Source organism: Paenibacillus melissococcoides, from assembly GCA_944800085.1.
In the GTDB taxonomy this organism is placed as follows: Bacteria; Bacillota; Bacilli; order Paenibacillales; family Paenibacillaceae; genus Paenibacillus_B; species Paenibacillus_B melissococcoides.
In genome coordinates, this window is the sequence record CALYLO010000005.1 from 228,882 (window position 1) to 285,154 (window position 56,273).

62 protein-coding genes and 4 pseudogenes (2 of these 66 cut by a window edge) are annotated in these 56,273 nt (G+C 51.9%); 7 read left to right on the forward strand and 59 right to left on the reverse strand.

Annotation, left to right across the window (positions count from 1 at the left end; all coding sequences use genetic code 11):
- The 3 genes in view from OCY70_RS18860 to OCY70_RS18870 are tightly spaced (at most 5 nt apart) and all read right to left on the reverse strand, a layout consistent with a single transcriptional unit that may run on beyond the window.
- A protein-coding gene (locus OCY70_RS18860; RefSeq protein ID WP_213430404.1) for a GerAB/ArcD/ProY family transporter crosses the window boundary here: on the reverse strand, positions 1–988 show its 5' portion. It extends 116 nt beyond the left edge of the window; 988 of the gene's 1,104 nt are visible here — the first part of the coding sequence; it begins with the start codon at positions 986–988; the stop codon falls past the left edge of the window.
- A complete protein-coding gene (locus tag OCY70_RS18865) occupies positions 969–2,186 on the reverse strand; it encodes a Ger(x)C family spore germination protein (protein WP_213430403.1) in 1,218 nt (405 codons plus the stop codon). Before OCY70_RS18865 ends, OCY70_RS18860 begins: the two co-directional genes overlap by 20 nt.
- 5 nt (positions 2,187–2,191) lie before the next feature.
- Positions 2,192–2,797: a spore germination protein gene (locus OCY70_RS18870; protein WP_390905282.1), complete on the reverse strand. Its 606-nt coding sequence runs from the start codon at positions 2,795–2,797 to the stop codon at positions 2,192–2,194.
- A gap of 166 nt (positions 2,798–2,963) precedes the next feature.
- Between OCY70_RS18870 and OCY70_RS18875 the strand changes: the two genes are divergently transcribed.
- Positions 2,964–4,154 carry an IS4 family transposase gene (locus OCY70_RS18875; RefSeq protein ID WP_261945094.1) on the forward strand — a complete coding sequence of 397 codons (1,191 nt, stop codon included), beginning with the start codon at positions 2,964–2,966 and terminating at the stop codon, positions 4,152–4,154.
- Between the two features lie 138 nt (positions 4,155–4,292).
- Here the strand turns inward: OCY70_RS18875 and OCY70_RS18880 are convergent, their stop codons facing one another.
- The gene (locus OCY70_RS18880; protein ID WP_249725276.1) at positions 4,293–5,207 is read right to left on the reverse strand and encodes a spore germination protein; all 915 of its coding nucleotides are present in this window, start codon (positions 5,205–5,207) and stop codon (positions 4,293–4,295) included.
- A gap of 321 nt (positions 5,208–5,528) precedes the next feature.
- Between OCY70_RS18880 and OCY70_RS18885 the strand changes: the two genes are divergently transcribed.
- Complete coding sequence (locus OCY70_RS18885) at positions 5,529–6,260, forward strand: MBL fold metallo-hydrolase (RefSeq protein WP_213429039.1); 732 nt, start codon at positions 5,529–5,531, stop codon at positions 6,258–6,260.
- A 78-nt stretch (positions 6,261–6,338) separates the two neighbouring features.
- Here the strand turns inward: OCY70_RS18885 and OCY70_RS18890 are convergent, their stop codons facing one another.
- The 3 genes from OCY70_RS18890 to OCY70_RS18900 form a co-directional block, all read right to left on the reverse strand.
- Entirely contained in the window at positions 6,339–6,770 is a 432-nt protein-coding gene (locus OCY70_RS18890; RefSeq protein WP_213429036.1) for an SgcJ/EcaC family oxidoreductase, read from the reverse strand.
- 109 nt (positions 6,771–6,879) lie between these two features.
- Positions 6,880–7,245 (reverse strand): hypothetical protein, encoded by a 366-nt coding sequence (locus tag OCY70_RS36220; RefSeq protein WP_390905283.1) that lies wholly within the window; start codon positions 7,243–7,245, stop codon positions 6,880–6,882.
- A 42-nt stretch (positions 7,246–7,287) separates the two neighbouring features.
- Positions 7,288–8,034 (reverse strand): MerR family transcriptional regulator, encoded by a 747-nt coding sequence (locus OCY70_RS18900; RefSeq protein WP_213429034.1) that lies wholly within the window; start codon positions 8,032–8,034, stop codon positions 7,288–7,290.
- Positions 8,035–8,205: 171 nt separating this feature from the next.
- Here OCY70_RS18900 and OCY70_RS18905 point away from each other — a divergent pair, with 171 nt between their 5' ends.
- Positions 8,206–9,417, forward strand: a complete 1,212-nt coding sequence (locus tag OCY70_RS18905) for an MFS transporter (RefSeq protein WP_261945096.1) — start codon at positions 8,206–8,208, stop codon at positions 9,415–9,417.
- 1,048 nt (positions 9,418–10,465) lie between these two features.
- On the opposite strand, the gene OCY70_RS18910 is transcribed toward OCY70_RS18905, so the two are convergent.
- The 28 genes and pseudogenes from OCY70_RS18910 to OCY70_RS19045 form a co-directional block, all read right to left on the reverse strand.
- Positions 10,466–10,951, reverse strand: a complete 486-nt coding sequence (locus OCY70_RS18910) for a sensor histidine kinase (protein WP_249725273.1) — start codon at positions 10,949–10,951, stop codon at positions 10,466–10,468.
- A 61-nt stretch (positions 10,952–11,012) separates the two neighbouring features.
- Positions 11,013–11,930: a HAMP domain-containing protein gene (locus OCY70_RS18915; RefSeq protein WP_249725270.1), complete on the reverse strand. Its 918-nt coding sequence runs from the start codon at positions 11,928–11,930 to the stop codon at positions 11,013–11,015.
- Positions 11,927–12,616 carry a response regulator transcription factor gene (locus tag OCY70_RS18920; RefSeq protein ID WP_213429032.1) on the reverse strand — a complete coding sequence of 230 codons (690 nt, stop codon included), beginning with the start codon at positions 12,614–12,616 and terminating at the stop codon, positions 11,927–11,929. Before OCY70_RS18920 ends, OCY70_RS18915 begins: the two co-directional genes overlap by 4 nt.
- A gap of 42 nt (positions 12,617–12,658) precedes the next feature.
- Positions 12,659–13,831, reverse strand: a complete 1,173-nt coding sequence (locus tag OCY70_RS18925) for an ABC transporter permease (protein WP_261945097.1) — start codon at positions 13,829–13,831, stop codon at positions 12,659–12,661.
- Positions 13,828–14,523, reverse strand: coding sequence for an ABC transporter ATP-binding protein (locus tag OCY70_RS18930; RefSeq protein ID WP_283776766.1), 696 nt, complete (start codon positions 14,521–14,523; stop codon positions 13,828–13,830). Before OCY70_RS18930 ends, OCY70_RS18925 begins: the two co-directional genes overlap by 4 nt.
- A complete protein-coding gene (locus OCY70_RS18935; protein WP_213429030.1) occupies positions 14,523–15,857 on the reverse strand; it encodes an efflux RND transporter periplasmic adaptor subunit in 1,335 nt (444 codons plus the stop codon). Before OCY70_RS18935 ends, OCY70_RS18930 begins: the two co-directional genes overlap by 1 nt.
- Before the next feature lie 183 nt (positions 15,858–16,040).
- Positions 16,041–17,096, reverse strand: a complete 1,056-nt coding sequence (locus OCY70_RS18940) for a phosphatidylinositol-specific phospholipase C (protein ID WP_213429029.1) — start codon at positions 17,094–17,096, stop codon at positions 16,041–16,043.
- 330 nt (positions 17,097–17,426) lie between these two features.
- The gene (locus OCY70_RS18945) at positions 17,427–17,555 is read right to left on the reverse strand and encodes a hypothetical protein (protein ID WP_261945098.1); all 129 of its coding nucleotides are present in this window, start codon (positions 17,553–17,555) and stop codon (positions 17,427–17,429) included.
- Between the two features lie 59 nt (positions 17,556–17,614).
- Positions 17,615–18,148 (reverse strand): RNA polymerase sigma factor, encoded by a 534-nt coding sequence (locus tag OCY70_RS18950; protein WP_213429028.1) that lies wholly within the window; start codon positions 18,146–18,148, stop codon positions 17,615–17,617.
- 553 nt (positions 18,149–18,701) lie between these two features.
- Positions 18,702–19,379, reverse strand: a complete 678-nt coding sequence (locus OCY70_RS18955; RefSeq protein WP_315973925.1) for an ABC transporter substrate-binding protein — start codon at positions 19,377–19,379, stop codon at positions 18,702–18,704.
- Positions 19,380–19,550: 171 nt separating this feature from the next.
- Entirely contained in the window at positions 19,551–20,141 is a 591-nt protein-coding gene (locus OCY70_RS18960) for a GNAT family N-acetyltransferase (RefSeq protein WP_213429027.1), read from the reverse strand.
- Positions 20,142–20,213: 72 nt separating this feature from the next.
- Positions 20,214–20,468: a hypothetical protein gene (locus OCY70_RS18965; RefSeq protein ID WP_213429026.1), complete on the reverse strand. Its 255-nt coding sequence runs from the start codon at positions 20,466–20,468 to the stop codon at positions 20,214–20,216.
- Positions 20,469–20,637: 169 nt separating this feature from the next.
- Complete coding sequence (locus OCY70_RS18970) at positions 20,638–20,979, reverse strand: hypothetical protein (RefSeq protein ID WP_213429025.1); 342 nt, start codon at positions 20,977–20,979, stop codon at positions 20,638–20,640.
- A gap of 59 nt (positions 20,980–21,038) precedes the next feature.
- On the reverse strand, positions 21,039–21,401 hold the full coding sequence (locus tag OCY70_RS18975) for a VOC family protein (RefSeq protein ID WP_213429037.1): 363 nt from the start codon (positions 21,399–21,401) through the stop codon (positions 21,039–21,041).
- A 411-nt stretch (positions 21,402–21,812) separates the two neighbouring features.
- On the reverse strand, positions 21,813–22,325 hold the full coding sequence (locus OCY70_RS18980; protein WP_213429024.1) for a GNAT family N-acetyltransferase: 513 nt from the start codon (positions 22,323–22,325) through the stop codon (positions 21,813–21,815).
- A complete protein-coding gene (locus OCY70_RS18985; RefSeq protein WP_213429023.1) occupies positions 22,322–22,726 on the reverse strand; it encodes a hypothetical protein in 405 nt (134 codons plus the stop codon). Before OCY70_RS18985 ends, OCY70_RS18980 begins: the two co-directional genes overlap by 4 nt.
- A gap of 285 nt (positions 22,727–23,011) precedes the next feature.
- Positions 23,012–23,563, reverse strand: a complete 552-nt coding sequence (locus OCY70_RS18990; RefSeq protein ID WP_213429022.1) for a hypothetical protein — start codon at positions 23,561–23,563, stop codon at positions 23,012–23,014.
- Positions 23,564–23,750: 187 nt separating this feature from the next.
- A pseudogene (locus OCY70_RS18995) lies at positions 23,751–24,004 on the reverse strand (DUF6138 family protein); the annotation flags it as partial.
- A gap of 308 nt (positions 24,005–24,312) precedes the next feature.
- Positions 24,313–26,016: a proline--tRNA ligase gene (locus OCY70_RS19000; RefSeq protein ID WP_213429020.1), complete on the reverse strand. Its 1,704-nt coding sequence runs from the start codon at positions 26,014–26,016 to the stop codon at positions 24,313–24,315.
- 494 nt (positions 26,017–26,510) lie between these two features.
- Positions 26,511–27,938, reverse strand: a complete 1,428-nt coding sequence (locus OCY70_RS19005; protein WP_261945099.1) for an MFS transporter — start codon at positions 27,936–27,938, stop codon at positions 26,511–26,513.
- Complete coding sequence (locus OCY70_RS19010) at positions 27,935–29,044, reverse strand: saccharopine dehydrogenase family protein (protein WP_213429018.1); 1,110 nt, start codon at positions 29,042–29,044, stop codon at positions 27,935–27,937. The genes OCY70_RS19005 and OCY70_RS19010 overlap by 4 nt, the downstream gene beginning before the upstream one ends.
- Before the next feature lie 812 nt (positions 29,045–29,856).
- Positions 29,857–31,542, reverse strand: a complete 1,686-nt coding sequence (locus tag OCY70_RS19015; protein ID WP_213429017.1) for a CotH kinase family protein — start codon at positions 31,540–31,542, stop codon at positions 29,857–29,859.
- Between the two features lie 19 nt (positions 31,543–31,561).
- Positions 31,562–32,254 (reverse strand): DUF4956 domain-containing protein, encoded by a 693-nt coding sequence (locus tag OCY70_RS19020; RefSeq protein WP_213429016.1) that lies wholly within the window; start codon positions 32,252–32,254, stop codon positions 31,562–31,564.
- Positions 32,254–32,973, reverse strand: a complete 720-nt coding sequence (locus OCY70_RS19025) for a polyphosphate polymerase domain-containing protein (RefSeq protein WP_261945100.1) — start codon at positions 32,971–32,973, stop codon at positions 32,254–32,256. Before OCY70_RS19025 ends, OCY70_RS19020 begins: the two co-directional genes overlap by 1 nt.
- Positions 32,974–33,086: 113 nt before the next feature.
- Entirely contained in the window at positions 33,087–34,559 is a 1,473-nt protein-coding gene (locus OCY70_RS19030; RefSeq protein ID WP_213429014.1) for a sensor histidine kinase, read from the reverse strand.
- Entirely contained in the window at positions 34,556–35,239 is a 684-nt protein-coding gene (locus OCY70_RS19035) for a response regulator transcription factor (protein ID WP_213429013.1), read from the reverse strand. The genes OCY70_RS19030 and OCY70_RS19035 overlap by 4 nt, the downstream gene beginning before the upstream one ends.
- Positions 35,240–35,572: 333 nt before the next feature.
- On the reverse strand, positions 35,573–36,226 hold the full coding sequence (locus tag OCY70_RS19040; RefSeq protein ID WP_213429012.1) for a helix-turn-helix transcriptional regulator: 654 nt from the start codon (positions 36,224–36,226) through the stop codon (positions 35,573–35,575).
- 25 nt (positions 36,227–36,251) lie between these two features.
- Positions 36,252–36,866, reverse strand: a complete 615-nt coding sequence (locus tag OCY70_RS19045; RefSeq protein ID WP_213429011.1) for a superoxide dismutase — start codon at positions 36,864–36,866, stop codon at positions 36,252–36,254.
- A gap of 141 nt (positions 36,867–37,007) precedes the next feature.
- Between OCY70_RS19045 and OCY70_RS19050 the strand changes: the two genes are divergently transcribed.
- Positions 37,008–37,166 carry a hypothetical protein gene (locus OCY70_RS19050; protein ID WP_213429010.1) on the forward strand — a complete coding sequence of 53 codons (159 nt, stop codon included), beginning with the start codon at positions 37,008–37,010 and terminating at the stop codon, positions 37,164–37,166.
- A gap of 20 nt (positions 37,167–37,186) precedes the next feature.
- Here OCY70_RS19050 and OCY70_RS19055 read toward each other — a convergent pair whose 3' ends face one another.
- From OCY70_RS19055 to OCY70_RS19065, 3 genes are all read right to left on the reverse strand, one after another.
- Complete coding sequence (locus OCY70_RS19055; protein ID WP_213429009.1) at positions 37,187–37,756, reverse strand: YdcF family protein; 570 nt, start codon at positions 37,754–37,756, stop codon at positions 37,187–37,189.
- Positions 37,757–37,782: 26 nt separating this feature from the next.
- Complete coding sequence (locus OCY70_RS19060; RefSeq protein WP_213429008.1) at positions 37,783–37,989, reverse strand: hypothetical protein; 207 nt, start codon at positions 37,987–37,989, stop codon at positions 37,783–37,785.
- 185 nt (positions 37,990–38,174) lie between these two features.
- The gene (locus tag OCY70_RS19065; RefSeq protein ID WP_213429007.1) at positions 38,175–38,312 is read right to left on the reverse strand and encodes a hypothetical protein; all 138 of its coding nucleotides are present in this window, start codon (positions 38,310–38,312) and stop codon (positions 38,175–38,177) included.
- Between the two features lie 422 nt (positions 38,313–38,734).
- Between OCY70_RS19065 and OCY70_RS19070 the strand changes: the two genes are divergently transcribed.
- Positions 38,735–39,316, forward strand: coding sequence for a manganese efflux pump (locus OCY70_RS19070; RefSeq protein WP_213429006.1), 582 nt, complete (start codon positions 38,735–38,737; stop codon positions 39,314–39,316).
- Between the two features lie 125 nt (positions 39,317–39,441).
- Here OCY70_RS19070 and OCY70_RS19075 read toward each other — a convergent pair whose 3' ends face one another.
- The 3 genes and pseudogenes from OCY70_RS19075 to OCY70_RS19085 all read right to left on the reverse strand — a co-directional run bounded on the left by OCY70_RS19075 (position 39,442) and on the right by OCY70_RS19085 (position 41,694).
- Positions 39,442–40,470: a Gfo/Idh/MocA family protein gene (locus OCY70_RS19075; RefSeq protein WP_213429005.1), complete on the reverse strand. Its 1,029-nt coding sequence runs from the start codon at positions 40,468–40,470 to the stop codon at positions 39,442–39,444.
- 113 nt (positions 40,471–40,583) lie between these two features.
- Positions 40,584–40,913, reverse strand: a pseudogene (locus tag OCY70_RS19080) (dienelactone hydrolase family protein); the annotation flags it as partial.
- A 295-nt stretch (positions 40,914–41,208) separates the two neighbouring features.
- Positions 41,209–41,694 carry a GNAT family N-acetyltransferase gene (locus OCY70_RS19085; protein WP_213429004.1) on the reverse strand — a complete coding sequence of 162 codons (486 nt, stop codon included), beginning with the start codon at positions 41,692–41,694 and terminating at the stop codon, positions 41,209–41,211.
- Positions 41,695–41,838: 144 nt separating this feature from the next.
- On the opposite strand from OCY70_RS19085, the pseudogene OCY70_RS19090 reads away from it, so the two are divergent.
- A pseudogene (locus OCY70_RS19090) lies at positions 41,839–42,839 on the forward strand (IS110 family transposase); the annotation flags it as partial.
- A 288-nt stretch (positions 42,840–43,127) separates the two neighbouring features.
- Here OCY70_RS19090 and OCY70_RS19095 read toward each other — a convergent pair.
- Positions 43,128–43,280, reverse strand: a complete 153-nt coding sequence (locus OCY70_RS19095; protein WP_213428965.1) for a hypothetical protein — start codon at positions 43,278–43,280, stop codon at positions 43,128–43,130.
- 131 nt (positions 43,281–43,411) lie between these two features.
- A complete protein-coding gene (locus OCY70_RS36225; RefSeq protein WP_213428966.1) occupies positions 43,412–43,615 on the reverse strand; it encodes a CPBP family glutamic-type intramembrane protease in 204 nt (67 codons plus the stop codon).
- Between OCY70_RS36225 and OCY70_RS19100 the strand changes: the two genes are divergently transcribed.
- The gene (locus OCY70_RS19100; protein ID WP_213429003.1) at positions 43,571–43,711 is read left to right on the forward strand and encodes a hypothetical protein; all 141 of its coding nucleotides are present in this window, start codon (positions 43,571–43,573) and stop codon (positions 43,709–43,711) included. The two genes, OCY70_RS36225 and OCY70_RS19100, sit on opposite strands and share 45 nt — an antisense overlap.
- A 41-nt stretch (positions 43,712–43,752) precedes the next feature.
- On the opposite strand, the gene OCY70_RS19105 is transcribed toward OCY70_RS19100, so the two are convergent.
- The 16 genes and pseudogenes from OCY70_RS19105 to OCY70_RS19175 form a co-directional block, all read right to left on the reverse strand.
- On the reverse strand, positions 43,753–43,992 hold the full coding sequence (locus OCY70_RS19105; RefSeq protein ID WP_213428967.1) for a hypothetical protein: 240 nt from the start codon (positions 43,990–43,992) through the stop codon (positions 43,753–43,755).
- Positions 43,993–44,091: 99 nt separating this feature from the next.
- Positions 44,092–44,277 carry a hypothetical protein gene (locus tag OCY70_RS19110; RefSeq protein WP_261945101.1) on the reverse strand — a complete coding sequence of 62 codons (186 nt, stop codon included), beginning with the start codon at positions 44,275–44,277 and terminating at the stop codon, positions 44,092–44,094.
- Between the two features lie 145 nt (positions 44,278–44,422).
- On the reverse strand, positions 44,423–45,082 hold the full coding sequence (locus OCY70_RS19115; protein WP_213428969.1) for a VOC family protein: 660 nt from the start codon (positions 45,080–45,082) through the stop codon (positions 44,423–44,425).
- Positions 45,083–45,561: 479 nt separating this feature from the next.
- Complete coding sequence (locus OCY70_RS19120) at positions 45,562–46,065, reverse strand: MarR family transcriptional regulator (protein ID WP_213428970.1); 504 nt, start codon at positions 46,063–46,065, stop codon at positions 45,562–45,564.
- 232 nt (positions 46,066–46,297) lie between these two features.
- Complete coding sequence (locus OCY70_RS19125) at positions 46,298–46,861, reverse strand: NUDIX hydrolase (protein WP_213428971.1); 564 nt, start codon at positions 46,859–46,861, stop codon at positions 46,298–46,300.
- A gap of 136 nt (positions 46,862–46,997) precedes the next feature.
- A complete protein-coding gene (locus tag OCY70_RS19130; protein WP_249725251.1) occupies positions 46,998–47,447 on the reverse strand; it encodes an ABC transporter substrate-binding protein in 450 nt (149 codons plus the stop codon).
- An 80-nt stretch (positions 47,448–47,527) separates the two neighbouring features.
- Positions 47,528–47,665: an IS3 family transposase gene (locus OCY70_RS36230; protein ID WP_373871474.1), complete on the reverse strand. Its 138-nt coding sequence runs from the start codon at positions 47,663–47,665 to the stop codon at positions 47,528–47,530.
- Complete coding sequence (locus tag OCY70_RS19135) at positions 47,610–48,449, reverse strand: DDE-type integrase/transposase/recombinase (RefSeq protein WP_306433949.1); 840 nt, start codon at positions 48,447–48,449, stop codon at positions 47,610–47,612. Before OCY70_RS19135 ends, OCY70_RS36230 begins: the two co-directional genes overlap by 56 nt.
- 11 nt (positions 48,450–48,460) lie before the next feature.
- Positions 48,461–48,781, reverse strand: coding sequence for a transposase (locus OCY70_RS19140; RefSeq protein ID WP_213428973.1), 321 nt, complete (start codon positions 48,779–48,781; stop codon positions 48,461–48,463).
- 233 nt (positions 48,782–49,014) lie between these two features.
- Positions 49,015–50,589: a catalase gene (locus tag OCY70_RS19145; protein ID WP_213428997.1), complete on the reverse strand. Its 1,575-nt coding sequence runs from the start codon at positions 50,587–50,589 to the stop codon at positions 49,015–49,017.
- A 396-nt stretch (positions 50,590–50,985) separates the two neighbouring features.
- On the reverse strand, positions 50,986–51,468 hold the full coding sequence (locus tag OCY70_RS19150; protein WP_213428974.1) for a hypothetical protein: 483 nt from the start codon (positions 51,466–51,468) through the stop codon (positions 50,986–50,988).
- A gap of 236 nt (positions 51,469–51,704) precedes the next feature.
- Positions 51,705–52,622, reverse strand: coding sequence for a hypothetical protein (locus OCY70_RS19155; RefSeq protein WP_261945102.1), 918 nt, complete (start codon positions 52,620–52,622; stop codon positions 51,705–51,707).
- 297 nt (positions 52,623–52,919) lie between these two features.
- Entirely contained in the window at positions 52,920–54,080 is a 1,161-nt protein-coding gene (locus OCY70_RS19160) for a glycosyltransferase family 2 protein (RefSeq protein ID WP_213428976.1), read from the reverse strand.
- Positions 54,081–54,369: 289 nt separating this feature from the next.
- Positions 54,370–54,678, reverse strand: a pseudogene (locus tag OCY70_RS35795) (N-acetylglucosamine-6-phosphate deacetylase); the annotation flags it as partial.
- Positions 54,679–54,846: 168 nt separating this feature from the next.
- Entirely contained in the window at positions 54,847–55,842 is a 996-nt protein-coding gene (locus OCY70_RS19170) for a helix-turn-helix transcriptional regulator (protein WP_249725253.1), read from the reverse strand.
- A 137-nt stretch (positions 55,843–55,979) separates the two neighbouring features.
- Positions 55,980–56,273: the final stretch of an amidohydrolase gene (locus OCY70_RS19175; protein WP_213428977.1), read on the reverse strand. 996 nt of this gene lie beyond the right edge of the window; the window shows 294 of its 1,290 coding nt (coding positions 997–1,290); its start codon lies beyond the right edge, outside the window — the gene reads right to left on this strand; its stop codon occupies positions 55,980–55,982.

Below are 56,273 nucleotides of genomic sequence, written 5' to 3' on the forward strand. Positions count from 1 at the left end.
CCCATTCGATATTTTCGACGACATTTTCTCCGGATGTAAACGCGAGCCCTGAGATCAGCAATAAGAGCGGCAGGGCAATCCAGGTTCTGTCTTGCAGCCGGAATAACTGGCAGATTCCCGCTACGGCGCAATAATAGACAATGCACAGCTTAATAAAAATCCATATCAGCCATACGATGACGATGGTCGTCTCTATCCGTTCAATGAATTCCGCGATGCGCACCTCCTGCACAATGACATACAGCGGATATAAAAAATGAGATGCCCGCGTAACGCCGAGCACGCCGATCGTTACAAAAATAATCCCGCTTAACAAGACGGTAGCCAGGACAAGGCCAAGCAGAAGACCCGACCTCATCCTGGTATTGACATAAGGAACAATCATCATGAGACAGACGACCTCCAGATAAGGAAAACCCATAAACGCTCTTGTCTCCTTCATCGTCTGCCAAATGTTCATGGTGAACATCGGCTCGAATCGTTCCCATTTCCATTCCGCCAGCGAGAACAAGCAGATCGCGATAAAGAGAAGCACAAGAAGAGGAGTGCACAGCTCGTTCACGCGCGCGATGCTCTGTATCCCTTTGATCGAGGCGTAGCACACGACAGCCAAAAACATCAGATGGAACATCGATATCGGGGACCTGGGCATGAGCGCCGTCTTCATGAAATCGCCCAAATTGCGCGTGACCCAGCTAGCCGTCTCGATAAAGAAGAAAATATAGAGGACGGCAAAGAGCCCTCCGATCTTATTCCCGGCGACCTTGGTGCAGATTTGCACGATGCTTAAGCCGGGATTGCCTCTCGCCAGCATCAGCCACAGCCAAGCGATCAGGATAGCGGCGCCTCCCGTCCACAACGGGATGAGCCACGCATCCTGCCGAGCCGCAACGATGAGCCTGCCGGGGCTCAGAAAAAAAGCGGTGCCGATCGTAAAATTGAACACCAGTAAAAAGAACTGCCACCCGCTAATGCGTACGTTCTCCATCGTTATCCCTCTTCTTGTAAGGATTGATCGTATTTCCAATCGTATTGATGGTGCTCTTGACAGACAGCTCCAGCTTCGCATTCTTCCACAGTTCCTTATCCCGCTTGGCCGCAGCCCACTCTTTTCCTTTACTGCTCCGGATTTGCGCTTCAATCCCGAGCAGGTCCCAGCCTTTTTTCTTGGTCTCATCAAAAAAATCAGAGGCCTGTTTCTCCACCGCCTGCTTGAACTTCAGCTTGATTTCGTCCATATTTTGCAGCGTTAACGGCTCATTCTGGGTATTGTTCAAAATCTGCATCTCCGCGTTGATCTCCATATGGAGGACGGGTCGGCCGGATACGAGCGACAGCTGCCTGCGCACCTTCGGTTCAGGGGCCTGGACGTCGACGCGCCGTTCATTGACGAGCAGCGATTGATACAGAATGCCCACCTGACCGCTCAGCAAGTAGTACCATGTCATCTCCGTATCCTTCAGCTTCCCGATCATCCGATCCTGCTTAAATACGGCGCCGCCCCTTAATTGAAAATTCCCCTCGTTGGCATCGATGCTGTCGAATCTCTCCGCCGTCGGTGCGGACGGCAAGGCGGACAAGCGAATGACTGGCAGGACCGTAAGCTTGAAGGTTTCCATATTTTCTGCGAAATCCTTGACTCTCGCCTGCTTGCTTGACTGGCCCGAGTATCTGGACTTGAGTTCAAGAATGGAGCGCCCGGCCCGGCCCGGCAGCCGTTCGATTGGAATATACGTGTTCATGATATCCGACAGCGGCGCATCGGTGACGAACAAATAGATGGTAGACCGGCGATCCGGCTGCTTTTCAAAAAAATTGATCAACTCGTTCATTCCCGCTTCCGCTAACCGCTCCGTAACAATCATTCCTTGATAATGGTCATAGAACGGCCGCCTCGGGATGATGTCGTACAGGTTGTCGGTAATATCTCCCGGGTTAAATGCCTCGATGCGGTAGGTGTATACGGGAGATTTCATGCCGCCCGCTTTTTGCGTCGCGACCCCTTCAGGGTTGATAACCTGATAATAAATCGTATACTTTCCGTTATCCGGATCCTTGTCCATCCCGACCAGATTGACGATTGCCAACTCGTCGACCTCGATCATATCCCAGCAGCCGGCCAGACAGAGGCAGCAGATGCCGATGATAATTTGCTTGCCTGCCTGCAAAATGGTATTGAGCCTCATGCGCCTCACCTTTTTTTCCGTTTCGTCTTATTCATGCGGGGGAAGGTCGTCATCCATGGCCGCGGGACGCGCAAGAGCACATCCTTCCAGTCGGAGACGAACGTCGGCGCCACCGGAGCCAGATAAGGCACACCGAACGACCGAAGGGAAGCGAGATGGATCAGGGTGAACAGCACGCCGCATAATATCCCGAATCCCCCGGAGACGGCAGCCAAGATCATATAAAAGTATTGCAGGAACCTCTGCGTAATGCCGAAGTTGTAAAATGGCGCGACAAAATGGGCAATCGCCGTGATCGCGACCACAATCACCATCGCTGCGGACACAAGGCCTGCAGTTACGGCCGCTTCGCCGAGCACGAGCGCTCCAACGATCGAGATCGCTTGGCCGGCTACCCTCGGCATCCGCAATCCCGCCTCCCGCAGCACTTCAAAAATGGTCATCATCATAAACGCCTCCACAAATGACGGAAACGGCACGCCTTCCCGCTGCGCGGAAATGCTGATGAGAAGCGAAGGGGGAAGCAGCCCCTGATGATAGGAGGTTACAGCGATATAGAGAGCCGGAACAAATACGGCCAGCAAAAACGCGAGAAACCGGATCCAGAGCAAAAACGTGCACTAGCGTTGCATCAATCTTTTTACGAAAATTTCTACCCCATAAGTCTCTATATTTGTAACTTATTGAACTATATTCGTGGACAAAAATAAAGAAATCTCCTATTGTTGAGTTACCCAAAGCGTTATCCATAAAAACGCCTCAACAAAGGAGATTTCTATGGATAACGTACCGAATCAAAACGTCATTTGTCAATGCCTAAAATGGTTACATGTTCATTCTACTCGACACGAGTCATTGGATTACCGGACCCAAAAGTTGTTTGTCGGCGCTTCGACACTCTTATTTGTAGAGGCACAGCTTCAGCAACGAGACTCATACAAAGTCATGTCAGAGCATGTAGCCGCTAATCCTGAATTTCAAGAACTGCTTGGACTCAAGAGCATAAGCGCTTCCCAACTATCGCGGAAGCTGAAACGGCTGCCTATGGAGTATCTTCAGACGCTCTTTTTCTCGCTCATTGATCGAATCAAGCAACTTACAAAAGGGAAACGCGGCATTACGCCTGGTATTGGGAAACTCAAGCTAATCGATTCATCGGGAATTACACTACCTCCCATTCTCGCGAAATGGTCCTATTGTTCCAAAAGTAGCCATGGCGTGAAGATGCACACCTCCTTGGTCGTTGCGGACTCCAAAACGATGTATCCAGACAAGATCGTCGCTTCAACCAAAGATGTAGCCGATCATGAAGTCGTGTTGGAATTTACAGTGGATAAAGATGCGACCTACGTGATGGACCGAGGATACCAGGTGTACGACCATTTTCAGAAATGGGTAGAGGATAAGATTAAATTTGTTTGCCGCGTCAAGCAAAAGAGCCGGTTAACGATCATCAGAAAAAGAGACCTCCCCAAAAGGCAGAATGGGTTTATCCTTGATGCTGATGTGACGATGCCTGAGCTGCCAGCGGTTCTGCGTTTGATTGAGTTTAAGGATGACCAAGGGCGTACCTATCGAATTGTAACGAATCGATTTGACTTATCCGCACATCAAATTGCCGAGATTTATCGAAATCGCTGGCATATTGAGTTGTTTTTTAAATGGGTCAAGCAGCATATTCGATTGGTAAAACCCCACGGTTATACGGCCGAAGCGATTTGGAACCAAATGTATATTGCTTTAATCGCGTATGCTCTCTGTTTGCTGATTAAATTAACACTGGACTGTAAAAAGTCGACATGGGACCTCCTCCAGTTGATTCGCATCTATGCGGAAAAACCATGGGAAAATTTGATCGCTGCACTCAACCGCAAGCCGACTCGAACATCTAGAGGTCGACCAAAGCGAAATGGGAGACGTCCGAAAAAGGCAACAAAGTCGATGAAACCGAGACTGATTGTGACGTAATGACAAACGAAAACGATTTTTACATATAATGGATAACGCGTAGGGTCTGTTTCCAGCTCGACTTTTTTAGACTTAGCGCGGACATCGCAAATGTAAATATATATCATATATTGATGTTAATTGAAATTAGATTATGAACTAACCGCTCGATGCAACGCTAGTGAAAAACGTGGCAATATCCGCCCGTTGGTAATAGTCTTCGGGCGATGTAAAGCTCTGCATAAACGTGAACGGTCCGATGAGAACCAGCGGACTTCCGTCCACCATGACGGTGACTCTCCCTTCAAGCAGATGCGATACCACCACATCCGGCCGTTCCGTCCTTACGATGGTCGGGAAAATCGTTATGCACTTGTCCTGGATCCACTCCTCCACATACGTGCCTTCCAGGATGCTGTCGGTATGAATCTTGCCTATCCTGGAGCGGAATTCGTTGACGATTCCTTCGGGGGCGAGCGATTTCATGTACAGCATGATCACCTTCGTCTCCGTCGCGGTGCCGATGATCATCTGCTCCAGGCACAAGTCGGAGGTGCGGATTCGTTTTCGAATCAATCCGATGCTGGTGGCGGCATCCTCATTCAACGCCTCCTGCGGCCCGCGAACCGTTGTCTCTGTCTTCGGTTCCGTTACGGCGCGATGCTGGAACTTGGCCACGTCAAGCACAAGCACATGCGTGGCCCCAGGAATGAAAAGCAGACATTGGCCCTCCAGCAGCCGCTGCGTGCAGGTTGCCAGATCTGCGGCACCGGTTATCGTGGCGATGGGAATCCGCCGTTTCACCATATCCTCTACATTGGCGTCTTCGTCCGAAAGTGGCGGCAGCGGCTGCTCGGCAAACATTCGAAGCACATTGTCCTCAATTTTGTTCTTATCCACCAGCGTCTCGAGAAATAAGCATCGTCCTTCCAACTCCGGCTGCTGAATCACGAACGAATGATCGACCAGATCGGGCGGATGTCCGAGGACGCTTGTCAGCCGATCGGCGAACTCGCCCGTACGGGAGGAGTCAAATATCAGATTATCGTCGCTCATGCGGGTGTGATTGCTCATGGACTGCCCTCCGGGTATGATATCGAAATCTACTTTTTGGGTGTTAGTTTGAGCATTTTATCTTTTTTTAGTACACAAAAAAACCGCAGGGATATGCCCTTGCGGTCCAACTGCCCGAGTTGTCTCTTCCTCTCCGTCGCCCCTTTTTTGTGGCTTATACTAGGCAGTACTGGCCCACAAAATTACTATTGACAAAATTATATTTTTTGTGGTATAATATTATATTTACTCATTTACAAAATTTGATATTCATCTAATACGATGTGGGTGAACATAGAATTGGAGGGGATATCATTGACGCACAGCAAGAATGGAATTCGCATGCTCACGGTGTCCGCGGACATGATGGGCCGCACCGTGACGATTCATCCGACCGTGCTATGGGATGAGGACGATCTGCTACTGGTGGATACTGCCTACCCCGGTCAGCTTCCTCTGTTGGCTTCCGAGGTGTCTCGCGCCGGCCTCTCCTTCGATCGGTTGAGCAAGGTCATGATTACGCATCAGGATCTCGATCATATCGGGAACCTGCCGGCCATGGCAGAACGATTCGCCGCCCGGCTCGAAGTGATGGCCAGCCCGATCGAAAAGCCGTTCATCGAAGGAGAACGGCAGCTGCTGAAGCTGACTCCCGCAGCGATAGCGGAAGCGGTGAGCTCTCTGCCCGCCAACGTGCCGGAGCAATGGAGGCTCGGACTCAAGCATACGCTGGAGAATCCGCCCAAGGGTCCGGTGCATTCGACCCTAACGGACAAGCAGCGCTTGCCGCTCTGTGGCGGAATCATTGTCATCGGCACGCCGGGACACACGCCCGGACATATCAGCCTGTATCATGAACCGAGCCGCACCCTCATCGCGGGAGACGCCTTAATCGTAGAAAAAGGTCAACTGTACGGACCTGATCCGCAATACTGCCTCGACTACGAATTGGCGCGGCAATCTCTGGCCGCCCTGCTCGATTATGACATTCAACAGGTTATTTGCTTTCATGGCGGAGGGTACGAGGGGGATGGCAGACGGCGAATTGCCGAGCTGCTGAAGCACAAGCGGTAGCGAAGCCAAGAGTTCACGCCAGGGCCCGCGTGACTCTGCAGCCGGTCTGCTCCGTTAGGTAAGGTTCAGCACTTCCGTTCATTCATCCGTCATTTGCCGGACAAGCTCCGGCCGGCCATGGAACTGAGCCGGCGTATTCTGGAATAATTCAATCCGCCATTGTCCTCCGGCGCGAACCGCAACCAGCGTGTGATGGGTATTCACGTCCGGGTTCAGCCCCGATTGTCCGGGCGTCACCATGCCGGCAATCGCCCGCAATAACGCGGTATTCGAATCAAGCAAGCGGATATGTTTCACCTTAGTCGTAAAAGGAGCCGTCGGATGATGTTCGAAGATAGGCTGAAGATGCCCAAGTATGTCCTCCGGGCCGCTCGCCAGACTGCCGTCGAAGCCGATTAACTTGCCGTCCGCGGCGAACAGCTCCGCCATCCCGGCAGCATAGCGGCTGTTCCATGCTTCTATCAGTTGATGATACAAATTCTCTGCTTCTATGGTTGCCTGCGCATCCATGGCGATTCCTCCTCTTTCGTTCGGCAGCTTGCATAAGCTGTGCTTCGCTGCGCACTACTGTCTCATCCTGGCCTGTCATCGGTCTCATTATCGGCTCTATCGTTCCTTGTCATTCGTCACCCGACCTTGAATCTGCCTCGTCCAAGATTCGCTTCACGATACCATCCACCGGCAGCGAACCGTCAATGATAAGGTCGGAGCTCGGCTTCACCGCGGACAGCATTTCGGCGTAGGCCATTCTCCCCTCCTGGAGGGAGCCCCTGACATCCTCGCGCACTTCGTCGATGGACCCATCGGAGAAATCCCTTAAGATGCGTCGCGCCAAGGCAATGTCGGGCGGCGTATCAATGAAAATGGACAAATCAATATAACCGCGCATGGCGCTGTTCAAATAAGCAAACGGGTAGCTCTCCCCCTCCCATTCCCTTGTCTTCCTTAGAAAGAATTCTAACTCCTTACGACGGCGGAAGAGCAAAAGGGCGGGAAGGCAAGCTACCCGCCGTTCGCGCTGCCATCGTTATTCCGCGGCGCAGGAGGCTGCGGCGGCGGCAAGGTAATAAGCCAGCCCGGTCTGCTGCCCTTCGAGCATGCGGAGATGGAACTCGTCCTGAAGGAAAAAACGGGTCTGCGCGGCAAACTCAGCCGCGGACACCGCATGCCCATGCCTGCTCAAATGGTCGAGATGAGCCCGGATAACGCGCTGCACTTGCTCGTCATCATGCTTCGCGCCGCCGCGCAGCGCTGCTGCCATGTCTTCCATAAATGCCGCCGCTTCCCGCGCTTGTTCATTCATCTGCGGCACATCGATGGGCCCGCTCTCCAAAATGTCGAAGCCATAGGTCGCCTGCACATGCTCCCGCTGCTCTCTCAGCGCTTCCTCCCATTCTTCCTCGCTGGCAAATCCCGTGAACATCTCAGAAGGACTTAGCGGTTCACCGCCGGCCAAGCTGTGCTTAGAAGCTTGCAGCGTCTGAATGATCTTGTCCAGCCGGCGCTTGCGGGCAAGCAAGAGCTCCTCCTGCCGGCTCAGCATCGTCCATCGATCGGATTCCGTCTCGAGCAGCTCTTTAATTGCTTCAAGCGGGAAATCCAATTCTTTATAGAAAAGAATATGCTGCAGCCGTTCGAGCTCCTCCGTCCCGTACAGACGGTATCCCGCCTCGCTAATCTTCCGCGGCTCAAGAAGGCCGATCTTGTGATAATGATGAAGCGCCTTGATGGTGACATTTGTCAATGACGATACTTCCTTCACCGTGTATAGCATGATGTCCTCGCTCCTTTCTGAGTTCAGGCTACAGGATCCCCTAAGAGGAGAGTCAAGTCCTTCCCGGGAAGCCGCAACGGGGGAAGCAGGCATCCGCAATGTCCTGGTTGACTCTTCCCTTGCAGGAGGACGTAAGATGAGTCCGAAATTCAACCAAGGAGGTTTTCCTGTATGTCCGATTCCGTCCCGCATTCATTTGCGCTGCTTCGCCAACCGTTTGTCCGCGCCCTGTTTCTGTCCCAATTGTTCTCCCAATGCGGAATCTGGATTCGTAATTTCGCCGTGCTGTTCTATGTCATGGAGGTTACCGGCGGAGATGCGATTGCCGTCTCGATGATTTCCGTAGCGGCATACGCGCCTATTTTCGTGTTTTCTTTTCTGGGCGGCGTTTTTGCCGATCGGTGGCGTCCCAAGCGGACGAGCGTCTGGTGCGAGTGGTTAAGCGCCGGCTCGGTTGTTATCGTATTGGTCATGCTCGCTTCCGGTTCGTGGGAAGCGGTATTTACCGCCACGGCTTGTTCTTCTATTCTATCGCAATTTGCCCAGCCATCCGGCATGAAGCTGTTCAAACTTCACGTCAACGATGCCGAAGCTCCCCAGTGCATGTCTTTGTTGCAGCTTCTCTCTTCCGTCTTCATGATCATCGGTCCGATCATGGGTACTTGGGTGTATCAGCAGGCCGGCATTGAACCGGCTCTCTTCGCGACCTGCACGGCCTTCGTGCTATCCGCTCTGGCGGTGCTGCGCATTCCTGCCGATCCGCTCCCTGAGGACAAGGCCGCCGGCTCTGGCTCCGTGCTGCGCGAGATTGCCGATGGCATCCGCTACGTCGTCTCGGTCTGCCTCCTGAGGTGGCTAAGCCTCTCCTTTATGCTCGTCGGCCTCGGGGTCGGACTGATCTCGCCGTTGACGATTTTTCTCGTCACCGAGCGGCTGGGGCTGACTGCCCAGCATTTGCAGTGGATTACGATTCCTTACGGAGCCGGAGAAATTATCGGCGGCCTCATCGCCTTCCGCCTCGCGGCCCGCGTACCGCCCAAGCACTTCCTGATAATCGGGCTGTTGGTCAATGGAGCCGGAATCGTAATATGCGGCCTCTCTGCCGAGCTGTGGCTGACGATGGCCGCGCAATGTCTCGTCGCTCTTTTTCAGCCGGCGATATTCATCGGCAATCATACGCTCGTGATGCAGCATGCCGATCAGGCGTACATCGGCAGAGTGATCGGCATTCGTACCCCGCTCATGACGGGAGCGATGCTGCTCTCCATGAGCTTGGCGGGAATTCTCAAGCCGTTATTTTCCTTGCCCGTCATCTATGAGCTGGCGGGACTCTGTTTTGTCGTAGCATTCCTCGTTACGCTTCCGGCATTCAGCTCTAACTAGAGCTCAGGCGGATCCCGCCGGTTCCTTAAACATGATAAAAGCTATAACCGTCAGTAACGTAAAGTAACGAAAAACAAAAGCATCTTTCCAATTGAGGAAGTGTTACATCCATGAGGATTTAACATTAAAAAACTCCGATTATTTTTAGAGCGGAACCGATAAATAGGAGTATAAAAATGCATCAAAAACAACTTGATTATTCTGGTCTAGAAGTATATCAAGAGCTATTTACTGTAGATGATGCATTTAGTTGTTTGGGGGACAACAATCAACGTTTGAGTAGCTGTTTCTAAATGCTTTCTCAATACGCACTTTGCAGACTTTATCTTTAAGAAGTAGTAAATCTGCCAAATCACGGTTTCATTAATTAATTGACTTGATACTTATGAAGGAGTATTACTTTAATCGCTAGTATAGAGAATAATTTAATTTAACGGTTAAGTTCAAGTTTTGTAAAAGATCCTTAGAATTCAAAAGATGTTTATAAATATATTTGTTGAAAGTTACGAGGAAGTTATTAATATGCCTAAAAAGGTGATCAAGGATCAATAGGAACTGATTCAAATGTTCGACATCCTGTCTGAGGAAGATATACAGCATTTGAGAAGAATCTCCTCATCAATTTTAACAGATAAGCAATGTGGCGGAAAATAGATGAAACGGTAAAAATCCTGCGTAAACACGCAGGATTTAACGGTATTTGAGCCGCTATTTTATGAAATTCCTGCAAAAGCGCATTAATCTCTCCGATTATTGGTTTCAACCTATTGACATGGCTGAAATTCCTGCGGTTATGCAGGAATGCCTGTAACGGAGTACGCGTTATAAGGGAAAACTGCATTTCCGCAGCTTTTTTGGCAAGTCGAGCGGTAAAAAGCCTGGGGGAAGCAAACAGCATCAGACAAGCGGAACAAACAAAACGAACCACCGTCACATCGAATCAGAGAATATTGAACAATGGGCTTGTCCGGCAAAACGCGGGACGGTTTGTTCACAGGCCGGGGCTGTCTCACGGCAGTTTCTTACTGCTTATGGGACAGCCCCTTGTTCATTCGGAGCGCTGCCGCCCCTTCGCCTGCTCTGGGGCAAGCACTGCGAGCGGAAGCCTGAACAGGAAGGTCGTTCCTTGCTGCGGAATGCTGTACACCTCGATCGGCGCGCGATGCTGATCGAGGATCGCCTTGACGATGGACAGGCCGATGCCCGCGCCGTTCTTCCTCGTCCTGGCCTTGTCCGTCTTGTAAAATCGCTCCCAGATGCGTGCGATATCTTCCGGCTCCATGCCGATGCCCTGGTCAGAGATTCCGACAACCGCATGGTTGGCGTCCGCCCTGGAGATCTTCACCGTAATCCGGCTTCCCGGCCGGGAATACTCAATTGCATTTTGCAGAAGATTGACCACGACCTGCTCGATCCGATCGGGATCGGCATGAACCCACAGATCATAATCGGCATCCGCTTGGTCGAATACCACTTCATGCTTGCTCAACTGCGGATCCATTCGCGCCAGCACCTGGCGAACCTTCTCTGTCATATTGAAGGCAACCGGCATGATCTGGAACTGTCCCGCTTCAATTTTGGCGATATCGAGCAGATCAATTCACGAGGCGGATGAGCCGCTTATTCTGTTCCTGCACGATCCGGATATATTTCGCCATCCGCTCGGGCGGTATCGTGCCGTCCAGAACGGCTTCCAAATACCCGTTCATGGACGTTAACGGCGATCGCATATCATGGGACACATTGGCGACGAATTCTTTGCGCATCCGATCCAGGCTCCCCAGGTCTTGCGCCATCTGTTCGAGCGCCCGCGCCAACCGTCCGAGCTCGTCCCGGGAATGAACCGGAATCTCGATCTGGAACTGTCCCTTGGCGATGGCGCGCGAGGCGGCTTCCAGCTTCTTCACCCTTCGCGACAGATGGTTGGAGAGCATGAACGCGAACAATGCCCCGCACGAGAGCATAATGCCAATCCCGATCCAGAGCGGCTCGTTCCATATGCGGACATCCCGCTGGAACAGGTTGGAGGCCGTGAGCAGGACGAAGTCCCCTTCGCCGGGAACGCGCAGCGTCTGCCCGACGAGCACCGTCTTGCCCCGGCCGACGAATGTCTCCTCGGCGAAATACCGGCCGTCCGCAATGCCGGCAAGAACCTCTTCAATGCGGGCCTCATCCAGGCGATAGGGGCCCTTCTCGTCTTCCAGCTTGTAACGGACGTTCCCGGTCCCCTGGTGAATGATGTACAAGGAGCGGACATGCCTTGGCACGGTCAGCTCCAGTCCGGCCATCACCATCTCGTCATTCCAGCCGTTCTGCTTCGCCTCGGTCAGGAAGTGTCCGATCCGCTCCAACTGCATGCGGTCATCCAAGCGCTGTCTTTTCATTAGATCGCCCTTGAAAAATAACCCGGTAATGAAGCCGAACAAACCGTAGGAGAACACGAGCATAATAAGGAGCAGCACGAAGATCTTGACGAACAAGCCGTTCGCATGCCGCCATCCGCCCCGCTTCATGAGGCTGCCTCGAATTTGTAGCCGATGCCCCAGACGGTCACGATGCTCCAATAGGCGGATTCGCCCAGCTTCTCCCGCAGCCGCTTGATATGCACGTCCACCGTGCGGACATCGCCTTCATAATCGGCGCCCCAGACCTGCCGCAGCAGCTGTTCGCGCGTGAACACCTTGTTCGGATGCCCCGCCAACACTTGAAGGAGCTCCAGCTCCTTCGGGGCCAGCGCCACGTCCTGTTCGCGGACGGACACCTTCTGATCCTGCGGCGTGATGCACAGCTCCGGATATTGAATCGAAGCCTTGAACAGGGCCGGGTTGGCGCGTCTCAATACCGCTTGCACCCGCGCGATAAGCTCCTTCGGATCGAAGGGCTTCACAATATAGTCGTCCGCTCCGCTGGAAAATCCCTTCAGCTTGTCATAGCTCTCGCCGTTCCCGGTGACCATAATGATCGGAATATCCCCTTCGGCGCGGATTTCCTCGCACACCTGCCAGCCATCCAGCTCCGGAAGCATAATATCGAGCAGCACAAGATCAGGGTTCGTCGCGTCCAGCAGCTCCAGAGCCGCCGCTCCATCCTCCGCGATCGAATGCGTATAGCCGTGCTTGTCCAAATACAGGGCAATCAATTCCGAAATATACGCATCATCCTCAACGATTAAAATATGCGGTGACTTCTGCACTCCCATTCCTCCTCCGACTCTGCCCGGGCCTGAACGGCCGTTCTTCTATTAATCGTAACGCAGAGCGTCGACCGGTTTCAAATTCGCGGCTTTGTTCGCCGGGAATAAGCCGAACACGATCCCGATCGCCGCGGAGAAAGCGAATGACAGCCACATCATGTCAGGCGCGACCGCGAACGGAATGCCCATCGCCCTGCTGCCCGCATATGCGCCGCCCAACCCGGCCGCGATGCCCAGCAAGCCGCTGATGCTGCTGATCGTGACGGCTTCCAGCAGGAACTGCTGCATAATATCGCGCTTCTTCGCGCCGAGCGACTTGCGGATGCCGATCTCGCGCGTCCGCTCCGTCACCGACACGAGCATAATATTCATGATGCCGATGCCGCCGACGAGCAGGGAGATCGAGGCGATTCCCGCCAGCAGCAGCGTCATGGTCTGGGTTACGCTTCCAAGGGCTTCGATCATATCCGCCTGGTTAAACACGTTGTAGCTGTTGTCGGACCCGCGGAATTTTTTAGATAACCGGGACTCCAGCTCCGCCATAATCGAATCGGCCTGTTCCGTGTCCGCGAACTTGACGTAGACCGTTCGAATCCCTTTGGACTGCAGCAGCCGCTCGCCTCTCGTTAATGGAACCCAGATCTTATTGTCATTGGCCCCGCCCAGCGAGCTCCCCTTCGATGCCATGACGCCAACAATCCGGAAGGAGATTCCGTTCAGCGATAGCTGCTGCCCGAGCGGATTCCCTTGCGGGAACAGGGTCTCCGCCGCGTCCGCTCCGATGATAGCCACCCGCTGATAGAGCTCGACATCGATCGGGAGGATGAAGCGCCCGCTCTCCACATGATAGTCGCGAACCGCTTCATATTCCGGCGTAATGCCTTCCACCTGCAGATTCGCGTTATTCGTGCCCGCTTTCGCCTGAACGCTGCCGTTGATGAACGGAGAGACCGCCTCGACGCCGTCAATGTCCTCGAAGGCGAGCGCCTCCTCCAGCGTGAGCGACGATACCGCGCCCCTTCCCGTTACCGTGACCGAGATCAGATTGGATCCAAGACTCGCCACCTGGGATTGGACTTGCTTGGTTGAGCCTTCGCCCACCGAGACCATGATAATGACGGCGGCCACGCCGATGACGATGCCAAGCATCGTCAGCAGCGTGCGCATTTTATTGGCCAATATGCTGCGCCAGGCCATCTTCCATGCTTGCATCCATGTCACGGGGCGAACCTCCTTACGACCTGAATGCGCCCATCCTGTATGCGCACGACACTTCCCGCTTCCTCGGCTACATCCGGATCGTGGGTAATCAAGACGATGGTGTGGCCTTTGCGGTTCAGGTCCTTCATGATGGCGAGCACTTCAAGTCCCGTCTTCGTATCCAATGCCCCGGTCGGCTCGTCCGCGAGGATGACCGGCGGTTCTCCGACCAGCGCTCTCGCGATCGCGACCCGCTGCTGCTGGCCGCCGGATAACTGGCGCGGCAAATAATTCAGCTTGCTCTCCAGCCCGACCTGGGCAAGCGCCTGCACCGCGAGCTCATGCCTTTTTTTGGCCGGCATGCCGAGGTAGATGAGCGGAAGCTCCACATTTTCCATCGCGGTAAGCGCAGGCAGCAAGTAAAAGCTCTGAAAAATAAAACCGATCTTCCGATTGCGAATTTCCGCCAGTTGATTGCCGGATAGCTTGCTTACCTCCTGACCGTCCAGCCAGTAGGCTCCGCTCGTCGGCGTATCGAGGCAGCCCATCATATTCATGAGCGTCGACTTGCCGGAGCCGGACGGGCCGATAATGGCCAGCATCTCGCCCGCATAGACGGTCAGATTCACCTCGTTCAGAGACAGCATCTCTTCGCCGCCCATCCGGTAAGCCTTGGACATGTTCTCGATATGTATCACAGCCTGCCTGCTCATCAGCCGCCCCCTCCAGGCATGCGGGTGGCGCCGCCAGGAAATACGACGTTGCCGCCAGGGGAGCTTCCGTTTCTTCCTCCGTTGCCGCCGAAGCCGCCCATTCCCCCGAACGAGGATTGCTGGCTGCTGTTCGCGGATGCGCGCACCGTAGGCAATACGACCATATCCCCTTCCTTCAGGCCGCTCACGATTTCAAAATAGGACTCATTATTGATCCCCGTCTCCACCTCGGTTAACTTCCCGGCGCCTGCACTTGGAACGCCCGTCTGTCCCCGGCCGGCCCGAGCGGCGGCATCTCCGTCAGGGCGTGTCCCTCTATTGGCGCTATCCGCTTCACTGGCTTGATTCTGGCCTGTTCCCTGCTCGCGCTGCCGTTCCGGCGGGGCCTGCTGCGGCGCTTCTTCGCCTGCGCCGTCGGCTTGTTCCGACCAGACCGTGACATAAGACTTTCCGTTGCGCTGGGTCACCGCTTCGATCGGCACCAGCAGCACATCCGATTTGCTGTTCACGTCGATCTGGGCCTGGACCGACATCCCGCTTTTGACGCCTTGGCTTGACGATAATTGAATCGTGACGTCGAATACGGATACCCCGCCGGAAGCCGTGCCTTCATCGGCAATCGCGCTTACTGTCCCTTCGATCGACGTATCCGCCAGCGCGTCGAACGTCAGCGCCGCCTTTTGTTTCAGCTTGATGCTCGGTATATCCATTTCATCGACTTGAATCACGGCCTGAAGCTGCGTATAATCCACGATCGTGCCTATCGATCCGCTCTGGTTCAATTGCGAGCCTTCGCTAATGTTCAGCGTCGTCAATGTGCCGCTGATCGGAGCTTTGATTGCCTTTTCTTTCGCCTGATCGGCCCGCTTTTGTTCCAATTCCTTTTGCGCCAGGGCGAGATCCAGCTTCATGTTCTCGATTTCGACCGCGATGGACGGTCTGGCTTCCTCATCCGCTTCTTTATACTTCGTTTTCAGATTTTCGAACTCCAGCTCCTTCTTCTGAAGCTGAATCTCCTGCTTCTCGATCTCGTTCGTCAGATCTTCTTTTTCGATTGTGGCCAGGACCGCTCCTTTCTCGACCCGGTCGCCAACATCATACAATATTTTATCAATCTTGCCCGTTTCTCCCGACCTCACCTCCGCGGTATTGCGGGGCGATACCGTACCCGAGCCGCTTACGGTCACCTCCAAATCTCCCTTCACCACTCTCGCCATTGACGGCAGTGCGGCGGTTTGTTCTGTCTTCGGCTGCTTGTACAACCAATAATATCCTGCCATACATAGCGTGATGACAACGACGGCTGTCAGCAGCAGCTTCCATTTGGATCGCATAATTCCCCTCTCCTGTCTCCCTTCTCATGCGTGCGGCGCGCTTCTGCCGCGTTCCGTTCTTGCCGCAAGTCTCACTGCCGTATTAGTGTAGCAAAAAACTATGAACAACCTATGAACGCCAAAAAGCCCCCCGATGCCGGGAGGCCGCACAAGTGACATGTTCACACAGGGGAGAAAGCAGGCTTATTTAAATAGCCTCTTATTCGCACGAATAATATTTTCAATCAATCCTTTTCCCGGAAAATCCGCGGCAACAATGCCGGTATACTCCACATTGTGATTGGCTATATAATCGGTTGTCAGTACATTCGTTCCTTCAAATGCAATGGTGCATATCCCGATGAAGCAATCCGTTCTGGGGAAATCCGGATAGGAATCTGACCAGCCGGGAGTAGTCAATCCCGTAGCAAGCCGGGGGGCCGATGTTCCCGGGCTGCTGTGCCCGCTTGCAACAAAGTAGGGATACGCGATATTCCCGCCGCTCAAATAATTGATGAATTTGGTTTGCGAGCCTTTTTGACGGCTTTCATTCGCCTTCTGCAATTGTTTTTTTACATCCAGCCATTTTTGGTATAAATCCCAATTCGTTGAGACGGTATAATTATCCTGGATATCGAATTGATGAGCATAATCGATGCCGATATTCGAACCGGCAACATTGCGGAGGATCACGATTTTTCCTCGCATTTCTCCTAGTGTAGGGTTTGTTATCGATCCGTTTTTACTGTCCCAAAAAAATCCAGGATAGCTATTGATATATCCCTGAAGGGTGTCATTGAACACGCGATCAGGCATAGAACTGTGTTCTTGTTTGATGCGCATCAGAACCGTTTCGCTCGGATTGCGCTTCAAAAACTCAGTAACCTCATTCAATACGTCCCCGAACATGGCATCTAAATAGTAGGAGCCATGGTGAAGCGCAAACGAACCGTCAACATAACGGCAGCGAATGTCCAAAAAGCGAATTCCGGAATTTAATTGCGTGTTGAGCGTCATCGACTGTGTATACACATGGTCAGTTGCAGGCTGAGAGGTTCGGTAAGCCATGCTGTCATGCGTCCCTGGAATGGATAAATCACTTAATCTGGCATCATCCCGAATCAAGCTCATCCAGTTTGGATTTTGATATCCTATGGTTGGGTCATGAGAATATCCTGAATGCCAATGTGCAGACGCAGGTTGTACATGAACTCCCAGCAGCAAAATTAAAATAATTGAATACTGAATGATCTTCTTCATTACCTATCTGCATCCTTTCTTGTCGTGGTGTAAAAGAGCTTTCCCTTTCTACCTTCCCAATCCTCCCTCTCTTTGAACCAGCAAACTAATTATATTATCTATGTAGGGATGGTTGGGAATAAGCATAGTTATTTTGTGTTTCAATCATGTGAAGCACGTGAATCCTTCAAACCCCGCCCTGTCACGGAAGGTTTCGCTATGCCAAGAAAATTGTTAATCCAGTCCCAGTCATCCAGTTAAAAGTCGGTTTGTATCTTTCTTGATTGGCATGGCTTACATAAAAAAATGCCTCCCGCTATCGGGAGGCTGTCGCCGTCATTTCTCTCTCTGTTATGTATCCTTGATGCGGGCCAGCCGCTCTCTTACGTATTCCACAAGCTGGTCCTTCTCCTCCTCCATTCCCATTGCATCGATTCTCCTGACGATCACAATATCGGACTGCATCGAATATAATAGCATCGCATCTTATTCCGGTCCTCCCCTTTAGACATGCCCCTTCTCACTGTTCGGTCTCCTCCTCACGGCAGGTTGCCCATGCTTTGCCGCAAAATCGCTTTGGCCCGCTTCAAGCGCGTTTTGACCGTGCTCTCGTTCGCATTGGTGGCGGCGGCAATCTCAGCATTTTTCATATGATGGATATACTTGAGAATGATGACCTTTTGATATTCCGGCTTCAGCTTTTTCAGATAAGTATAGATCTCGTCGACAATGATCTTCAGCTCTACCTTTTGTTCCACCGATAGTTGGCTATCGAAGTCTTTGGCCAGCTCGATATCGAGAACCGTATCTTCGGACGCGATATCATTCCACCGGTTGCGCTTGCGCAAATAATCGAACGAGGTTCTAGCCGCGATCGATTGCAGCCACGAGCCGAGCTTCCTGTCATCATGCAATGTATGTATTTGCGCAAAGGCTTTCATAAATGTTTCTTGTGCGATATCTTGAGCCAAATGGCTGTCTTTAATAATCATGTACGCCGTAGTATAGACGCGTTCATAGAACATTTCGAACATCGAGCGTTGATTTTCTTGCATCAGTGCTTCCGAGGACATTACTGAGCCTCCCGCTATCATATAGTAAAGAACGCAGATTGCTGTTCACTAGTCATCAACCATCCATAATAACAGCTTCAGATCACCTCCTTACGATGTTACATACCAGATTTCACGAAAAGCGTGACAATCATGAAGTGAAAAAACGCCGCTCCCCCACACGATTATACCAGATATCGCACCGCTGATGGCATTTCGGAAATATACGAAAAGCCCTTTCCCTGGAAAGGACTGCCGATTGTACACTACTCTTCGCTGCAAACAAAAGTAATTACCCCATTCGGGGCCTCATGAATCATTTTTTTCAACATAGATCGTTTCGATTTCGGCGCTGCATTCATATCATAGGATGTGGACATGAATCCACATAATGGATTGTACATACTGTATTGAAAATCATGAAGGGTCACAAGGGGCTAAAGAGATTGATAACCTTAATATGTTAATAAAAACTAGTTCTGAGGAACTAACCTTCCAGTAAAAATTAAGGGAGGCTGCGTCATTTCCGCAACCTCCCTCTTCGTGACTCATTTTCCAATTCGTAGGCCAGACATCACTTGCCGGATAAGGATTGTTGTCTCTCGGCGAGCATCTCGGCCACTTTTTCCACTTGGGCCTTGATGGCAATCGGATCGTACGGCCAGAAGTAATCGCCGTCCAAGTCGAATACGCGATTATTTTTCACCGCATCCAATGAATTCCAGAAAGGTCCATCACGGTCAAATTGACCGTCATGGCCCGAATCAAGGAAAATGTAGTCGCCCGCATATTCCGGAATCTTTTCCAGCGAGATTGACTTGATATCCTCCCGGTTGTCTATCAGTTTTTGAACAGCCGGCGGCGGAGTCAGCTCCAAATGCTTATAGACCGCCTGTACCCCGCGCCATATGCCGAAGGAATACACAAAGATTTCTTTGTTAAATCCGCCCATTACCGAGACGGTATCGCCCTCTGGGACAATGCCTTTTATTTTCTCCTTCGCTGTCCGGACCGTCGCGTTGAAGTCTTCAATCCAGGCCTCGGCTTCCTTGTCCTTGCCGAGCATTTCTCCGAACGTTCTTATTTCGTCGCGGGCATCGTCGAAGGTATTGTAAGGGAATACGATGGTCGGCGCGATTTTGCTTAACTGTTCATAGATGGCCGGGTCATCCGATAAGGTGACAATCATATCCGGTGCCAGCGACAATATTTTCTCCACGCTGCTGGCGTCAATCGTGCCGATATCATCGATCCGTGTATTAAACTGTGGACCAACGCCTTAGTGATACAATAAAATCGCATTAATTGATAATGATTATCATTATTATAAACAAAGAAAGCCCTGCAATTCAATGCAGAAGCTGTCAATGCACCCTTGTCGGACTATTTCTCAGGCGTTCACTGTTTGGGTTCATGATCGTGTTTAGACATCAGAAGTGAGCGCTTGGCGCTGCGCATCGAATTCGCGTTTCAGGATCGAGAAAACGGCGATATCGACGTATCTTTCCTTTTCGAACTCCTGTTGTCTCATCACGCCTTCTTTTTGAAAACCGAGCCGGAGCAATAACCGCTCGGATGCGATATTTTCCGGATCGATTTTCGCTTCGATCCGATTCACGCCGATGTCGCGAAAGCCGAACGACAGGATACGCTGCGCTGCCTCCGTCATGACTCCGCGCCCCCAATACGGAGGTGCCAGATCATAGCCAAGCTCGATTCTGCGATGCGTCTTTTCATATTGGAGAAAACCGCATGTTCCGATCACTTTAGCAGATGACTTTTCCTCAATGACCCAGCGCAGCCCGCTCTGTTCCGCAAATATTTGTTGGTGCCAATTCCATTCCCGAATGACATCCTGAATCGATTGAAACGGCTCCAGCGGCGTATATCGGACCACGTCTTCCAGCGAGTAGAGATCAAATATATCGCGGCAATCCCGTTCCTCCATTGCCCGCAAGAGAAAGCATTCGGTCTGCAAGCAGGGAAACGCTTGAAAAGTAAAAGCTCCACTCATTCTCGATTCTCCCCTTGTTAATACTCTCTGACTTCCTTCTTCATATCTTCCATGCTCGCGATATGCTCAAGCTTATCGCAGGCAGAGACAGCACCATCGTCTTGCCGATGCCCCCGGTTCCAGCGCTGCCTTCCTTCGGCTCCTTGTCCCTGCTCCTAATGAATAACTCTCCACCTCCCAAGGCGCTGCCGCAAGGTTCGGCACGACGGCATATAATTTCTGCCAGAGCGCTTCCGCAACATCCATATTGTACTTGGCCTTCATATATGCGACCGCTTCCCTCCTCACCTCCGCATGCTTCCAACGGATATCCATTGAACTCGGCATATACGTATCCCGCCGGGCCGATCATCATGCTCGACAATATCAGGAACATCTTCTTTTTCTTCATAAACCGCTTCTTCCTTCAACTAAGCTCCTTGAGCCTGCTGCCGGAGCTAACGGTCTTGCATTGGCGAACCCGGATAGGTCGGCTGTACTGGACTGAGCCTGCGCCTCAACCTTCGCATTTCCAATATCTTGATTCGCCTTCTTCATCGTAGTGGTTCCGGTATTTGTTGTAAAGATAGATTTCCGCCTGCTGGCTACTACCTCTTATATTTTCCATATTCAAGAGGATTATAGCGTTATAGGTAGAAGATGTTTGTAAAAGGAGGTGATTTCTTTGACTAAAATAACCAAAATGATGGCTGCTGTTTTTTTCGCATCCGCATTCCTCGTTTCGATGCCAAGCCCGTCCCAAGCCGCCACTTGCGGCCGGCACCCCGCCTGCCGGATACCCTGTTCGCTCCAGCACTTCCGTCTCATTCGCGAGCCGCGGCTTGGCGATTTCGAACACTTTACCGGCTCTCGCCGTGCTTGCTCGGTCTTCGCCTTGTCTTCACTCTACTTTCTGATTTAGTCAGGTTGAATAAACTCAACGCGGTTGCCGAACGGATCCCTGAATTCGAACCGTTCATACCCCGGAATCGGAACCGATTCCAGAATTTCAATCCCATGGCTTAGTAACCGCTCTCTCATTGCCCCGATGTCCTGCACTTGATATGCCAGGTGGGCTTTGGTCAATGAAGGATCGACGCCATCTTCGGTCCCGACATGCAGCTCCTGCGTGCCGACTCGAACCCAGAATCCTCCTCTTCCGGCCAAAGAGTCGGGCTTGCCGAGTTCCTTCAACTGCAGCACGCCGCAATAGAAGGCTTTGGCCTGTTCTTCCTGGCCTCGTGGTATCGTGATCTGGGCATGATGGAAGCGGGTAATCATGGCCAATCCAAATCCCTCCTCGAATTTATTATTGCTTGAGTTACGCAAGGGCCAATGGACTTGAGCGTACGGCTTGCTTAGCAGCTTGCGCTAATTCACATGGATTCTTTCGATCTCCCGGTTATTCCGGTCGAGCACGATCACCCCTGTCGCAAACGCTTTTTCGGTGCTCTTGATCGGCGTGAGCAGTAAATCATAGTCTCCCTCCGGGATATTGACTTCATATTTTTTCTCGTCGATGAACGCGATGATTTTCCCTATATTTTCGGTCGTTGTGGCCGGACAATTTCAAATACTGTCCCTTGTTCGTCTCATCGCAACCAGATTGCCCTCTGGACTTTCTTCATGGCTGCTCCTTATTCCAATATGCACATTTCCCTCTCTGTTGCTGGAACTGTACGGAATTCTGCTTCATTTTTTAGAAATAACGAAGGTCTGGGACAACATATCATACGTTCCGGGCAAGCCTTCCAATTCGATGCTGTCCTCCCTTTCCCGGAAATCAATCTTCTGTTCCTTATAGAATTTCTTCCAAAAGCGTACGGCGGCAATATTGTTTTTTAGTTGCTCCACGCTGTAGCTGCCCGGGAATCGGTTCAACACCGCATTTACCGCTTCGGATGCCAGATTTTTGCCTCGATATTTTTTCAATACAAATAATTCTTGAATCGAGTAGTCGATACCGCTCGGTACATAGGGCGGCCAACAAAGCAAAATATATCCGGCCAATTGGTCATCGTAGGTGATGAAATAAGGATGCAATTCATTCCGGTCAATATACAAGTGCGTATCGCTCAATTCGAATGTCCCGTCAGGCTGAATATCTTCACCGGTATAGGCGGATAGCTCGTATAAATAGAGATTGTACAAATTCAAAAAGGTTGCTTTTTGATCCGGATGAATTTCCTCGATCTGCAGGCTCATAGCGATAACTCCTTCTTCACAAGTGATACCGATGCCTCCCTAAGCTGCCGCAAACGCATATAGCTACTATACCACAATTTGGAATGAACGCCGTATGCTCCGCGATTCTCCACTAATGGATCGACAAATAAACAACCTAAAATATTTTCGTTGTTTTCATTGATCCACACAATGACAGATCCAATCAACTTTTCATCCAACAATACTTTATAAGACTGAGCCGATGAATTTATCGCCCATCGTGTTATAAATTCGCCTGTGTCATAACCATCAGGACGGCCCTTATCCCGGCCGAGAAATTGCTTTGTATCGGTGTCATAAGCGCGGGTCATGATTTCTGTCAGACCGGCCACATCCTCTTCCAAAAAAGATTGAAACTGCAAATTCTCATGCGTTTCCATCCCTTACCCTCCATTCTGATTATGGATAGAAGCCTCCCATGGATTTCATTGAGACGACTTCCTCTCTCGCAATATCTCCTGACAAATATCGTAGTTGTCTTGATCAAAAGCATACAAATTGAATCTGATGCAACGGTGATTGATTCTGCTCTACAAAGTGGGGAAAACAAAAAACCGGTAAAGGGAACCGGTTTTCGTTCTCTTCTGCTTTTTTGGGATCCGGGCAAGCCCGATCGTATTTTACGGCCTTCCTCGAATTCCATACATCAGGACCATCAACTGCTTTTATCGTGATCCCGATGCCTTTTCTTTCTTGGGCCAAATAAAATAGGAAGTCGTAATAAGCAGATCAATGCCCAATATGGCCGTCCACAGCCGCAGCACCCCGCTCAATGCTTCGGTTCGAGCGGCGTCATTGATGAGATAGATGAGCCCGAACAACAGCCCGGCGCCAATCAGATACGCCAGCACATGCCTGATCCAGCTCTTCAAGTAATGCTTCGCATAATCGATCCCATACCGTTTCAGCGGCTTTGGTCCTTGCTTGGCGACATAGTACCGGAATCGTTCATCCGCCCAGGCAATCATGCTTTTCCCGAATCCGATCGAGATCCCAATATATACCGCTGCGAGGGCATGCGCCGTCGTCGCCGTGGCTCCGCCGTATAAATCGATGCTTGTCGCCACTAACAGGATCAGATCGATGACCGGGGTGAGAGCGAGCAGAATCAGGCCAAGCTTCTGTCTCTTGAGCACATAACGCGCGAATAAGCCGAGCACGATAACGACCCAGAACCCGATTTCGCTGGCTACGATTGCCCATGCCACAAAATTCAACACAACACTTCCTTTGCACCTTGGATTGCAAGACCGATTCATTCCCCCGCGTACTCTGACGGCTCGTTGCCTTAAAGGCGCACGGGCCAAATCCATAATATGGACGATGAATCCGGGAAGGAATCCTTCGAAAAGACTGGATCCGATTACAGTTGCAGGGCAGCACATCAGCCGCCGCATCCATGCCGGCCAACCCCAAGCCGAATACGGCATACGTGCCGGGCATGCACTTTTTCTCGCCTTCCGTATCCTCATGCCATTCATGCTCGGCCATGGCCACGCGCGCATACGCTTCGAGCCTCGGGTGCAGCTCGCTGTATTCCAGCGCATTCCGAAGAAACGGTGCGTATGCGATTTGGCGAGTCCGGGCACGCTCAGCGCCTGCTTCGCCTTTGATTTCAGCTTGATTTGATAGCTTTTGGGGAAGCCCTTCAAGATCAGGATCGCCGTATGCAGCGCCAGCTCAATATGCTGCGATCGATGGCAGATACATCGATTCCGTTCTTTTTTGTGTAGACGGGCAGTCACCAGCTCTCCTTGGTCACATCGTAATAGCGCGGCAGGAACTCCATCTCGGGGAATAATCCGGGATCCACAATATGATTGGACAGAAAAAGCTGTCCAGCCGATCCGTCGGATAGATGCCTGCTTCCAGTTTCTTGTGATGTAATCGGGAATCGAGAATCATGTGTTTATTAGGTTCTCGGGACTGAGGGGTCAGCGGTCTTTTGTCCTATTTGATAGGATGTTCAAGCACCGCTCAACCGGAAGTCCTCGGCTTCTGCACTTGCCCGTTCCTTCCACTCCACCAAGCCTTCGGCGATCGACCTGCCAATGACGATGCGCAGCGGCATGCCGAACAGATCCGCATCGGTCAGCTTCACGCCGACCCGTTCCTCACGGTCGTCGAGCAGCACGGAGATGCCGGCCTGCCGAAGCTGCGCATACAGCCGCTCTGCTGCCTGCCGCTGCGCCTCATCCTTCCATGCCACCGGAATGAGGTGAACCTGGAACGGCGCGACGGCCCTCGGCCAGATGATGCCGCGCTCATCATGGCGCTGCTCGACGATCGCCGCCAGCAGGCGAGAGACCCCGATCCCGTAGCAGCCCATGAGCAGCGGCTGCTCGCGGCCGTTCGGGTCGAGCACGGAAGCGCCGAGCGCGGCACTGTACTTCGTGCCAAGCTTGAACACGTGGCCGACCTCGATGCCGCGATGGAACTGCAGGCGGCCGTCCCCGCAATGCGGACAGGCTTCGCCTTCAATGACGTTGCGGTAATCGCCGGCCGTATCGAGCGGGATATCGCGGCCGGGGACGACATGTTTCACGTGAGTGTCCTCGGCATTGGCGCCTGCGATGCCTTCGCTCATCGCGGCTACGTCCCGGTCGACGAGCACCCGCACATCCGGCCGAAGCCCGATCGGGCCGGCGAAGCCGGTTGGCGCGCCCGACACGGCGGCGACCGTCTCCTCGTCCGCCAATTCAACCGCAGCCGCGCCAAGGCAGTTCTTCACCTTGACCTCGTTCACTTCATGGTCGCCCCGGACGAGCACCGCGACCGGCGCACCGTCGGCCGTATAAATAAGCGTCTTGATGAAAGAGGACGGCTGCAGCCCCAGACCGGAGGCCAGTTCATCTATCGTCCGCATCCCCGGCGTAGGGAAGCGTTCCGGCGCAGGACGGTTCCCGTCCTGGCCGGCTTCTTGCGCACCGGCTCCCTTCCTCGCGGCGCTTCCGCTCTCCGCCCGCTCCAGATTGGCCGCGTACTCGCATCCCGTGCAGGATACGACCGTATCTTCGCCGACATCAGCCAGCACCGTGAACTCATGCGTGGCCCCATCCCCGCCGATAGCTCCCGCATCGGCCTCGATGGCGCGATAACGCAGGCCCAAGCGCCGCATGATCCGATGATAGGCATCGAACATGGCGCGGTAGCTGGCGTCCAGTCCTTCCGCATCAATATCGAACGAATAGGCATCCTTCATCAGGAACTCGCGGCCGCGCAGCAGGCCGAAGCGCGGACGCCGCTCATCGCGGTATTTCGTCTGAATCTGGTACACTGTAAGCGGCACGCGCTTGTAGGACTTTACTTCGTCCCGGATAAGCGCCGTAATGGCTTCTTCATGCGTCGGGCCGAGCGCGAATTCCCGCCCATGGCGATCCTGCAGGCGGATCAGCTCCGGCCCGTACACGCTGTATCGTCCCGATTGCTTCCACAGCTCGGCAGGGAGCAGCGCGGGGAGATGAAGCTCCTGGGCTCCGGCCCTGTCCATCTCTTCCCGAATGATGCGCTCCAGCTGGCGCACCACCCTCCAGCCGAGCGGCAGATACGAATAGACGCCGGACGCCAGCGGCCGGATGTATCCTGCCCGCACAAGCATCTGGTGGCTTGCCGCCTCGGCATCCGCCGGAGCTTGCCGCAGCGTTGGAGACAATATTTGAGTTTGACGCATAATGCCATAACCTCCCTTTTCGACAAAAAAAGCATGCCCGCCCCTTCGCCCAAGCACGGAATAACGCCTTGTTCTTGTTATGCTTGGCCGCTTCCGGCGCATCGGAACCATCATCGGTCGGAGACAGCCCTGCCTCGCTGCTCCGTTGACGGGCCGGGCTACGCAAAAAACGCATCCGCCCCCGAAGGGACGAATGCGTCGTGGTACCACCCTAATTCGAACGCCAGCCGAAGCGGGCATTCCTCTTCTACGCATAACGGCGTAACCCGGCGGCCGCCGGCAGCTTGCCGGAGTCCGCGGCTGCAAAGGAGGAAGCAACCACCCGCAAGTGGAGCCTTACAGCCCGCGGGCCCCCTCTCTGTCCATGCGTTCCATGGCGCTCATGTCTTTGGTCTTTGCTTTTCCTGCTTTTCCTGTCTTCTTCATTGGATTTCTCCTGACCATACCGCGATTTCCCTCAGAAGTCAAGAGCGAACGGCGCCACGGACCTGCCGTCATTTCTCTGTACTAATGCCAGGCCGCCGCTTCATCATCCTTCTCCCCGCATACCAGCTGTATCCGAGCGGCAGAAGGCTGGCAGCGCCGATCCAGGCGCCAAGACCAAAGATGTGCACGTACGCCTCCAACGGCTTGGCGGGATCGCCGTCGTCCATTAGCCCCAATCCCAGCGCGGCGCCAAGCACCAAGCCCACGTTGCGCGTCAATGCAATCATGCTCCCGATCGAGCCTGCGTCACCCTTCACGGCATAGCTCATAATAAAGCTGTTATTCGGCGAGGCGATCAACCCCATCCCCGAACCGATCAACGCCAGCGTGCAAATGATTCCCCACAGCGGCAGCTCGCCAAATGACCCGGAGAACAGCATGAATCCGCCTGCCATGGCGCACAGCCCAAGACACATCAAGCGCCGTGAGCCTATCCGGTCCGATAGATGCCCCGCGACGGGACCGATAACGGCCAAGAGAAGCGGATACGCCAGCATGACATAGCCTGTATCCGCCGCCGATACCGCAGTTGTCTCCGAGATATATAACGGCATGAGGACCAACGCGATATTGGCCATCAGGAACGATGCGCAGCTAATAACCAAGCCGCAGGCCACGGCCGGGATGCGGAATGCTGCGAGCGGCAGAAAAGGCTCTTTCTGCCGGGACTGCCATAGCCAGCTCAACGGCCAGACGATTAGCAAGACAACGTATAGCATAAGCATACTCGAGTAGCCCCACCCTAAGTCGCCTCCGTTCACAATGGCGTAGATTCCTGTGCCGATGCCGGCCATGAACAGGATGGCTCCGAACAGGTCCAACGAGGACTTCCTCGCCTCCTCCTCCTGATCCGCAGGAATAAAGCGCACCGCCAGCCCGGTTGCCGCGACCGCCACGGGCACATGAATCAGGAACGCCCACTGCCAGCTCAGCCATGCCGCGGTGAAGCTGCCGGCAACCGGTCCCGCCATGCCGCCCAGGGCCACGGCGGTGCTCACGAACCCGAGTGCCCGCCCTCTGTGCGCGCCCGGCATATGAAACGTGATGATCGCCATATTCGTCGCCTGGAACATCGCCGCGCCTGTCGCTTGCACAATCCGCATCAAGAGGAGGACGGGGAGATTCGGCGAGAGCGCGACCAGGATAGAGCTGATGGTGAACAGAGCAATTCCGCAGTTATGAATGCGGCGATGCCCCCAGCGGTCGCCTAACTTGCCCATCAAGGGAAGAAGCGACGTAATGGCGAGCAGATACCCCGTCGTCATCCATTGCACGGTCCCGATATCCGATTGGAACACGGTGATGAACCGGGGAAGAGATACGTTCACGACCCCGGCGGTGAAGTGAGACAAGAATGCGCTGAGGCAAATGGCCGTCATCATCCAGGCCCGCTGGTTGCCGGCTGTTCCGGGCTTGCCGTGTGCGGAAGCGCTCAACAGGCTTCCCTCCCTTCCGGCGGTAGCTCGGATTGCCGGATATCGACCGTGATGTCCGGCCCCAGCTCCTTCAGCATGGTAACCAAATCGGTCAACTGCTCAATATGATAGACCCCGGCCGGGGTGGGCGAATCAACCAGCATCACGGCGGCCGCAGCCGCGACTTGTGCCGTCACGGCGGAGTGATCCCTCCCTTGGAGGAAGCATTCCGACAAGGCATGCTTCCCCTCCCTGCTTCTTCCCCGAGCTTCTGCCTTGACGGCGAACCGGTCTCCGCCGAAGCGAAGCGTCCCGAGGCTGCGGATTATCCGCTTGCGCAGCCAGCCCGCTTGCAGCAGACGGACGGCCCCCGTCCTTCGGGCCCCGGCCAACAGTCCGGTGACCAGGGGGGAATCAAGGCAGAAGCGCGTCGCGACGGAAGGAACATCCAGTATCCGCGGAAGCGTCTGCTGGTCGGAGAACGGAAAGCGGTAGGCTTGGCGGCTGCCGATATCAGCGCCGAAATCGAACGTTTTGCGGTTCGTGAAGCTCAGCGCCTCCACCTGCTTCCCGTTCTGCGTTATGTCGAAGCGGGCGCCCATATTGTCTGCCGTCCATTCGATAGCCGCCTCCCCATGGACATCACCGAGCCCAAGCATAATCGCGAGATCGATCTGATCCGTCTCGCCCAACAGCCGATGCGCCTCCAGCGCCACCAGATTGGTCAGGCCGGGAGCCAACCCTACGCTCAACAGGGCGGTCGCCCCATGAGCCGCTGCCTCTTCCCGGCATTGCTCCACTTGGCGGATAAAGGAGCCGTTCGCCGACACATCGATATAGTGCGTGCCAGCTCGGAAACACTCGCGGACAAAGCCCGTCTCGGTCTGATCCAGACACATGATAACGAGCTTCACGCCATTAAGCATGGCAGAAGGTATCGGCTTCCGGATATCGATCTCCAGCGGCCTGATTTTTCCTCCGGCGGATTGGCAGATGCGCTCCGCCCGTTCGCGGCTCCGTCCGGCCGCATACCCCTTGCCCGGGTAGCGCTCTCCCAATATCCCGCAAATGGTCCTCCCCACATGGCCGTAGCCGCCGATGACAACAATATCCTCTTTTGCTTGCATCTCCATCACCATATCCTGTAGTTGAGTTATTAAGAAACATTCTCAATTATACAGGATCAGGATAAATTTACCATCCCATATTTCAGGGATTGCAGCATGATTTATTTGCTTTATATCGTTAAATATTAGCTCAGTTAATGAGATGTTAAGGTGCATCTCCAGTTTGATGCATCTTCCTTGTATCATATTGCGAAGCTTCCTTCGCTGTTGACTGCTGCTCATGCGGTCAAAATGCGCTTGAAGCGCGGCCTGTCAGCGCTTGCCAGACGATTGCGCGGGAATACATGGTGCACGTTCAGGGGCGAGATGTCTGGAAAAAAGAAGATCATTGAATCGAACATTAGATTACCATTCCGAGCTATACCAAAACTATAACAATCCCCCCATGCCGAAATCGCTTCTCCACGGCGGATAATCGCCTCCATACAAGCAAGGGGGTGTCCCAAAAGTAGTATTTCACTACAGTGAGACAGCCCCCCTTGATTCTCAAAGCTCGACTCGCAGAAAAACTGCAAAACTACACTTTTCCTTTATGACGTGTACTCCGTTACAGGGAATCCTGCAAAACGGCATCAATTTCTGACTATCCAATCGATAAAAGACAAAAATCGATGAACATCATGTACTTTTGCAGGAATTTCATCAAATAGCGGCTGAAAGAGCAGAAATTGATGCATCCACGCAGCATTTCACTGCTTCATCCATCTTCGACCGATTTGCGCGCCGCCGTTTTTCCCGATCCACATTCTCTGCTAACTCGTCATCTCCATCATTTTGCAGTGCCTGTGAGACACCCCCTGCACAATGCTGCTTTATATGCTTCTCTTTTTATAATTCCGGACAAAGAAGATAGCTCCAATCAGCAGCAGCAGGACGACGCCGACCGTTATCGCTTCATGTATCCGATCATTCATTGCTGCCGCATCGTCCTGCTCGCGATTGCCTCCCGGTCTGCCGCCGCCGAAGTTCGGCATCTGGCCATCGCCCATATCCGGCCTCTTCCCGCCGAATTCCGGCGGTGCCCCGCCGTCCGGGTTCGCCTGCCCGCCTCCGCCGGGATTCGCCGGCGCTCCGTTCTGCGCCTCCTGCCCTTCTCCTCCGGTCGGCGGCTGCTGGCCCGCCTCCGGCGGTGCCCCGCCATCCGGGTTCGCCTGCCCCGCTGCTCCGGGATTCTCGCCTGCGCCGTTGCCCTGCTCTCTCATGCCGCCCCGGCCCGGCATTCCTCCCTGGATGCCTTCCCCTTTATCATAGGAAGGGAGCGTGCCGTCCAACTGCTGCTTCAGATTGTTGACCCGAGCCTCGGCAAAGGTAAGAAGACCGGGAATATTTTTCACGTCGCTGGTGAGCGATTGCTTGAATTCTTCATACGTATAGAACTTCGTCGGATCCTGTTCGACATACGTATCGATCATATCCGCGAGCTGCTGCGCCCGCGCTTTCAGCCGCTCCGGCGACAAATATCCTTCGATAATCTGCTTGATATAATTGTGATACTGCTCCTTGTACGCGTCGTTCTGCAGGAGCTTGTCGACCAGCGGGTAGTTCGCGACCGCGCCCATTGTCGGCTCATCCATCAGCATCCCGATCAGGCTATCCTTGCTGCCGCCGAATCCCCCGAAGGCCATATTCATGTCCCAAGGAATGAGCGAGAACACGCCGTTCTCTTCGTACAGGTAATAATTATGGTTAAAGTTCCCCTGATAGCTGTCCATGTTGACGGTCGCCGCATTGACGGCCATATAGCGCAGGATGCCGTCCACATTGAGATATTTCTCGTAATCCGTCCCATTGTTCAGCTCATTCAGCATCTTGATCGTAAGCTCGTCATCGGACGATTTCGATTTGCGATTGAGCCCGCTGTAGGAGGAGATGTCGTCTCCGCGCCAGCTCAGGTCGCTGCCTTGCCCGTCCGGCTTGTACAAGACGCCGTATGACGTCTCGAAGTTCCGGCTCAGGAACGAGTCGTTAATCTGTTCGACGGCCAGAAATAATCCGGCCGGCTCGCCGTTGATCGATACATTGGCAAAAGCGAATTCAGGCGTAGGAAGCCCCATCTCCTCCAACAATTCATACGTCAAATATTCTCTGATGAACGACGGATCGCTATAGCCATTGTTCAGGTTGATGCTCGTGACGCCGAGCAGATTCTGGCTGTCGACATATTCATCGAGCAGCAGCTTGAGACTATACCGGTCCGAATCCGACGAGGCGACGCCGGTCAGGCTGGAATTCCCCTTCGTCCGGATGCCGATATTATCCAATTCATAGCCGTTGTATTGAACGGAGGCCGCCTTCACCTCCTTATCCGTCGGATGCTCCAGCATGTCGCTGTAATCATCGGGATCGATGGTGATGTTCACCTCGATCACCTTGTCCTTTGGGAACAGCTCCTCCGAAAGCTCCGCCACGTTCGAATCCGATGCCGTGCTGCATCCGGCGAGCAGCATCATCCAAGCGAGCAGCGCCATCCCCAGGGGAACGAATGATCTTCGAATCATGTTCATCCACCTCCCGCGGTCATGATACATAGTCTCCGTTATAGCTGATCAGCACCGCATTCTTAACGCCATTAATTTCCGTGACGCGGTTCACGAACCGCGGCTCGCTGCCGGCCAGTCTCAATTCCAAGGTCAGCTCGATATTGCCGGATGTCACGGTCTTCTGCTTCACGCTATGTCTCTTCACGGACTTGGACATGCAGCCGTACAGCTCGGATTCCGCCTGTTCGCCATCGCAGTTGACGACGAGCAGATAAGGCGTCTCGAGCGACGTCTTCTTCGAGAACAGGAACAGCACAAGACCGATGACGATCGAACCGACAACAGCCAGCGTATAGAATCCGGCCCCGGTCACAATCCCGACCGATACGGACCAGAACAGGAAGATCAGATCCGTCGGATCCTTGATCGGCGTCCGGAACCGCACGATGCTCAAGGCGCCAACCATCCCGAGCGACAAGACCAGGTTCGAGTTAATCGCCATAATAATGAGCGACGTAATCAATGATAGGCCAATCAGGGAGATGTTGAAGCTTTTGGAATAGAGCACCCCGCTGAATGTCCGCTTATACAGCATGTAAATAAATAGCCCGATCGCAAAGGCGATGGCCAGCGTAATCACCATTTGCACTACGCTGATATCCGATTGAAAATTTTTGAGAACACTGTTTTTTATCATATCGGAAAACGTTATTTTCGTCGTTGAATCCATTATTGATCCTCCCATATACTCGTTTTGATGACCTTCCTGCAAATCACATACTTGGATGCGGACTGCCGCTTCAAGCCTTCAAGCTGCAAGGCAGCCTGCACATACTCCGGGAGATACTCGTCATACTTCACTTCCATAATGACGAAGTTCTCATCGAGAGCCGGGATGACAGCCACATCGCGGTTCAACAGATCCGTGGCATGAAGTCCTGTCTTCAACTGCTTATCGAATGTGATTCGGACATTGCCCGTCCAGGCGACGTACGCTTCTCTCACATAATCGACGATCACCTTCGGCCGAAGAAGCCGGTGCCTCATCTCCCGGTACATCTCATAGAGCAGCGGCCTGTCCGGCTGGTTGAGCGCCTCGATATCGCCATCCATGATCGATTGAAGCAGGCCGGGCGACAGATCTTCCTTCAACTTCGCAATATAATCGTCTCTCTTGATTTTCTTTTCCAATTGAATCCGATTGCCCTCCAGGTTATAGATGCGGATTCGCCACTTCTCCCGATTCCGTATGCCGCCCAGCTTGTCATGGAGGGCCTTGTTGTTGATATCGTCGAAGTAGAGGCTCCGAATATGATATTCGCCTGACGGCCCGGCATGCGGATCCGTCTGCATCAAGCTTTTCAGCCGCTGCCGGATCACCATATATTGATGTGCGTTGGCGTAGAACTTCTGCTCTTGGCGGTATTTCAATTTCAAGGCAGTTCCCACTTCCTTCACCTCCTTGTCTGTATAGGGCAAGTATAGAGAGGCCGTTTGAATTTCTTGTGAAGGGCGCATGAATTTTGCGAGAAAGATAAAAAAGACCCGGATATCCGAGTCTTTTACGTGAATTGGATGTCGAACCGCACGCCTTCCGGCACATTGCGGATTTGATAGCGCAGTCCGTGCATATCCAGTATTTTTTGGACAATATACAAGCCGAGGCCGCTGCCCCCGGTTTTGCGGTTTCTTGATTTTTCTACCCGGTAAAAGGGCTCGAAAATGCGCTCAAGCTGGGAAGGCTCAATCTGCGCCCCGGTATTCAGTATACTCAGCAGCGATCCGTTCGCGCCGTGACGGCGCAGCGATACGCAGACCGTCTCTCCATCCCCGGAATATTTAACGGCATTGCTTAACAGATTGGCGACCGCCCGGGAGATAAGCTTCTCGTCCGCTTCAATATACAGATCCGGCTCGATGTCGATATCGAATTCGAGCTGCTTGATGTCGCGGAAATAGAGGAATTGGTCCAGACTGCGCTGAATCAGAGCCGACAAATGAACCTTGCCGATCCGGGGCTTGAAATCAAAGCTCTCCAGCTCGGATATGTTCAAAATCTCATGAACGAGCTTCTCCATTTCCTTCATTATCTCATACGACTGCTGCAAATATTTATCGCGATCCTTGTACGAGCCGATCTGATGCAGCATCCCCTCCAGTTGGCCGGAAACGGCCGTGATGGGCGTTTTCAACTCATGAGAAATCGTCGCGACGAATTCGCGTCTCTTCTGCTCCTGCTCCCGCTCCTTCTGAATGTCATCCCGCAGCTTCTCGTTGGCTTGCTTCAGCTCGCTCATGCTCGTCTGCAGATTGCCCGCGAGAATGTTCAGATTAGAGGACAGCTCGCCCAGCTCGTCGTTGGAACGAATGGTGGAGGGCACGGTGAAATCAAGCTGCGCCATTTTGGAGGCCACCTGGTTCAGATGAATCAGCGGGTTCGAGAGAAGCTTCGAATAGATGGCCGCGCCGATCATTGCAATTCCGAGAATGACAATGGACATGTAGGGCAGGAACATCAGAATGACCTGGGAGGCCTCATCGATCGGCTGTACGGGAGAATAGACGAACAGCTTGTGCTCCCCCGCCTGATCATTGAACTGCACCGTCTCCTCAAGCGAAATAAAGTTCGTCTCGCCGCCATCCTTGCCTCCGTGCTCCCTGGGCCGGAGCGGGCCGTCCGGATGAAAGGGAGCTGCCCCGGGCGGCTTCGGCCCGCGCATCAATTCATCAATGAACGCCGGATCCATCGAGTCAGGACTGGCCGGATACGCCACCTCTCCCGCCGGATCGCGCAGCACGACGCGCACATTGTTGGCGAATTCGAATTGGAGCAGCAGATTGGCTGACTCATCCGCCTTCACGTCATGCAGGCTCTCGATCAAGGACTGGACTTTGCTGCTTACGTTCGCTTCCTTATACTTATAGTAGTAACTGGGCAGGAGGAAAAACAGGGTCAAGTATAAAATGAGGGCGGACACGATAAGCAAGGCCGACGTGATGCCGAATATTTTGAAGGCGATTCCCCGCTTCCTCATCCGTTCTCCCTCTCCATCATATAGCCCAGCCCTTTCACCGTCTTAATATAGGGCAGCCCGATTTTTTTGCGAATATTCTTAATATGCGCATCCACGATTCGGCTGTCGCCATAATAGTCGTAGCCCCAGATTCGCTCCAGCAGCATCTCCCTCGTCATCACGCGGCCGATGTTCTCCAGCAGCGCCTGCAAAATCTCGAATTCTTTCATCGTCATCTCGATCCATTCCTCATCGACATACACCTTATAGCTGTTCAAATCGATGCGCAGCCGCTCGAACGTCAAGTCGTTGACCGGAAGCGCCGGATTTCCGTTCTTCGCTCTTCGCAGCACCGCCTCGACACGCTTGACTAGCACGTTGAAGGAGAAAGGATTGGAAATATAATCGTCCGCCTCCAACTCGAACGCCTTCACTTGATCCTGCTCCTCGCTTAATGCCGTCAGCATAATAATCGGAACCGCAGATTGCGAGCTTCGGATCATGCGGCAGAGCGAGAAGCCGTCGATATTCGGAAGCATCACGTCCAGAATCACCAGATCGTAATTGGTCCGCTCCATCACCTGCCAAGCCTCCAAGCCGTTATCCGCAACATCGACCTGGTAGGAATGGGCAGTGAGAAATTCCTTAATCAATTCCTGAATATATCCGTCATCCTCAACGACAAGAATGTGATGTGACATGGCCTGTACCTTCTTTCTGCATGCTAGTGGCGGCGGGAAGCGGCATGGTCGGCTGCGCCCCGCCGTGTCGCTCCCATTATACGATCGCAATGTGAAATTCAGATGAATTGTTGGCGGGAAATGGGCTTATTTCCTTCTTATTATTTCCCCGGCAACCGCAGAAATTGACAGGAGATTCGCGGCCATGACAGCGTTTTTGCCGACATGATGAACCAGCTCATGACAAAAAAAGCAATGCCGGCGCTTCTCCCGATCTTGCTATTGTAAAAAATCACGTCATGCGCAAAAAAACAGGTCCGGCATCAAGCCGGGCCTGTATCTGTAGTCACAATCTTATGCATCTGCGGACTTTGCCGCAATCCGGTAACAGCATTTGACATCCCCGTCCGCCATGCATTCCAATAGTTCCACCTGAGCATCCAGCACTTCCCGGAACAAGCTCAGCTCGCAATGGCATGCCTGGCGGTAACGGCACGCTATACGGGCAATGGGGCAATTCGCTTCCTCGAACAAGAACGCTCCGTCATCCAGCTTATCGACCGTGACCATATAGCCTTCCCGGTTCTGGATGGCGGCCAGGCTGGCAACCCGTTCTTCCAGGCTGCCTCCGGACATCGCAGCGCGATGCTTCTGCTCCAGCTTCTCCTGCCTTCGCTCGAACAGCTCGCGAATGACGGATTCCCCGAACATCTCGCTCATCTCGTCAAGCAAATCGGCGGCCAGCGCATCATATTGATTCGGGAACAGCGCCTCGGCGGAGAGCGTCAACCGGTATACGTGAATCGGCCTGCCGACGGGCTGGCGCTGTACGGCAGCCTCAATGAACCGCTCCTCCTGCAGCGCATAGAGATGCTTCCGAATCGCCATCTCCGTTAACCCGAGACGCTGCGATATGTCCTGGACGCGGATCGAGCCATGCTTCTTCAGCAGCAGCAATATTTTCCGTCTCGTCTTCTGTTCCCGTACAGGAGCTTGACATTGTCGCATCGGTTTCTCCCTTCTGCAGGCGGAATTAGCGGACAGCTTCGTTATAGCGGCGGTTCACTTCCTCCCAGTTGACGACATTCCACCAGGAAGACACGAAGTCTGGCCGTCTGTTCTGGTACTGCAAGTAATAGGCATGCTCCCATACATCGACGACCAGAATCGGTGTCTTGTTTTCCGCCAACGGCGTATCCTGATTCGGCGTGCTCATGACTTCCAACTTGTCTCCATTGACGACGAGCCAGCCCCATCCCGAACCGAAGCGGCTTATCGCGGCCTTGGTCAGATCTTCCTGCAACTGCTCAAAGCATCCAAAGTGCTTCTCGATCCCCTTGGCGATATCCCCCTTAGGCTCTCCTCCGCCCGTCGGGCTCATGATGGACCAATACAGGCTATGCCCGTAATGCCCTCCGCCATGATTGCGGACCGCGGTGCGTATGTCTTCCGGTATATCGTCGAGGTTACGGAGTAATTGTTCGACCGTGGCGTTCTTGAATTGCGGGGAAGTGCTCAGCGCCTGGTTCAAGTTCGCGACATACGCCGCATGATGCTTCTTATGGTGAATCTCCATGGTTCTGGCATCCAGGTAAGGCTCCAGTTCATCATATCCATAGGACATTTCCGGCAGAGTGAATTGTTCCATTCGCTTGGTCTCCTTTCCCAATTAACAGAATTCACCTCTGATTATATAGCAAGGGAAATATTTTGTACACATCTAAATGTTTTTACTTAATGCAACTTTATGAGCGAGAGCCTTCAGGGTGCCAACAAAGGAGATGGCGCTATGCTGGATTTGCCGCGCATTCTGATCGAAGGCGCTTTATTGTCTGCCGTCTTTTTGACGGTCCTGCTTCTTCGATTTATATCTATGGAAATGAAATTACGTTTTGGGGCGCTTTTCATCTGTATGGCCGGGCTGCGAGTGGCCATGACTTATATATAGACGAGGCAAAGAGCGGCGGGTTATCGTGATGATTCCTGCCGCTCGACCCATCTCGGGATATGCGGTTCGAAGTATGTCGCAATTTTACGCGCTTCCGTCAGGACCAGCTTGATCCCGGCCTCCTCCTTGAACCAGTCGTTTCTGTTCACACGCGTGCTGTCTTGCTGGACACAGAACTGGACGGTCGGGGGAAAGACAGCCTGATACGTCATCAGCGCTCTTCTCGAGAAATAAGCTTTGCATACGAGGATGGCCCGATTCACTTCCAACTGGCGCTCCTTAATGATGCTCCAGGAATTTCTCGCGTTGTCGAACGTATTTTTCGCCTTGTCTTCCCGCAGGATGGCATGCTCGGGAACCCCCAGCGAGACGCCAATCTGCTGCAAATGCTCCCACTCGGTCCGATCCAGCTTCGGATTATTACCTCCGGACGGTAACACCAATGGAGCATATCCCTCGTGATATAATTGTGCGGCGATCGCCATCGGCTGCGTATGACTGCCGCCCGGCACCAGAATAATATCGGCAGGCCGGGGCTCTTCTTCCGGAACGAAGACAAGCTCGGTGAGACAATCAAACGGATAGGTCAACCTGCATCACCTCCTGTACGGTCATTTCAATATTTGACGCCGTGGGCACGGAAGGCACAGAGGCACAGCAAGTACATCAGATTGGTTGCGCCGAACAACGAAAAAACACCCGGATTCAGCACCATATACATGCTGTACGTGATACTCCAGACGAATGCGATTAGCAGCAGCGAGCTCCGGAGCCGGATCAAGCCTGCCGCGCAGAGAACGGCCGGAAGGGCCAGCATGGCCAAGCTGGGTATCCGCGCTGACTTGATCCATCCCCGCAAAATATGGATCTGACCCTATTAATAGCACCCATAGAATGATAGATAGCGCACATGCCCCATAGCCTATCCTTTGCACCTTGGCAATACTCATCTTATTCATCATATTCATCACTCGCTTCATCGGGAAACGGATGCGTATCGTCCTTGGTTTATTTGTGTTGTTCCCAGCATCGCTTGGTTTTATCATACTTCATTTCCATTTCTTCTGCGACACTTTGAATGAACAGGAACGGAATCATCCCGATCCCCATTACGCCAATCCCGATCCACTTCAACACCGTCATCATCTGACCCTCTCCTTTCCGCACGGCAACAACCGGAATTCCCTGTCTACGGTCCTCTTACTGCCGCTTTCTCCTTGGATTTGATTTGTTCTTCACCTTATTCAACTGTTGAGAAAAGGTACAATCTCATCATCAGTCCGTTGAGTAAATATCAACAGAAGAGGAAGCTGTGCTTGAGCCCGCCCATGCTGGCCATGAAGGATAGGAGACATCTGTTTCATTTTCTTCAACAAAATTTTGAGGAGGCAAGCACTTTTTGCAACAAGGTGATTATAATGCTCATAACTGAATGGTAACAACTGGGAGGTGTTGAGGAACATAAAGTAAAATCCGGTTTCGACCGATACAGGAAAGGTGTGGTGAGATGAGAACGTAAAGCAACCTTTGCTTTGAAGATGACTACATGAAAAAAGGAGCTAACAAAAATGACATCATGGCTTATGATTGCGGCGTTAACCTTTTCGTCAAGCATCGATAATTTGGGAGTCGGCTTGTCCTATGGCGTGCGAAATATTCGCATCAATTTACTCTCCAATCTCTTTATAGCCACAATCTGTTTTCTCTTTAGTATGTGCGGAATCTATTTCGGGATGTTCATTGCCACCGTGCTGCCCGGAATCCTTACGGTGGTGCTGGGCGCCTTCCTGCTCGTGGTGATCGGTCTGCGCATCATCCTGATGGCCGTTCCGCGCAAGAACCAAAATCCAAGCCCCCACTCGGAAGCAGCCAGTCCCAAAAGCATCGGCTTCGTTGAATCCGCGGTGCTCGGCGTCGCACTGTCAGCCAATGCATTGACCAATGGCGTCGGAGCCGGTCTGCTCGGTTTTTCCCCGTTGCTGATTTCGATATTGGCGGCGGTCGGCAGCTTCGTCACGGTATGGGCCGGAGTGGCCTTCGGCATCAGGCTCACGCATGTCCGCATCGGCAAATTTACCGTCGGGCAATTCGGGACCCTGATTAGCGGGATGCTCTTATTGCTGGTGGCGGTTGGCGCGTTCCTAGACTAGCAATCTTTTCAATGGAATAGACATAGACTGCGTATTCCTGCGGGCGGAAGCCCGCTTTCCTGCTTCCAAAAAAAAAACCAAAGGCTTTGGCGTAACCAAAGCCTTTGGTCAATATGGGATCATCCTTAAAATTGAACCTTTTGCCCCGTTTTCCCGGACTGGTATATCGCCGCGACCATTTTCTGCGTCTTCAATGCCTCTTCCCCGGTAATATGCAGCGGATCGCCGTTGACGACCGCATCGTAGAAATTGCCGATTTGATGAATATGGCTAATGCCCCAATACGATTTGACCCCTTCGCCATAATCGATCAGGTTGGTGCGATCCGAATCGCGGCTGATTTCCGTGCCGTCGTCATAGAAAATGCTGCCTTTCTCTGCCCGGATATACGCTTTCCCCTTCTCGCAATGCAGCTCAATCTCGACAGGAGCATCATAGCTATGATAGTTCATGGCGTAGAAGGAAGCCATGACCCCGCTTTTGAACTGGATCACCCCGTCCGCCACGTCTTCGACGTCAATCTTTTCGTGCGTACGGTTTTCAATATGAGCGGAAATAGCCGCAATATCGTCGCCAATGAACCATCTCATCAGGTCCAGCGTGTGAATCGCCTGGTCAATGATGACCCCGCCGCCTTCCTTGTCCCAAGTGCCCTTCCAGTCGCTTAAGCTGTAATACTCATCCGTTCGCTTCCATGTAACCGAGCAGCGGGCTCCAAGGACGCGGCCCAGCTTGCCGCTGTCAAGCGCTTCCTTAATCAGCACCGAGCCGGGATTGTAGCGGTTTTGGAAGATGACGCCAAAGGTAACGTTCTTCCGGCGGCACGCTTCAATCATCGCTTCCGCATCTTCCACGGTAATGCTCATCGGCTTCTCCGTAATGACATGCTTGCCTTTCTCTGCCGCATAGATAACGATAGGCGCATGCATATGATGCGGCGTGCATACATGAACAACGTCCAGGCCGGCTTCATCGATCATTTGTTTATAGTCCAAATAATAATCGCAGTTATATTGCTTTGCCGCTTTTTGCGCCCGCTCCTCTTTGATATCGCATACAGCCACTAATTCAGCAAGTTCATTTAACTCCACAGATTTGGCATGCATCGGAAAAATATTGCCGCAACCCACGATGCCAACACGTTTTTTTGTCATGAATCGTCCCTCCATCCTTGTATCGCATTCGACTGGAACGCTGCAAGATGATTCACCTCTATCATATCTCGGGATGGCGGAACTGCCCATGAATGATATCGGTATTACCTGAACTATTTTGCTGCAATTTGAAGCTTGTGACTTTCCTGGCGCAGAAATTCGCTACATCCTGCCATGCACGCTTCTGCCTGCTCCCGCTGATAGCTCGAATGAAAAGGATTCATAAAGCCATGTCCCGCCGGAACGACCTCAACGCGTGTCCGCCCCGTCTCTCCCAACTGCCGCGCTAATCCGGACACATCAAATTGTTCCTCGCTTGCAAAGTACAGCAAGGCAGGACAACAAGGCTCGATGTCCGCGTAATTTCGGATTCTTGAGCCGTAGAAGCCGATAATTCCGTCAAGGCCGCTGCTGCCGCTGCACATCCAGGCTACGGTGGCTCCGACACTGAAGCCGGCCTAAAAGGTGAGCATCCCGCCAGCCAGCTCAGGCGCCCCCGCTTCCGCTTCCACAGAGCCGCAAGCCTTCCTGCTCCAGGAACTTCTGTCCCAATCTTGTCATCGCCACTCCCCTTCCTTCGCCATCTTAAGCGGACCATGCCCGCAGCTATCGTCTTTTGCCTGCCTGGAAGCCTTGTTCGCTCAATTCCATCAGCCACGCTTCCAGTGTATCCCGGATGACATATCTGTCTCGGGAGGAGAACTATTTATACACCTCTCACTATCCTCATCCCTCTGTTCATAGATGTAATTTTTTCTCATAGATTAATATCTCTTTATTATTGCCGTTCGTTTTCGAGTCGATCCTTTTGAAGCCGTGCCGCATCCAGAAAAGATGGGCCCGCGTATTTTTCGTCACGACTCCGATTCTGTATTTGCCGATGCCCTGACTTTCCATGAGCTCTTCAAATAATTGCACGGCCTGCGCCCCGTATCCCTGCGATTGCAGCTCGCCGCTGATCACCAGAAGCCCCAGCCAGGTGCATTGATCGGCCGGATTCATCGGCAAATATTCGAGGATGCCAATATAGTTCTCATCCTCCTTTACCAGCATCCGACTGGCGCCGATGCGATGGGCCTGCTGGATATCTGCCAGCACTTCTTCTCTTGGTATGATCTCTTTATTTCTGGATACCAGATTAAATAAAGGATTGGAATTAATAATAGCTTCTTCGATATCGACTCGCTTCGCCGATGTTTTCTCAAACGATAACACGGTTGTCATCCTTTCGAATGCATGCTGTATATCATATCTGTCAGTTCACCGCCGGATAAAAAACCAAAATTCGAGTACAGCTTTTCGGCCGGATTGCCGGATGTGACAAATAGGCGCAGTACGGAATAGGTAGCATTCAACTGATGAACCGCTCAACAATTGAATGCCAAGGTGTTCACCATTAATCCGAAGCTGATTAACAAATTCAAAGACGCTTATGCCGACCTGGACAAAACCGATCGCATCGATGCCTGGATCATTGCAGACCGCCTGCGTTTTGGCAGACTCACGACGACTATCGTGATGCAGGAACAGTACATCGCCTTGCAGCGGCTCACTCGCATGCGATTCCATCTCGTACACAACCTTACCCGCGAGAAGCAATACTTTTTGCAAAATCTGTTCTACAAGTGCAATGCTTTTCGCGCGGAGGTGGACAGTTCCGTGTTCGGCCATGCCATCATGGAAATGCTCTCGGAAAAGTATAGTCTGGATGAGATGGCGAATATGGATGTCGCCCATTTGGCTGACTATCTCAAGGACAAGGGGAGAAATCGTTTCCCCGATCCCGAACACGTCGCCCGCTGTATTCAAAAGGCGGCTCGGGCCTCGTACCGTCTGTCGAAGGTTGTCGAGGATTCCATTGATTTGGTGCTGGGCACCTCAATTCAGTCGATCCGGAGCATCCAGCGTCAGCTTAAAGAGCTCGACAAGGCGATTGAGCGCATTTTAGACGGCATTTCCAGCAGCCAGTGCCTCCGTTCCATTCCGGGCATTGATCGGGTCTCTGCCGCAGGCATTCTGGCCGAGATCGGCGACATCGACCGCTTCACGGATCAAGCCGCCTTGGCCAAGTATGCGGGTCTGACATGGCGCAAGCACCAATCCGGATCCTTCGAGGCGGAAGATACCAAGCCATTCGTTCCGGCAACCGATTCCTTCGCTATTACCTAGTTGAAGCTGCCAACTCGGTAAAAAACCGCGACCCCGAATTCCGGGAGTATTACCGGAAGAAATTCAATGAAGTCCCTAAGCATCAACACAAACGTGCCCTCGTCTTAACGGCAAGAAAACTTGTGCGTCTGGTCGATGTGCTGCTACGCAACGACCAACTCTATACGCCCAGAAGGAAGGTGAAGCCGACAGAGCAATAATGCCTTGGCTCATGAATTTTCTTCTCTAATTCCCAGTTAAATTATGGTGTTTTACTTAATTTTCGACTGGGTCTAGTTTGGTGATGCCTTTTTTGGGATTGATTCTGCTGCACGCCAAGGAAATTTTCCAATTCTCATCAATCAGGGACTTGACATCATACCGCTGGACTTTTTCGGCCGATTCGGCAGATAACCGTATTTGTCTCGGTATGCTCCCGTTCAACAGTGAAATCCCACGTAAGTAATATTCTAACTCTAACATATCACGGATGAATGTCGGACCAATACTTAGTCTATCCTTTTTCGATTCAGTTCCTCCAGCCTACGGTTCATATCATCTATCGAATGCTGTATGGACTCCATTCTTCGCAATGCAGCGTATTGATTTCCTGTGATTCCGGCAAGTCCAACGATCAGAATAATCACGATCAAAGTCGTCATGAGCGCATTCCCTCCTTGTTATCTTCGCAAGAGATAGGCCTATTTCCTTTATCCCTTCCATTTGGAAAATAAAGCGCGTAAAATAAATATACCACTGTCTCTAATTACTGGAAATGATATTCTGATCGAGCTTATTCTCTATTTGAAACATACAAAAAAGCGGTGTCAAAGAGCCGGAATGGCAGGTGGTAGATGGAAAATAATAGAGTCGTATTCATCAAGCCGCTTATTTTCGAGTTCAGTGCCTGAGAAATTCGGGTCTGAAGAATCGCCCGGAAGAAAAACTCCTCATGAAAGCCGGCAAACAAGAAAGCGGCAAGAAAACTGACAGCCAATCCCGCCGTCAGTTCACCTGCACTTTATTCCAATCCAAGCAAATATTTGCCGCCGGGCGTCGTAATCAGCATCATTCCTCCGAAGCAAGCCCCTGACAGAAAAGCGGCTCTCAAATTGCTGAGAAGGGCGTCTTCCGTTAGACCGACATCAGCCCCACATTGAGGATCAGCCAGACGGCAAAATAAACAAGAAACAGCAGCGCTTCCTGCTTCGGCTGTCTAACAACGATGGAGGGACCCTTCGCCCTCCACATAAAAAGGGCCATACAGCCTATCATAAACGTGACAAAAAGTGCCATAGCCACGCGGTTGGACAAGGATGTTTTCTGATAATATACTTCCAGCACCCATGCTGAACTGAAAAAAGCCGCTGCCAAGACATAGAAGTATCCATTTCTAAAAAAGGGCTGTCATGTTTGCGGTTCCTCCAAAATTGCATGCTGCAAGAGTTTCAATCTTTAGAAAAATGGCGCCATTCAACCTGCCAAAGCTGCTATTGCAATGCTCCACGCAATAATCGCAAACAACAGGCCGCTCCAAAACATCTCGGTAGAATACGGTTGATTTCTTACGATCTTTTTTATTGCGCTTAATAAGGATACGATGAACAGGAAGCCTAATATCGGCATGCCATACACTGATATGAAAATAAGAACTTCCATCGCTTTCTCCTGTTATGTTCATTTAAAAGACCCGCTAGTTTTGATGCACCTTCGTTATGAACGCAGCGCTTGTTCACAATGCCGTATCCTAATAACGCCGATTCAACCTAGTCGATGATCTTTCTGGCTCCGCTTCAACGCGCTTTTAACCATTGATACTCGAAGCATCTGCGAATGTTATCCATCCGATCCCCCTTACCAATACTTTCACCGGATAGCTTCGCGCTCGCTTCTGATTCGAGAAAAACCATACTCGGTCTGTCTTGACGACAATGAACAGCCCGTGCTCATCTCCAACCGGAGTGAGACCTTCATTATCCGGTCTCCAGTTCGGCAGGCCCATTTCATTCAAGGCCCTGACGAAGGGAATCACCTCATTGGCCACAACACCGATTTCACTGACGCCATAGATATCGCCGCTGCCGAACGGATGCGAGATGGCATTGGATAAATTATGCCGGGCGATCAGTTCGACGATATTGCCGGAAGGGTCTTCAAAATAGACGGAGTGGGCATTCCAGGAGGTAAAAAACACTTCGTCCTCACCGTCCTCTTCGATCAATGTCACTCGGGCTTGAAGCCAGCTTTTGGCTTCGCGGAATTTATTTTCTGGAATGTTCATCGCAAAATGATAAAATGGACGGGCAAATGCCGCTGTCGTCTGAAACGTTACCTGGGTAGCCCCCGCTTCTACAGTGAAGGAATCGTCCCGCTCCTCTACAAGCTCAAGCTCCAGCACATCGCGATAGAACGATTTCGTTTCCAACGGATTCTCCGTCAATAGGATGACGCGCTCCATAATCATTCCCTTTCCCTCCTCCTATCCAAAAAGTTGTTCTTACGGTCGCAACGGGTTGTCGTCTAATCGGGTTGCCGAACTATGAAGACCCCGCTTTTCTAACACAATCTTATTCACGAACCAAATTTACAAATCGGACCGGGCGCCGTCATGCCACGAGCCGTCAAGCATTGCCGTCAGGCTTGAGCCAAGCCACGTCATATTCTATTTCTGCGATAATATCAAGATCATGATGGACCCAATGCGGTGTCGCCCATCCATCCCATGCGTACTCCATAGTTGATCAATTGTTCGATTCATGCAGGATGATTCAGGTTCATGCAACACATATACGTACTCTTTTCCGTGAACGTGAATTCTTCTCGTTTTCTTTTTCATCATCAAGAATGCCAAATACCGAATAATGTCACCCCGGCTAATCATCCCCGCCAGTATCCCGTTTCTTTCCACGATGGCTTTTTGAACCCGTCTATTGCAAAACCCTTCTAACCATCTGCACCTTCTGTCAGTTTCTGTTCATAATACTCGACCAAGTCTCGCGAGAACTGCTTGATGCCATCCAACTGTTCTGGCGTATATCCATCAAGAAACCGGAGAAAGCGCTTCTCCTCCATCTGGTGCAGATGCTCGTGCAGGTCGAAGAGCCGCCGGCCTTTGGGAGTCAGGCGAAAATATACTTCTTTTTTGTTGTCATTGAGCTGGGTGCGCTTGACGAATCCTTCATCGAACAGCTTCGCTGTCATCTTCGTAATGCTTGTCTTCGACAGCTCCATTTTCTCTGCGATTGAAGTCGTATTGATTGGCTCATAACGGCCGATGCAGTCGATGACATGAATCATGGTGAAGTTGTAAGATCCTTCAGTTAGTCCCTCTTCCATTGCTTTCCTGCGAAAAGTTGCGATTTCCCAGCTCTCTTCTTGCTCAATCAAATGCGCCATTTTCCAGCGAAAATCATAAATTTGCTTTTTTACTTGATCGGAATGATCCATTTCTGCAGTTCCCCTTTTCTATATATATCCCGCTTTATCCATGTCGAAGTAATTTTATTTACTCAGGTAACAATCTGGGATTGTAGTGAAAAAATTTGGACGATGCCGCAAACGAAATTATTATAACCCACTTGATAATGATTATCAATATCATATGATGAAAAAGGCCCTTTGCTTTCCTAAAGAAAACAGAGGGCCCTGTGATTTATAGACGACGCGGATAGATCGCCTCTTACATTGTCGTTGCCGCAGCTTCCTGGATACTGCTTATATACTTCATGATGTACTCTATCCTTGCCGCGTCATCGTATTCGATCTTCGGATCGATCGGGGTCGTTATTTGCTCGCGCAACGAATCCCCCACAAAAATGCAATGGTGATTATAGCATTGCTCATCATGCAGCACCTGTTCAAGACAACTCCGAATGTTTGAGGCCACCCCGGCGTTGGCGGGATGCATAATCCATCGGATCTCTTTCCAATCCAGTATTCCTTCCGCTGTTTTTACGGGTGTCGGGTACGGATGCTCTTGCGGAATATCGGCCAAGTACAAATAAAGCCCGCCAAAATCTCTTTTCTCCCCGGTCGTCCATGTTATTAAACCCTTAAAAGCAATGTCCACATCTTCAAGTCCTGTTTCTTCCCTAATTTCCCGCAGCATGGAAGACCTTGGTTGTTCATTCTTCTCAATCTTGCCGCCAACTCCATTCCAACAGCCCATCCATGCCGGATTTTCCCGATTCAACAGCAATATTTTGCTTCCTTGCTTGATGAAGCATAAGGTATATTTCAGCATACTTTCTCCTCACTATTTCATGACTTGGCTCAGCCTATGATTCTATTATCCTCCACTGCCACCCAGTACTCAATAGAAATGGTCCATAGAAAGGAAACAAAAGCAAGCCATCAATCCGAAGATCGAAAGCTTGCCCTCAGCAAAGGATGCATGCATCTTTTAATATCCAGTTATGTTCCAGCATTTCCGGCAGCTTGTCCAGCAGCCATGAACGAGTGTAGGCATCAGAGTCCGACTCTTGGATGTACAGCCGGTACACATGTCCGTTTTTCACCGCAGACAGGCCTTTCCAGATCGGACTCTCTAGAAGCACATCCGTCGAACGCTTGGCTTCCTCGTCAACCGGATCGAGGATAAAGATGCGCTCGCCCGCGAAGTCGCCAAGCGATTCGGGGGAAATGAGCCTGAACCCCTCATTCGCTTCCAGAATCTCCTGAATCGGAGCTGTCGGCTTCAGCCCTCCCGGACCATACAATAACTGCGGAAGGCCGGCCCGAGCCATCACGAACAGACGATCGCCGGGATAAACGTGTAGACCGAAGCAGTCTCGCCTGGCTTCAACACCGTGGAATAGAGGTTCTCCCACATCGCGGCTAGGCCCCCTATATCTGGAGTCATGCCCACCAAAAAATATGCGTTCTTAGAATTGCTTCCTATTTCGCGTGATTACATGGCCCGATGATATTTTGATCTGTCTTCCAGCGTCATGACCCACTTTGAGAATTCCGATGGTGACATGCTCTTTAGGCTACCATGCATTCTGCGGTTGTTGTAGAAATCCATATAACCGATCAAGTGCTTCATAAGCCTCTTCAAATGTCATAAATTCCGTCAGGCTGAACAGATCACGTTCGAGTAAGCTATGAAATGACTCAATGTACGCGTTCATATTCGGGCTACGCGGCGGAATCCGTTCATGGACGATCTCCAAGCTCTCGCACGTATCACCAAACAGCTTGCTGACAAACTGAGGCCCGTTGTCGGTGCGAACGGTAGGTAAGTCATCGCCGGGATTCAGACGTTCTTGCAACGCCCGGCATAGTGTCTGCACGACGTGCTTGGCCTCACACACGGGACCCCGATATTGTCCGACCACAACGCGGTCAAATACGTCAATGATACTGAGCACGAAAAAGAATCGCCGACGCCCAATCACGTACCCATATTTAATGTCAATTTGCCACAGCTGGTTCACCCCGGTTACCGTTCGGTTTCTCGGTACTCTGCGAGGATGTTTGCTTGTTTTCTTCCGTTGTTTCTGAAGAATTCCTAACTCCTTGCAAATGCGGTACGCCTTTTTCTTGTTTAGAATCAATCCATGTTGTCTGCGGAGGCACAGCGCCAAATTCTTGTACCCATAAACGTGCTCTTCTCCTTCCAAGAGTTCGAGCATCCATTCTTTAATCTGTTCATCTGCAACTTTCCGGCCTGTATTCGTAGAGGAAAATCCAGGTACAGGACGCCCTTTTAGGCCGCATGAAGCACGTTCTTCGGTGTTGGATGCCTCTCGTTTCTTCCGGTCATAGTACGTCGATTCGTGGACTTTCAGGATGCGCAGAACTTTAGCTGTTGTATGCCCCCGCTTAATAAACCGTTCTGCTACTTCAAGTCTTTCAGATAAGCGGGGTTCTTCTTTTTTTCGAGTTCTCGCAGGATCTCGATCTCAAGTTCTTTTTCACCCAGGAGCTTTTTTGCCTGTTCGAACTTGGCCTCCACCTCTTGAAGTCGACGGAGTTCTTGCAGATGCTCATCTGCTGCGGGTATCTCCTCTTGACTAATTTCGTCACGGTGATCTCTAACCCAAACACGTACAGTTTCAGGATGTACACCGTACATCCGGGCGAGTGTTCCCACCTTAATGCCGGCCAGTGCTTCCTTTACGATTTGCAAGCGTATTTCTTTGCTAAAGTGCTTTCCCATACTTATTGCCCCCTCTGATAACAGCTTATAATATTGGGGCCAAAAACTCCAGTTTAATTAGGGGACCTAGGAGGTTTTGCAGGAACTCCTCCAACGGCGTAAACGTCATTAAGGAAAACTGCATTTTCACAGTTTTTTTCAACAAGCTGGGCTGGGAGAAGCAGAGGCGGGGCTATCTCGCTGCAGCTAAAACCTCTTTTTATGGGACAGCCCCTCTGGCTTCTCCTGTTCTTTTAATACGAATCCGTCTCATGTCCTTTGCGTTCGGCTTCCTTCACCGCTTCACCCGTGTGCGTGGTGCCGATCGGACCATGATCGGATGAATTCGCGCTGTTCCGCAATCCTTCCGCGACGCGTCGCCCGTATTCCTCATCACATTTCGTGAAAAGCTCGATCATTCGCTCCTGAATATGAGTATTGCAGGTCTTCAACGTATTGACCAGATTCAAGATGAGATCATCGCGTTCGAAATCATCAAATGCCCGATACGTCTCGCCTGCTTGCTTGAAATCATTCGTACGGTCGATGCTGGCCCGCATTAGCTTCCCTTCGACATGAGGCGTGTGCTCCTTATTCGTTCGGGGCGCTTCCTTCAGGCCGTTCAACGAGGACGGTTCATAGTTGATATGCGGATTTTGGCCGGGAGCGAGATCCACATAATAGGCCATTTGGCCATCGCGCTGATTGGTGGCTACCCGCTTTTTCGGCGCATTGATGGGAAGCTGCAAGTAGTTCGCGCCAATGCGGTATCGCTGGGTGTCGGAATAAGAAAGGGTCCGTCCCTGCAGCATTTTGTCATCCGAGAAATCCATCCCGTCGACGAGCACTCCGGTTCCGAAGGCGGCTTGCTCCACCTCGGCAAAATAGTTCTCCGGGTTTTTATTCAACACCATCCGCCCGACCGGAAGCCACGGAATTTGATCCTGCGGCCATATTTTGGTGTCATCCAACGGATCGAAGTCCAGCTCGGGGTGCTCATCGTCGCTCAATATTTGCACGAACAGCTCCCACTCCGGATAATCTCCGCGTTCAATCGCCTCATACAGATCCTGCGTGGCATGGTTGAAATTTTTGGCCTGGATCGCCTCGGCTTCCGCCTGTGTCAAGTTTTTGATTCCCTGCTTCGGTTCCCAATGATATTTGACGAGAACCGCTGCTCCTTCTTTGTTGACCCACTTGTATGTATTGACGCCGGACCCCTGCATTTGACGGTAGTTGGCCGGGATTCCCCAAGGGGAATATACGAACGTGACCATGTGGATCGTCTCCGGCGAATTGCAGCAGAAATCAAAGAAGCGTTCGCCGTCTTGGATGTTTGTCACTGGATCCGGCTTGAAGGCATGTATCATGTCCGGGAATTTGATCGCATCGCGAATAAAAAAGATTTTCAGATTGTTGCCGACGAGATCCCAGTTTCCGTCCTCCGTATAAAATTTGACGGCGAAGCCTCGCGGATCGCGCAGCGTCTCCGGGGAATGCCCGCCATGAATTACCGTAGAGAAGCGCACAAACACAGGCGTTTTCTTGCCCGCCTCTTGAAACAATTTCGCGCGAGTATATTTGGAAGCAGGCTCGTCTCCGACTTTCCCGTACGCTTCGAAATATCCATGCGCTCCCGCTCCGCGTGCATGCACCACCCGCTCCGGTACGCGCTCGCGATCAAAGTGCGTGATTTTTTCGATGAATTGGTAATTTTCCAGCGTTGCCGGTCCCCGGTTCCCTACCGTCCGGATATTCTGGTTATTGCGGACAGGGTGCCCCTGGCGGGTCGTCAACGTGGAAGCGTCTTCTCCATCCGCCATACGCATATCGAGCGCATCCCCGGAGCCCGTCACGGAAATGCCGTGCTCCTTCGCGTCTTTTTTCCCACTGATGTTCATGTTGTTATTATCCATCTTCGCTCTCCTTTATTGCGCATAGTAATTCCAGGTTTGTTTTCTATTATTATGAATTTACGCAATGAATTATTCAGTCAGGGAACGGGGAAGTTCAGTAGTGAAAACCGGATGCTCCTGAACAGACTTCACCGTTGCTTCCGGTTCCGCTCCTGCGGGAGAAACAAGATAACTTCTTGCTCCTGGCGGTGCTTCTTAGTCTGCCTGTCCCACAAGTTGAAAATACCGACTCCCCAAGCGAAGAAAGATATCATCGCGATGAGCCAAACGGGGGGGAATTTCCATGAAAAAAAGGGCTCGCGCCCCCCCTCAAACCAGTTGTCTATTAAGAACGTGCAAGTCCCGATCATGCTCGCCCAGCTTTCCCGCGATGTAATCGAGTTGCTGCTGCAAGTCTTGGAAATTGTCGCGAACCTCGCCTTGGAACTGCGTCATCTCAACCTTGAAATCCAACATTTCGCCTTGGAACTGCGTCATCTCAACCTTGAAGTCCAACATTTCGCCTTTAAATTGCCTCATCTCATCCTTGAAGTCCAACATTTCGCCTTTAAATTGCCTCATCTCATCCTTGAAGTCCAACATTTCGCCTTTAAATTGCCTCATCTCATCCTTGAAGTCCAACACTTCGCCTTTAAATTGCCTTATCTCATCCTTGAAGTCCAACACTTCGCCTTTAAATTGCCTCATCTCGCCTTGAAACTTATTCATTTCTATTCGGAAGGCATCGTTTCTCGCGGATTCCGTTTCCAGCCGATCCAGAATGGCAACTAGTATTGGTTTGATCTCCTCCAAATGTGAGCATCTCCTTTCACGAACGAATTTTTTAGCATTTATAAAATGTATTATACATTTTTGAATTCTTAATGTCTATCGAATTTTATCGTCGAGATGTCTGCTTCTGCTATCGTTGTATCCTCCAGACACATAAATCCGATTCTCCTACAATAGCTTCGCTCGCCATTCCGATTGTAATAATCCGATGATTGCCTTGCTTTCATATAGATAACGCGGCCGAAATTTCGTATGCACTAAATAATGGATATAGCAGAACTCCTGCTTTCATCGGCTAACCGCTCTTTTGGCTCGTCCACAAACTTTGCGCTAAGCCAGAACGAGCCGGATATGATACTTCCAGCGGCAATATCCTTGTCAAGCAGTTCCAGATCGGTAACGACATCGATTTCCCCGCCGAGCGTTTTTACTTTGCACCAGGAAAAAGAGCCGCCGGTATATTCATTTTGAATCAGCGACGCCTCCACGACTCTTCCCGTAAACATAGCGGTTGAGGCAGGTTCACCGGAATTCCCGAACAAGCCGGAAGGGATGAACGATTCAGCGGCGAATTTGACCTCCCCTTCTTGGGACTCCATATATTCCTCTTCACTATCATATACGCTGACCTCATGGGAAAAAGCAGTCAACTGGATGTTTATTCGTTGCGGTACGGCGACCTCGCCGAAAAGTCCAAGGTTCGGCATGTCGAACACAAGGGGGCAGCAGCCGGATTCGAGAGATTCGTCTGGCTCCATCCAGGCATGACATGCGCCGTCCAGCACAGAATCCGTCTCTCGAACAATTAGTGCCGTGAGCCCGATCTCCACCCTTGAGTTACCTGCGAAGTGCGGATTCAATCCGATAATCTCATTTTCTTGGTTAACCTGCAGCCACAGTTCGATCCCGTTGCCTGCATCAAAATATATATATTGCCCTTGCTGTGCCTCCAGCAGCGTTCCCTTCTCTATTGCAACGTCAGCTATCTGCTCAAAATCTTCACGCGAGTGCACAGGAAATCCGATTGATGTCATATGGTTTGCCATGTTCATCCTCCATTTACGAAGCGTCACCGCCAATCGATGAATAAAAATAGAATCATCCAGACGCTCGTCCTGCCAAATACGGCGATCCCAGTCTTCCGGCTCCAATAAAACGGTTACGGTTCCGATCACAATGTCATCCTTTTCGACGACGAACGCCGTTCCGCCTTCAATGCTGTCCATCACATCATCCCGCCCATATCCATCCAGAAAATGTCCCCATTGCCGGATGCCATTGCTGCGGAGCCAAGTCGCGGCCTCAAGAAACAGGTTAAGTAGTACATCATAATGATTCAGCTCTGCCCGTCGAATTGTATAGTCATCCAATAGCTGGTGCTGTGTTATCAACATCTTATCCAAATGATTCACCTCGAATAGAAGATTACTGCGAACGGGCATCGCCTGAATCTGCGCCTTCGTAGCCTTCGGCTATCCATTAGCTAAACTGTCGCACTTATCTACAAGGGTCCTCAACAATTGAGCTGTCTGTCCTTTTTTCTTCGATGCTCTTAATTTATTTTGAATCGTTCTAAGCGACCTTCTGAACGCTTCCGGCCCTTTTCTTTGTACCATTTGTATGGCTGCAATTCGAAGCGTACGTTTCATCAATAGAGCAGTGTGGCGTTCGGCCTTTAACTTCATTCCCCGGCGTAATACACGCAGCGCATGTTTATATGTTACCACATCCTCCCATGCCGGCATAAGAGCGAATAAGTTCAATTCGGGATCCCTGAATCCATTTGCTCGAAACATGATTCTCAAGTTATCGCTATTTCCGACTTCTCCTCGATAAAGATCCGGATGCTTCTGATGATACCCAAGAACCTGCTTGATGCTGCGGAAACGAATTTTCTTTCGATGCAGTCTATATCCAAGCTCCCAGTCTTCCAGCCCATATTTGAAAAATCGTTCGTTGAAGCCACCAATCCGGGTCACATAACTTCGCTTAATGGAAACACAACGAGTAATCAACTGAAGCCAAGGCGCCACATCCGTCCTGGCGAATTGCTCCTTAACACCGGGAGCTTTTTTATCGGGAAGGATAAGCTGCGACAGCCGATCCCTCTGATTGACCAGATCATCCGGAGTAAAGAGCGGAACGATGTGATCGATCGTTTCGTATTCATCCTTCCATAAGCCGGCTTGCGTGAGTATTTCCCGGCACATCTGCTTTTCCTCAGGGGAGAAATCCGGGTGAACATGGGTATAGACGTCGTCCCAGGAATAAGGAATTCCAGATAACACGCTCCTTGGAAACTTGCGATGGCCATCATCCAGGATTCGCAAAAATTCAGGGACAACAACAAAATCAGCATCACAAAAGACCACATATAACCCTCTTGCATGCCGCAGCCCCAAATTTCTGGTGACAGCCCTTCCTCTTTGCACCTCATTCGATAAATAGGTAAGCGGGCTTGCTGTATGGAAGCCTTCGACAAGTTTTCGGGTTCCATCGGTAGAACCGTCATCCACGACAATGATTTCGTATTGCTCCTTCGGATACGTTACTCTATCTAATGCAACAAGTGTAAGCAGCAACTGTTCGGCTCGATTGAAAGTCGGGATAATGACGCTGTATCGAATAGCCATGAATTAACTGCCCCTTTCTGCCGCTGAGTAGGGATGGGCCTGTAAGGCCTGTGTTATTGTATTCATTGCTCAGATGCCAAGCGTAGACAAACACCCGTTGACAGCAAATAATTATTATCCATATCATAAAAACCCGCCCGTGGCGCCAACCATCGAGTGGGTTATCCCTGCGTTTGTTTAATTTCGTTGAATAGTCTCGACTGTAGCAATAAGCAGGAGTTTGTCCAAAGAGAAGGGAGTCTGCTTTTCAGGTGTCCAAATCAAAACTATCCTTCTCCCCTTGATCATCGTCCATTATCGTCGAGCTTACCGACGTCGCCAAAAACGAGGTGCATCCGCTACCCGCGCATGCCCGCGATACCTGCTGAATGCTCTCTTCCGTGCCGTCCATCATATCGTAACCGTTGGCGCCGTGAATATGAACATCGATCATTCCGGGAATAAGGAGCATGCCATGGCCGTCGACCAACTCGCCATCCGGCACTTCCCCCGGGGGCACGGAGTCGGCTTCTATCTTTTCAATATAACCGTCACGAATCCAGACGGCTGCCGGGCTAACCACCTTGTCTAGGCGCACGGCACGGACATTATAGATGATCTAGCGACTCATCGGAAATTCCCCCTTCGGCTTCATTGGCTTGGATATCGGCAATCTCGTGCCGATCGAACACTTCATGGAACTCATCCGGAATGGTTGAAAATCCTGTCGACCTTTTCGTTACTTAACCCAATCCGCGACTCGTTCATTGTCCTTCAAGGAATCCCGCTAGGATTTTGGGAGTTGACGGGCTTGCGCGGCCACGCTCTCCTTCCCGTGCTCGCTCGGGTTATACCCATAGGTTTTGCGGAACAGAGCGGCGAAATGGCTTATATTATGGTAGCCGACCATGAGCGCCGCTTCGCTCACATTGCCTTTCCCTTGCTCCAAAATTTTTCGCGCTTCATTCATCCGCAGCGCACGCACATAACCGAATACGGTCGTGCCGAACAATTCCTTGAAGCCGAGCTTGAGCTTGTAATCATTCAAGCCCGCCAATCTGGCAAGCTCCAGCAAGCTGGGAGGCTTCCTCCAGCGGCGGTTCAATATTTCCCGCGCTTCGTGAAGACACCGGATATCCTCGGCATTCAGCTTGGATAGCGTCGTCCGGACCCGTTCTTCCTTTTGCGCCCCGTCCAGGTGATGGACCAGCAGTTCATTCGCTTTCCCTTCCAGATACAGCTTCCGGAGGCTTCCGCTATAGGGGCATTGCTTCATTTGTTCCACGATATGAGCAATGTGGGGAGACCCGGCCGTCTGTCTGCAATAAGCGGATTCATCGGTCAACCGGGCCAGATCGGGATGCAGCTCTCGGAACTGGCGGATATCCAGACGAAGCTCCATATGCCATAACCGTTCCTGGGGATACAGCTCCGCATGCACCTTCGAATCCCGGATGAAGATAAAATTGGACACGCCGGGCGCCAAGCCGTAGCTTGAAGCCCGGCCCCCGGTATCCCAGCAGCCTTGGCCTGACAATGTATATGTAATCTCCAAATGAGGATAATGGATCCCGACATCCATCGTCACCGGTTCGGGCAGATTCGCTTCGAACCAATTGATCTCCATTCCGGGCCGCAGCACAACCCGCTGAACATGGCCCGCGCCGCCCAGAATCGGTACGGTATATTGATACGGTTCCTGCGCATCCGTCGACCGGGATATATCGCTTAACTGCTGGAAGACACAGTCTAAATTTCGCGTATTCATTTGCAGCTTCAACATCGTTCCCCTCTCTTCACTCCTTATCCTCCAGTTTATTTGATAATGATTCTCAATGTCAAATCTATTCATGCCTCTCCGAACACAAAATCGCCCACTGTCCAGCCGCCAATGCTGAACAGAAGGCGATCCTTCATTACTCATATTCCCGCTACGATGCGTTTGGCCCGGATGGAAGCCTGCCGCAGCACCTCATCTTCGTCGATCGTTACCAATTGCCGATGCCTCATCAGCACCTTCCCATTCACGATCGTCGTGTCGACATCCGCTCCGTTGGCGCTGTAGGCCAGCAGCGATTCGATCTGATGGATGGGCTGCAAATGCGGCTTGTTCATATCCACGAGGATCAGGTCGGCGAGCTTGCCGGCTTCGAGCGTCCCTGCTTCGCGATCGATATTCAAGAGCTTGGCGCTCTCGCGGGTAGCCATGCGCAG

What these genes read in the sequence shown, in the direction of transcription:
- OCY70_RS18865 (WP_213430403.1), bottom strand. Translation starts at nt 2,186, where the DNA reads ATGAGGCTCAATACCATTTTGCAGGCAGGCAAGCAAATTATCATCGGC.
- OCY70_RS18875 (WP_261945094.1), top strand. Translation starts at nt 2,964, where the DNA reads ATGGATAACGTACCGAATCAAAACGTCATTTGTCAATGCCTAAAATGG.
- OCY70_RS18880 (WP_249725276.1), bottom strand. Translation starts at nt 5,207, where the DNA reads ATGAGCAATCACACCCGCATGAGCGACGATAATCTGATATTTGACTCC.
- OCY70_RS18885 (WP_213429039.1), top strand. Translation starts at nt 5,529, where the DNA reads ATGCTCACGGTGTCCGCGGACATGATGGGCCGCACCGTGACGATTCAT.
- OCY70_RS18890 (WP_213429036.1), bottom strand. Translation starts at nt 6,770, where the DNA reads ATGGATGCGCAGGCAACCATAGAAGCAGAGAATTTGTATCATCAACTG.
- OCY70_RS18900 (WP_213429034.1), bottom strand. Translation starts at nt 8,034, where the DNA reads ATGCTATACACGGTGAAGGAAGTATCGTCATTGACAAATGTCACCATC.
- OCY70_RS18905 (WP_261945096.1), top strand. Translation starts at nt 8,206, where the DNA reads ATGTCCGATTCCGTCCCGCATTCATTTGCGCTGCTTCGCCAACCGTTT.
- OCY70_RS18910 (WP_249725273.1), bottom strand. Translation starts at nt 10,951, where the DNA reads ATGACAGAGAAGGTTCGCCAGGTGCTGGCGCGAATGGATCCGCAGTTG.
- OCY70_RS18915 (WP_249725270.1), bottom strand. Translation starts at nt 11,930, where the DNA reads ATGAAGCGGGGCGGATGGCGGCATGCGAACGGCTTGTTCGTCAAGATC.
- OCY70_RS18920 (WP_213429032.1), bottom strand. Translation starts at nt 12,616, where the DNA reads ATGGGAGTGCAGAAGTCACCGCATATTTTAATCGTTGAGGATGATGCG.
- OCY70_RS18930 (WP_283776766.1), bottom strand. Translation starts at nt 14,523, where the DNA reads ATGAGCAGGCAGGCTGTGATACATATCGAGAACATGTCCAAGGCTTAC.
- OCY70_RS18935 (WP_213429030.1), bottom strand. Translation starts at nt 15,857, where the DNA reads ATGCGATCCAAATGGAAGCTGCTGCTGACAGCCGTCGTTGTCATCACG.
- OCY70_RS18940 (WP_213429029.1), bottom strand. Translation starts at nt 17,096, where the DNA reads ATGAAGAAGATCATTCAGTATTCAATTATTTTAATTTTGCTGCTGGGA.
- OCY70_RS18945 (WP_261945098.1), bottom strand. Translation starts at nt 17,555, where the DNA reads ATGCTATTATATTCGATGCAGTCCGATATTGTGATCGTCAGGAGAATC.
- OCY70_RS18950 (WP_213429028.1), bottom strand. Translation starts at nt 18,148, where the DNA reads ATGTCCTCGGAAGCACTGATGCAAGAAAATCAACGCTCGATGTTCGAA.
- OCY70_RS18960 (WP_213429027.1), bottom strand. Translation starts at nt 20,141, where the DNA reads ATGAGTGGAGCTTTTACTTTTCAAGCGTTTCCCTGCTTGCAGACCGAA.
- OCY70_RS18965 (WP_213429026.1), bottom strand. Translation starts at nt 20,468, where the DNA reads ATGCCGAGTTCAATGGATATCCGTTGGAAGCATGCGGAGGTGAGGAGG.
- OCY70_RS18975 (WP_213429037.1), bottom strand. Translation starts at nt 21,401, where the DNA reads ATGATTACCCGCTTCCATCATGCCCAGATCACGATACCACGAGGCCAG.
- OCY70_RS18980 (WP_213429024.1), bottom strand. Translation starts at nt 22,325, where the DNA reads ATGAGCCTGCAGATCGAGGAAATTCATCCGGATCAAAAAGCAACCTTT.
- OCY70_RS18985 (WP_213429023.1), bottom strand. Translation starts at nt 22,726, where the DNA reads ATGGAAACGCATGAGAATTTGCAGTTTCAATCTTTTTTGGAAGAGGAT.
- OCY70_RS19000 (WP_213429020.1), bottom strand. Translation starts at nt 26,016, where the DNA reads ATGCGTCAAACTCAAATATTGTCTCCAACGCTGCGGCAAGCTCCGGCG.
- OCY70_RS19010 (WP_213429018.1), bottom strand. Translation starts at nt 29,044, where the DNA reads ATGCAAGCAAAAGAGGATATTGTTGTCATCGGCGGCTACGGCCATGTG.
- OCY70_RS19015 (WP_213429017.1), bottom strand. Translation starts at nt 31,542, where the DNA reads ATGATTCGAAGATCATTCGTTCCCCTGGGGATGGCGCTGCTCGCTTGG.
- OCY70_RS19020 (WP_213429016.1), bottom strand. Translation starts at nt 32,254, where the DNA reads ATGGATTCAACGACGAAAATAACGTTTTCCGATATGATAAAAAACAGT.
- OCY70_RS19030 (WP_213429014.1), bottom strand. Translation starts at nt 34,559, where the DNA reads ATGAGGAAGCGGGGAATCGCCTTCAAAATATTCGGCATCACGTCGGCC.
- OCY70_RS19035 (WP_213429013.1), bottom strand. Translation starts at nt 35,239, where the DNA reads ATGTCACATCACATTCTTGTCGTTGAGGATGACGGATATATTCAGGAA.
- OCY70_RS19040 (WP_213429012.1), bottom strand. Translation starts at nt 36,226, where the DNA reads ATGCGACAATGTCAAGCTCCTGTACGGGAACAGAAGACGAGACGGAAA.
- OCY70_RS19045 (WP_213429011.1), bottom strand. Translation starts at nt 36,866, where the DNA reads ATGGAACAATTCACTCTGCCGGAAATGTCCTATGGATATGATGAACTG.
- OCY70_RS19050 (WP_213429010.1), top strand. Translation starts at nt 37,008, where the DNA reads ATGCTGGATTTGCCGCGCATTCTGATCGAAGGCGCTTTATTGTCTGCC.
- OCY70_RS19065 (WP_213429007.1), bottom strand. Translation starts at nt 38,312, where the DNA reads ATGATGACGGTGTTGAAGTGGATCGGGATTGGCGTAATGGGGATCGGG.
- OCY70_RS19070 (WP_213429006.1), top strand. Translation starts at nt 38,735, where the DNA reads ATGACATCATGGCTTATGATTGCGGCGTTAACCTTTTCGTCAAGCATC.
- OCY70_RS19075 (WP_213429005.1), bottom strand. Translation starts at nt 40,470, where the DNA reads ATGACAAAAAAACGTGTTGGCATCGTGGGTTGCGGCAATATTTTTCCG.
- OCY70_RS19085 (WP_213429004.1), bottom strand. Translation starts at nt 41,694, where the DNA reads ATGACAACCGTGTTATCGTTTGAGAAAACATCGGCGAAGCGAGTCGAT.
- OCY70_RS19095 (WP_213428965.1), bottom strand. Translation starts at nt 43,280, where the DNA reads ATGACGACTTTGATCGTGATTATTCTGATCGTTGGACTTGCCGGAATC.
- OCY70_RS19100 (WP_213429003.1), top strand. Translation starts at nt 43,571, where the DNA reads ATGAAAGCCGGCAAACAAGAAAGCGGCAAGAAAACTGACAGCCAATCC.
- OCY70_RS19110 (WP_261945101.1), bottom strand. Translation starts at nt 44,277, where the DNA reads ATGGAAGTTCTTATTTTCATATCAGTGTATGGCATGCCGATATTAGGC.
- OCY70_RS19115 (WP_213428969.1), bottom strand. Translation starts at nt 45,082, where the DNA reads ATGATTATGGAGCGCGTCATCCTATTGACGGAGAATCCGTTGGAAACG.
- OCY70_RS19120 (WP_213428970.1), bottom strand. Translation starts at nt 46,065, where the DNA reads ATGGATCATTCCGATCAAGTAAAAAAGCAAATTTATGATTTTCGCTGG.
- OCY70_RS19125 (WP_213428971.1), bottom strand. Translation starts at nt 46,861, where the DNA reads ATGCTGAAATATACCTTATGCTTCATCAAGCAAGGAAGCAAAATATTG.
- OCY70_RS36230 (WP_373871474.1), bottom strand. Translation starts at nt 47,665, where the DNA reads ATGAAGCACTTGATCGGTTATATGGATTTCTACAACAACCGCAGAATG.
- OCY70_RS19140 (WP_213428973.1), bottom strand. Translation starts at nt 48,781, where the DNA reads ATGGGAAAGCACTTTAGCAAAGAAATACGCTTGCAAATCGTAAAGGAA.
- OCY70_RS19145 (WP_213428997.1), bottom strand. Translation starts at nt 50,589, where the DNA reads ATGCGTATGGCGGATGGAGAAGACGCTTCCACGTTGACGACCCGCCAG.
- OCY70_RS19160 (WP_213428976.1), bottom strand. Translation starts at nt 54,080, where the DNA reads ATGGCTATTCGATACAGCGTCATTATCCCGACTTTCAATCGAGCCGAA.
- OCY70_RS19170 (WP_249725253.1), bottom strand. Translation starts at nt 55,842, where the DNA reads ATGTTGAAGCTGCAAATGAATACGCGAAATTTAGACTGTGTCTTCCAG.